This window comes from Flavobacterium sp. LC2016-13, assembly GCF_009707955.1.
In the GTDB taxonomy this organism is placed as follows: Bacteria; Bacteroidota; Bacteroidia; order Flavobacteriales; family Flavobacteriaceae; genus Flavobacterium.
On the sequence record NZ_WMDQ01000001.1, the window covers coordinates 576,716 to 634,386 of the forward strand.

Below are 57,671 nucleotides of genomic sequence, written 5' to 3' on the forward strand. Positions count from 1 at the left end.
AAAATATCGAGAAAGCACCCTAAATACATTGCCATCAACAACAGGAACCGCTTCATTATAAGAAAAAGAAGCAATAGCAGCAGCTGTATATTCACCAACACCTTTTAATTTTAGCAGCTCTTTATAATTAGGAGGAAAAATTCCGTTGAGCTCATTTGCGACATATTGAGCCGTTTTATGCAAATTTCTGGCACGAGAATAATACCCTAAACCCTGCCAAAGTTTCAAAACCTGCTCTTCTGAAGCATTTGCCAAATCAAATACAGTAGGAAATTCCTTTGTAAAAGCAAAAAAATAAGGCATTCCTTGCGCAACTCTTGTTTGCTGCAGCATAATTTCTGAGAGCCAAATATGGTAAGGATCGACCGTATTTCGCCACGGCAAATCACGCTTGTTTTGTAAATACCAATTTACCAATATGTTATGAAAATCCATAGAAAAATTCTTAGAAAACAAAAGTAAATGTTTATGTAATTAAAATTTAACGAATTAGCTTGATTAATTATTTTTTTAATTCCTATATTTGCAAACTCAAAAAAATAGTACATCATTTATAAAAAATAAAATAGGAAAGAAAATGACGAAAGCAGATATCGTAGCGAAAATTTCAGAGAAATTAGGTCTTGAAAAAGGAGATGTTCAAGCAACAGTTGAAACTTTTATGGAAGAAGTTAAAACTTCATTGGAAACTGGAGACAATGTATACCTAAGAGGTTTTGGTAGTTTCATCGTAAAGACCAGAGCTGAGAAAACAGGAAGAAACATTTCTAAAAACACCACTATCAAAATTCCTGCACACAACATTCCTGCTTTTAAACCTGCAAAAGTATTTGTAGAAGGAGTTAAAACGAATAACGAAGCAAAATAATACTATTAATTAATTATAAAATCGACACGATATGCCAAGTGGTAAAAAAAGAAAGAGACATAAGGTAGCTACTCACAAACGTAAGAAAAGAGCGAGAGCTAACCGTCACAAAAAGAAAAAGTAGTTTTAAACTACTTTTTTCTTTTTAAACGTTCATTGAAATTGAAAAAAAGACGAAAGAGAGAAAAGAAAAAAGAATATAGACAAAATCTATTTTCTATGCTCAATTCTCTACTAATCTTCTTTTCCCCGGGTTCAATACCTGTTAAAAAATATTGTTTAATCCATCTGTAGATAAGATTTTAGATTTTGGATTTTAGATTTTAGATTTTTTTAATCTATGCTCTTCTCTCTAATATTCTATTTTCTGAAAAAACAGATAAAAATTTACAGTGTGAATAAAGAATTAATCATTAGATCTAGTTCTGAAGCCGTAGATTTTGCCTTATTAAAAGATGGAAAACTAATTGAATTACACAAAGAAGAAGAGAAAAGCAACTTTCAGGTTGGTGATATTTTTATTGCCAAAATACGAAAACCAGTTGCCGGACTTAATGCTGCTTTTGTAAATGTAGGCTTCGAAAAAGACGCTTTTTTACATTATCATGATTTAGGACCTAACTTAGCTTCTCAACTGAAATTCATAAAACTTGTAAGCGCAGGTAAAATAAAAGATTTCTCCCTAAAAACCTTTCAGTTTGAAAAAGAGATTGACAAAGATGGCATCATTACTGATATTTTAAGTGCCAATCAATCTGTTTTAGTTCAAGTTGTAAAAGAACCTATATCTACCAAAGGTCCAAGGATAAGCGCTGAGCTTTCACTGGCAGGAAGATTTATTGTTCTCGTTCCGTTTTCTGACCGCGTTTCTATTTCTCAAAAAATAGAAGACAAAAAGGAAAAGGATCGTCTAAAAAAACTTGTTCTATCGATCAAACCTAAAGGATTTGGTGTTATTGTTCGCACAGTAGCCGAAGGCAAAAACGTAGCCGAATTAGAAAAAGATTTGCAGAACCTGCTTGGCAGATGGACTGCAATGTGTAAAAAATTACCAACTGCTCATCATCCATCAAAAGTATTAGGAGAACTTAACAGAGCTTCATCAATACTTCGAGATGTTTTTAATGATACCTTTAGTGGTATTCAAATAGATGACGAAGAGTTGTTCCACCAAACGAAGGAATATCTGCAAGAAATTGCACCTTCAAAACAATCGATTGTTAAGTTTTATCAATCAAATGACACTCCAATTTTCGAGAAATACAATATAGAGAGACAAATCAAAACTTCATTTGGAAGAACGGTTTCTATGAGCAAAGGCGCATATCTTATTATTGAACACACTGAAGCTCTTCACGTTATAGACGTAAATAGTGGAAACCGTTCTAATAAGGCCACTAATCAGGAAGACACAGCCATGGAAGTAAATATGATTGCTGCCGCTGAAATTGCCAGACAACTTCGTTTGCGTGATATGGGCGGAATAATCGTAGTTGATTTTATCGATATGTCTAATCCTGAAAACAGGAAGGTTTTGTTCGACTTCTTGCGAGAAGAAATGAGCGACGATAAAGCAAAGCATAAAATCTTACCACCTAGTAAATTTGGCTTGGTTCAAATTACAAGACAACGCGTAAGACCAGAAGTTAACATTAAAACCAGAGAAGAAGATCCGAACAATGAACATGGCGAAATTGAAGCGCCAATTTTAATCATTGATAAAATCACTTCTGATTTAGAAAGAATTTTAAAAACCCACAATAAAGTTGTGCTTAATACACACCCATTTGTGGCTGCATACCTCAGTAAAGGTTTTCCATCATTACGTTCAAAATGGTTTTTTGAACATAAGAAATGGGTGAAAATCATACCTCGTGACGCTTACACGTACTTAGAATATCATTTCTACGATAAAAAAGGAAATGTTATTTCAGAATAAATAAAAACCGCCTCTCGAAAGATTGGCGGTTTTTTTATGGAGAATTGCGAGGAACAAAGCAATCTCATTTCTAGTTTTTAGAATTGATCAGGAGCTATTTCCAGCTATCCGCTTGTATCTTTTAATTTTTAAAGAAAAATAAAAAGGATACCGCTCCTATCTGGGCTAGGGCATTCGTTTTTATAAAAAGTTTATTCCCTGATAATCTCTACTTTTCGTCTTATTTCATTTCCAAATTCATCAACAACAGTAATATAATGAGACCCGGCACTCATTACAATTGGTTTTTCATGAAAAACTTTTGTTTCGCCTTTATAAACATTATCAACATACCAAAACAGTTTATTTTCTCTTTGTGAATAGGCAACTTTAAAAATCACCGGCTGTATTTCACTATTGAAATTTTTGGTCAGATAGATTTTGCTATTTGCTTTCGGATAAATAAAATCCATAGAAGCGGTTTGTGTGCCTGCGCAATTTTCTCTAAATGGTGGCAAAGGCAAGTATTCTATGTGTTTACTTTTATAATACCAAGCCATAACCGGGGGCAGAACAAACCAGTTTTTAGTAACGATATTTTCGACACTTTCACAACTGCTATTTACCTGAAATTTCTCTGTTTGATCTAAATGTACCATTTTATGATACGGACAAATTGCAGTTGTTTTTCCTTTTTTAGTTACCCATTGTTTTATTTTAGGGCACCCTTCCTTAGCCAGGTATCCGCTTAATTTACAAACTTCTACCTCATCTAAATCTTTATACGGAGTTTGAAACCACCTTTGTCTTGGTAATAAATTAAAAACATCAAACAAAATTGGTGCTGCGCTGGTTACACCAGTTAATGTTGGTCTTCCTTCTCCGGTTGCATTTCCAACCCAAATTCCAACCACATATCTCGAATTTGTTCCAATTGCCCAAGCGTCGCGATTACCAAAACTGGTTCCGGTTTTCCAGGCAATTTTTAGCGAACTGTCATAAAATTTCCATGCTTCGTCGCCTTCCGGCCTATTTACTTCTTCCATGGCGTTATATGTTAACCAAATAGAACCTGCGCCCAAAATATTCTTCTGATCACTTTCGTCTCCAAAATCGGGATTGAAATCATTTTCATAATTGAGCTCTGCAAATTCTTTTGTTCTGTATTTTCCGTTGCTTTTATTAAAATAATTTACTGTAGAAGAAAGATTGGAATAGGTTCGGCATAAATCCCACAAATTACTTTCGGCCCCACCCAAAATGAGTGACAATCCGTAATGATCCGGTGATTTGGAAACGTCTCTTAATTGAAACTTTTGTAATTCTTCATAAAATTTATTCACACCAAAATCCTGCAACATCAAAACTGCCGGAATATTTAATGAGCGTGATAAAGCTCTGTGTGCCGGAACAGCTCCATCAAAAGTTAGATTAAAATTTTGAGGCGTATAACCTGCTATTTGAGTTGGAACGTCTGCCACCAAAGTATTTGGCAAAAGTTCGCCATCATCGAGCATTGCGGCATATAATAAAGGTTTTAAGATACTTCCGGTACTTCTTGGTGCATCGATAATATCTACATCTTTTTGATGATCTTTATCTGTTGGCGAATTTCCAACATAACTCATTACATTTCTGTTAGCAACATCAATTACCAAAATTGCCAGATTGTTAACTTCGTTTTGCTTGTATTGATTGTAATAATATTTCGCAATTTGATTGACTCTGTTTTGTAAAGCAAAATCAATTGTCGTTTTTACTCTCGTTCCTTCTTGATTTCCTGCTACGCGTTGCAATAAATGAGGCGCTAATTGAGGCAAATTATAAGGTTTTTGAGGCAATGGTTCATCTACCGAAAGTTCATACGTTTGCTGATCAATAATTCCTTGTTGATTTAATTTCAGTAAAAGCCTGTTTCGTTTATCTAATAATTTAATCTGATTTTTTCCGGGATAAATTAAACTGGGCGCATTTGGTAAAACAGCCAAAGTTGCACTTTCTGCCCAAGACAATTGACTTGATTTTAATCCGAAATAACGCCACGAAGCCATTTCAAGTCCAACAACATTTCCACCAAAAGGTGCATGTGCTGCATATAACTCTAAAATTTCATCTTTAGAATATCCTAATTCTAGCCGCGTTGCGAGAATGATTTCTATAATTTTTTCAAAATAAGTTCTTTTTTTTCCTTTTCTGGATAATCGAATTACTTGCTGCGTTAACGTACTGCCACCACGAACTACTTTTCCGGCTTTTCTGTTTTGTTTAATCGCATTGACCATTGCAACCGGATTAAAACCCGGATGTTTATAAAAATATTCGTCCTCAAAATAAACAATGCATTTTTTGAATTTATCCGGAACACTATCCTGCGCAGGAAAACGCCATTGTCCGTCACGGGCAATTTTAGCGCCTAACAATTCTCCTTCTCTACTTTCGATAACGGTAGAATATGGTTCGTGAAATAATGTTCGGGGTAACGAGAAATAATAAATCAGCAAAAGCGAAAATGCAATTGCTGATTTTATTTTATTCTGTTTAATCGTGTTTATAATGCGTTGAAAGAACGCTTTTAATTTATTTTTCAAAGTTTACTAATAATTACCGCAAAGTTTTTTTTCACGCAGATTTTGCAGATCTGGCAGATAAAAAAATCTGTAAAATCTGCCAGATCTGCGTGAGACTTTATTTCACAACCTCAACCCAAAAACCTTTTGTTCTGGCCAAAAACGTATTATCATACATCGCTTCACATTGCAATCCAGGCAAGTAATAAGTTCCTAAATAAGATGCGTTCAGCAAAATCCTAAATACTTTGGTTTCACTGGCTTTTAGTCCAAAATAGAAATTAGTTCTGTCATCGCGAATATCGATATAATCGGCAATGTTATTTGTTGCGTCTCCATAATCAGTAAAACGCGTATTTACGATTTCGAATCCAGACGGAAGAATTTGCGACAACGCCACATTTTCTACATGTTCATTTCTTTGATTTCTAACGGTAACCTCAGCAACGAATTCTGTTCCTTGTGTAATTCTCGAAACATCAATTGTTCCGCCTTTACGATTTTTGAAGACTATAGAAGCCAAAACATCGTTTTGAACTACATTTTCCTGACCAATTGGTAGAATTCCTGTATTTAATACACGAACATAAATTGTATTCTTTTTATTGTTTTTTAATGTAATACTGTTCGAGCCTGTTTTAACTACCAAACTCCTGTCTGCAACGGTTTTTGATGTTTTTACATTTTGAGATTTCCCATCTTTACTAAATTGAATATCAATGCCTTTTGCTCCATTGTTTGCGGCAAATTTAGACATAGCATACAAACAATATGCTGTTGTTTGTGTACTCATCCATTGATCGCTTGCCATATTTTTAGCTAATTTTATAGCCATTCCAAAAGCTTTTTCTTTTTGTCCTAACAATAACATTGTTTCGAGAGCCATCGCTCTGTTTCTGGAACTTGAACCGTAATAATAGTAATTATAATCGCTTGTTTCGTCTTCGATTTTACTTTGTAAAAACAAGTTTTGGCTTGCCGATTTTTGTCCGGCCAAAACATAAGCAGCGGCCAATCGTAATTTACTTTCGTTAGAAATCCCTTTAGTTTCGCGCAATCTGTTCATCGAAGACAAGTCTGCAGAACCGGCTAAAGCCAATGTATATAAACGATAAGCTTGTGCTAAATCATTTCCGTAACGAGGTTCAAAACGCCATTGTTTAGCTTCTTTTTGTTGATAAGAAAGCCATTTCGATTTAAAATTAATTGGCAGGACATATCCTTTTTTCTCTGCTTCGATCATAAAATGTCCGGCATAAGAACTTCCCCAATCATCAGCAATTGAATTTCCTTGCCAGTAAGAAAGTCCGCCATTTGGCAATTGAAAACTTCCTAATCTTGTAATTCCTGCCATAACATTCTTTTGAATAACCTCCAGACGTGTACCATCAATATCGGCAACATCATTCAAAAATAATTGCGGAAATACGGATGAAGTTGTTTGCTCTACACAACCATGCGGATATTGAATAAGAAACTGCAATCTTCCATTTAAGTTAATGGTTGGCATTGACGAAACTTCAAGTTTTGCTTTATTGCTTCCTGAAACTCCAAATGTTTTCCAGCTAATTGTTTTAGAACTATTTGGTTCTAAAATAACATCTGTAAAAGTATTTGTTACCGGATTAGGATTTGTCATATCGATCTCGACATCATAACTCGATTTTTCGTTTCCGGATGTGGCAATAATTTCAACTTTGGCAATTCCGGTTGCATTACCAACTGCCAGATTAAAATTAGCTATTTTTTCATCCGGCTGCGTAAAGTTTACTTTTTGCACAGCATTCCCTATAACTTTTAATCCATTGCTGGTTTTAATTTGCACGGTTACATTTTTGATGTTTTTTTCCATTGCAAAAACGGTAACCGGTATTGTTACTTTTTCTGACGGAGAAATTTTTCTTGGCAATGAAGCCAATACCATCAATGGACTACGAACTGGAGTTGCTTTTTCTACACTTCCGTAAGCGCTTGTTGCTGCATCTCCGGCCACAACCATAGTTCGTACGGAACCAATGTATTTTGGCAATTTTATCTGATGCGTTTTGGTTTGTCCTTTTTCTAATTTAAATGGCCCGAGAAAAACAACAACCGGTTTAAATCGATTGGCTTTTTTGGCTTTTCCTCCACCTAAATCCTGATCTCCACCAATACTAAAAATCTGATTTACTTTTCCGCCATACGCTCCAATTACATCATCATAAACGTCCCATGTTTTTACACCCAAAGCTTCACGCACATAGAAACTATCCCACGCATTTGGTGTTTTAAAACGGGTTAAATCCAGCAAACCTTCATCGACAATCGCAATGGTATACGTCATTTCTTTTCCTGATTGTTCACTTACTTTTAAAGGAAATGTCTGTTCCGGTTTTAAAACATCCGGCATTGCAATTTTTGGAGCAAGAATGGTGTTTTTATCCACTACCTCAATCGGAACAATTCCGTACATTCTTATTGGTGAATCGTTTTTGGTTGATGCGTGTGGTTGTAAAAGTGTAATATTAAAATAGACATTTGGTGCCATCGCGGCAGTAATCGGAACCTCAACTTTAGTTTCTCCCGTTTTCGTTTCAACCCAAAGTGTTTGTACTACTTTTGATCCATTCTCTATAGAAACCAAAGCACGTCCGCCTTCACTCGACGGAAACGATATTTGTGCTTTTTCTCCAACGGCATAATTCTTTTTATCTGTAGAAAAAACAAGCATGTTGGCTGTAGAAGCATCTGTATTTCTGGTTTTTCCGGACCAAATTGGCCAATCTATATTTACGGTTAATGCCGTAGCATGTCCGCCAACTTCATCAGAAACGCGAATCATATAACGTCCCCATTCTTCATCGGTTAAAGCAAACTGAAAACTTCCTTTTCCGTTAGAATCCGTATTAACTTTAAATGTCTTGTATGACGTTGTTGCATCTGATGAATTGTAGTTTGATAAATTATCACTCGACGCGTCCCACCACCAGCGCCACTCTACTTTATAGACTTTTACTTCAAGGTTTTTGACAGATTTTGGTCTTCCGTTTTCATCAACCGTAACAATATCAAATCTATTGTTGGTTCTTGTTTCTAACATTCCGTATTTGGTTGGCTCTGGCGATTTTACTCCTACGTAAGTTTTATATGGAGAATAGGTTGTCGAAATTACATCCATACTAAAATCCCCGCCTTCTTCATAAACTTTGGTAACAAAAGCAGCTTTTAGCATTCCCGGCGCCTGACCTTGCAATTTTGGATCGATATTTACTGAAGCTCTTCCGTTTGCATCTAATTTTCCTGAAAATATGTTTATTTCTTCGGTACTAAACTGACGTACTAAATCATCAAAAACATATTTGTCATAGTTTTTGAATGTTGTGCTTTGCTGTGAAAATTTTGCCTGCATTTCTACATTCAAATTCTTAGCAATTGCGCCATGAAGCCATGCTACTTCAAGATTAGCCGTATTGGCATGTGAAGAAGATAATATTGGGTTTTTAAAACTGTTTTTAATTTTTAAACGATTCGGTTTTATCGTTTCGATTTTTATACTCTTATAATATTTTGCTCCGCCCACGCTTACCATTGCTTCCCAGCTTCCGGTTGGCGCATCAGGATCTGTTGGCACAATAAAAGCATAATGGTTTAACTCATTTGTTTTTTGAACGGTTTGATAGGTTACTTTACCATTCGGGTCTGTTAATCTGAATTTTATCGGATGTGATTTTGGCAACTTATTCGCTTCATCATTTAAAATAAAAGATAAATACAAATCATCTCCCGGACGCCAAACGCCACGTTCTCCATAAATAAATCCTTTTAGACCTTTTTGAAGTGTTTCTCCGGACACATCGAAGTTACTTACCGAAAGTGAATTTCCGTCATCCAGCTTAACATAAGTCGATTGATCGCCTAAAGTTACAATAGCAAAATAGGCAAATTTGTCTAATTGAAAAGTAGCAATTCCTTCGCTGCTGGTAGTTCCTGTTGTTAGCTTTTGTTGTTGAAAACTGTATAAATCTACTCGCGCGTTCGAAACCGGTTCTGTCGTAATGATATTATTTACGGCAAAGAAATACGATTTATTCTCGCCTCTTTTAGCAATTACACCCAAATCTGAAGCCAGAATATTGGTTCCGATTTTAGCATTGTAATAATAAGAACCTGAACACGGATCCTGACTTTCTCTCCATTCATAATCATCGTAATAATAGTCATCATAAGAGTTTCCGCTGTAGTTTACATCATTTTCATCAACTTCTTCCTCTTCTGTTTCATTTTCATTACTATCCGAAGATTCACATTTATATAGTGAATAGGCTTTTTTATAAGAGAACTCGACTCTGTAAATTGCGCCTGGTTCCGGCGAAATAATTTTAGATAAGTCTAAAGCAAAAGTGTTCCATTTGCTTGGATTTATTAATGTGCTTTCTTTAAGATTAAGCGTCGTTTTTGCAACGGGCTGAGAAACGCGTTTTAGATTTTGGGTTCCGTTTAACTGATTATTCTGAAGAAACTGTAAGATGTTATTTTTATAAATTTTATACACTTTTACATCGACAGAACTTAAGTTTACAGCTTCAAAATTCAGTTTTAAATTACTTGAACTTGGTAAAATTGTTCCGTTTTTTATAAAACGAACACTTGGTTTTATCTGATCAAAAGATATTTTTTCAGAATAATTATTCTTCATTTCGTGACCATATTGGCTTTCAATTCCCTGAAAAACTTCCAATAATAACTCCCCTGAAACTACTGCTTGTTCCGGTTCTGGTTCTACTACAACATCTTCTACAATTGGCTCGGCAACGGCAGCAGTATCTACAGCTACACTTGCCGAATCTACTACGGTACTTGTAGAATCAACAGCGGCAACAACTTCTACTTCATGTACAACTTCCTGAACTGGTTTTTGATTGCTAAAATATACTTTCAGGATATTTCCCTGAGTCGAAAATTTTAGATTATTGGTGTTTTCTATTGATACCAAACCTTTAAAATCCTGACCTTTTTCTAAAGGTTCAGAAAAATTAATTAATACGGATTGATTGTTTTCGTCCGGAACTTCAATTTTTACAATTTTAAAATCGTTTATGGCTGTAATCGGGAAATCCATTTTTCCTTTTTGGTCGATATCGAAATCATTTCCATCGTAAGCAATCTCAAGATTACTTGCGGCATCGAAACGCTGTATACTATCAATTATAAATTTAAATTCTTTTCCTGAATTTGATGTTTTCTCAAATTTGACCTTGACTTTATTTCCGTTTTGAGATGCAGAAACCAATTTTATGGCAGTTTCCAAATCGATATTATCTGCTGTTTTTAATACACAATTAAGGTATTGATATTCTTTACTGTGCGATTGAATATCAAGTGTATTTACAGTAAAATCCTGTTTGATGGTTTTAACGGTAAAGTTAAATTCTGAAAGATCTTCTTTATCGTCTTCTGTTTTTTTAGGAAGCGTGATTAGTTTATCTAAATGCAATGTAACCTGATATTCAGTTCCTGCTTTCAGTTTTTTTTCCGGAATAAATGCAATTGTATTGCTTGAAAGTGCTACTACTTTTCCGTCGACACTTGGAGAAATATCAAACAAATCGTTATCTAAAACTTCATTGACTTTCCATTCTTTTTTATCAAAAGCTAAAACTACACGAATGTCCGACTGCGCCGAGACAATTCCGCCCGTAAAACTAGTTATATACTCTTTGAATAATGAAAAATCAGAATTAAAATCTGATTTTCTGCCACAGGCCTGAAAAATAAAAAACACAAAAAATACGTAAACTAATCCTCTTACTTTCACTTTAATACGGAGTTAATGGTTACAAATACGAACTATAAATAAAGAACATGACATTTCACGGTCTAAAACCATAACCTATGAAATGTCAATTATATTATAGTAAATGTATATTATTTTTTGAAATGTTTTGGCAGGAAAATTCAGTAATCGGAAATATTTTTACTGAAATAAAAAACAGGCATTATTTACGTCTTTCAACAAAAAAACGTTTCATTAAATCAGCAGCTTCATTGGCCATAACTCCAGAAACGACGGTTGTTTTTGGATGTAATTTTGTTCCCATAACCATAAATCCGCGATGTTCGTCGCGAGCGCCAAAAACGATTTTAGAAATCTGACTCCAATACAAAGCGCCTGCACACATTTGACAAGGTTCGAGTGTGACATACAAGGTACAATCTTTAAGATATTTTCCGCCTAAAAAGTTTGCAGCAGCGGTAATGGATTGCATTTCGGCATGAGCAGTGACATCGTTTAGTAGTTCGGTTAAATTATGACTTCTTGCAATTACTTTATCGGCAACGACAATTATTGCTCCAACAGGAATTTCGCCTTTTTCAAAAGCCATTTCTGCTTCCTGCAAAGCCTTTTTCATAAAATATTCGTCGGTGAAAGGATTTATCATAATTGCAAAAATACGTTTTTGAAATAATTTTTTACGACATAAAATGATAAAGAATCAATTAAGCTTTTTGTTTCTTTTGAGTTAATCGTCTCAAATAAGTTGATTTTTTTAAGACAATTAATCCAAATAATTGCCTCACCTTAATACAAACTTATTTTGTTGAAGAATTTCGTATGATTTTTTTATTACATTTAAATCCTGATATTCAAAAATGGAAAGAAAACATAAAATAACAATTCCTGAACCGTGCCATGAAAATTGGGATGAAATGATACCAAACGAAAAAGGCCGTTTTTGTTTGAGCTGTTCTAAAACTGTTATTGATTTTAGAGCGATGCTTCCTGAGGAAGTTCAGCATTTTTTTATTGAAAATCAAAATAAAAGTATCTGCGGAAGGTTTAAAAAATCTCAATTAGATTCAATAACGATTCAAATTCCGAGTCGTGTTCTATATACACAAACCCATTATCATAAAATGTTTCTATTGGCATTGTTTATTGCTATGGGAACAACTTTGTTTAGTTGTCAGAATGAAGATGGAAATAAACAACAATTTGAAAAAATAGAAGTTGTTGAAGAATATTCACCGAAACCTCTCGTCAAATCTAATCGCGAGGATAGTATATTTGAAAAAAAACCACGTCCATCTATATCTCTTGAAGACGTCCTTACAATAAATGTCGAACCTTCCGGACCCACAGGATATATTGGTAATGATTATAACGAAACCCAAGGCGGTATTCCTCCTCCTACTTGTTATCTTTATCAGTTGCCAGAATATCCAGGTGGGATTGCAAAATTTACTGAATTTATTACTGATGAATTTCAGATTCCTAAAAAAGCCAAACGAATTACAGGAGAAATCGAAGTTTCTTTTGTTATAGATAAGACTGGAACTTTAAATCAAATTAAGGTTTTTGATAATATTGGGTACGAAACAGGAGAAGAAATTATTCGGGTTTTGCAAAAGTCTAAAAAGTGGAAACCAGGCTTAGATAAAGGAAAAGCAATCTCTGAAGTTTTTAGATTTAATATTATTGTACAAAAAGACAGTCTCAACCCTGAAAGAAGAAAAAGAAATCTTTCGAAAATAGTTTCAATTAATCCTGTTAACAAGAGTGATGATGCTATAAGTCAGGTAAATTAATTTCAAATATGGAAAGAAAACTTAAAATAACAATTCCTGAACCGTGCCATGAAAACTGGGATGAAATGACTTCCAAAGATAATGGTCGTTTCTGTTTAAACTGTTCTAAAACGGTTGTTGATTTTACTTCAATGCTTCCGGAGGAAATTCAGCAGTATTTTATTTCAAATAAAAATGTCTGTGGAAGACTTAAACGTGAACAGTTAAGTGAAATAAATATTCAGATTCCGTCTCAAATATTATACAGCCAAATCCATTATCGAAAAATGTTTTTATTGGCACTTTTTATAGCTATGGGTACTACATTATTTAGCTGTCAGGACATGGACGGCAATAAACAAAAAATAGATAAAGTTGAAGTTGTAGAAGATGTCAAACCAGAACAACAAGCTACTACTGGAATTATAATGATGCCTATAGACAAACTAAACGTCGAAGAACATTCTCAATCTGGACAAGAGGAACCTCAATCTGGACATTATGGAATTATTTATAATTCAAATGATTTAGACGTTGCATCTGTTCCAAAAAATGGAATGAAAAAATTCAATTCTAATTTTTCAAAAAATCTTATTACTGCAAAACAAGGAGAAATATCCGTTTTATTTGTAATTGAAGGCGACGGAAGTCTTAGCAATTTTAATATACTTGAAAATACAACTTCAGCAAGTGAAAAAGATATTGTCAGAATTTTAGAAAAAACGCCAAAGTGGATTCCTGGTAAACGAAAAAATCGAGTTGTTCGCTCTACTTACACTTTGCAAATTCTATTTAAGTAGTAAAAAATGAAACATAAAATAACAATTCCTGAACCGTGCCTTGAAAACTGGGATGAAATGACTCCCAAAGATAATGGTCGTTTCTGTTTAAACTGTTCTAAAACGGTTGTTGATTTTACTTCTATGCTTCCTACTGAAGTTCAGCATTTTTTTATACAAAATCAAAACGAAAGAATTTGTGGAAGATTTAAAAATTCGCAATTAGAAACAATTACAATTCAAATTCCGAGTCGTGTTTTATATTCCCAAACCCATTATCGTAAAATGTTTTTGCTTGCTTTGTTTGTTGCCATGGGAACTACTTTATTTAGCTGTGCCGATAAAGATGGGAACAAAAATAAAATTGATAAAATCGAGATTGTTGACAATACAACGCAGAATCAAGATGAAAATGAGGTTCATTCCTCATGTTATGGACATCAGATCGAATCTAAAAAAGAAAAAACAAGAAAACTTAGTGAAGGGATTATGATGGGAATGCCAGCTCTTCCTAATTCTATTGAAGCAGGGAGTTTTCAATATAATATTATATATAATTCAACTGATTTGGACGTTTTACCTGTTCCGGAAAATGGAATGAAAAAATTTCTTGAATTCTTTAAAAAAAATTATGTTGTACCAAAAACAACTGAAGAATTTAAAGAAAGATGTTTTGTTATATTTGTTATAGAAGAAGATGGTAGTTTGAGTAATTTTAACATTGTTAAAAATACGCCGAAAGAAATAGGAGAAGAAGCGATTAGAGTTTTGAAAACAGCTCAAAATTGGATTCCTGGAAAGTTAAAAGGTCGTATTGTTCGATCATCTTACATTTTACCAATTACAATTAAATAATGAATAGAAAACATACAATTACAATTCCTGAACCGTGCCATGAAGACTGGAACAAAATGACTCCGGATGAAAATGGTCGTTTCTGTTTAAGCTGTTCTAAAGCGGTTGTTGATTTCACAGCAATGCTGCCTAATGAAATTCAGCATTTTTTTATTCAAAATCAAAACAAAAATGTTTGTGGAAGATTTAGAAAATCGCAATTAGATACGATTACAATTCAAATTCCAAATCGGGTTTTATATACACAAACGAATTATTCTAAAATGTTTTTATTGGCATTATTTGTTGCTATGGGAACAACTTTGTTTAGCTGTCAGGATAAAGAAGGAAAAAAACAGAAAATTGATAAAGTTGAAGTAGTAAAAGATACAACAACCGAATTGGTAACTTTAGTTGGAGAAGTTCCACTTGATCCAAATGATTCTGTTCATGCTCATGTACCGCCACCGCCGCCACCTAACGTTGATCAGGTTAAATTTGTGAAACCTGTAAGCGTGAAGAATGAAAAAGCAACAACGATCAATTCTAAAAAGACAATAGAAGAACCTGTATATAATGGAGGAACTGCTATTGAAACAAATGCAGAATTCCCTGGAGGCATTGAACAATTTTATAATTACTTTGGAAAAGAATTTAAAAGTCCTGAAAATATAGATTCTAAAAATCTTAAAATCAATCTTTCTTTTGCAGTCGAAAGAAATGGCTCTGTATCTTATCTTCAATGTGTTCCAGCTGTTGATAATGTTGTAGAACAAGAAATTATCAGAGTTTTAAGTTCATGCCCTAAATGGCTGCCGGGAGAAATTAATGGCAAAAAAGTAAGGAGACTATATTCTTTACCAATTGCATTGTAATAAAGATTTTTATAAAAACATCTCAGCAATAAAATTAAATTTAAAACCGTAAATTTGCCTTTTACCTTACGATGAAAAGCAATTTACTTTCGAACATATTTAATCCTGCCGATTTACGTCTTTTAAAAGAAGAACAGCTTCCTGAGGTTGCTCAGGAATTACGTCAGTTTATTATTGATGTTGTTTCTGTAAAAGAAGGACATTTGGGCGCCAGTTTAGGTGTAATTGAATTGACGATTGCTTTGCATTATGTTTTTAATACGCCTGAAGATTTATTGGTTTGGGATGTTGGACACCAGGCTTACGGACACAAAATTTTGACCGAAAGAAGAGAAAATTTCCATACGAACAGACAAATCGGAGGACTTTCGGGTTTTCCTAAAAGAAGCGAAAGTGTTTATGATACTTTTGGCGTTGGACATTCTTCTACTGCTATTTCTGCAGCACTGGGAATGGCAATTGCTTCTAAATTAAAGGGAGAAATCAACAAACAGCATATTGCAGTTGTGGGCGATGCTTCTATCGCATCAGGAATGGCTTTTGAAGGCTTAAATCATGCCGGAGTTACGGATGCCAATATTCTCGTAATTTTGAATGACAACGCTATTGGAATTGATCCGAGTGTTGGGGCTTTAAAGAAATATTTGACTGCGGTAAAAAACGGAAAAAATCCGAAACAGAATAATATCATTAAATCATTAAATTTTGATTATTCAGGACCAATAGACGGTCATGACCTTCCAACATTAATCAAAGAATTAAATCGATTAAAAAAGATAAAAGGACCTAAATTCCTTCATATTGTAACTACAAAAGGAAAAGGTTTACAGCAAGCTGAGGAAAATCAGGTAAAATACCATGCACCCGGAAAATTTGATGCTTCGACTGGAGAAATCCATTTAAAATCTGAAGAAAATCTTCCTCCAAAATATCAGGATGTTTTTGGTTTAACCATTTTGGATTTGGCACGAAAAAACGAAAAAATTATCGGAATTACGCCTGCAATGCCATCAGGAAGTTCTTTAAAATTTATGATGGATGAAATTCCGGAACGTGCTTTTGATGTTGGAATTGCAGAGCAACATGCCGTAACGCTTGCGGCCGGAATGACAACTCAGGGAATGGTCGTGTATTGCAATATTTATTCGACTTTTTTACAACGTGCTTACGATCAGGTTATTCATGATGTTGCGTTACAAAATTTACCTGTTATTTTTTGTTTAGACAGAGCCGGATTGGTGGGAGAAGATGGCGCTACACATCACGGTGTTTTTGATATTGCTTATTTAAGATTAATTCCGAATATGATTATTTATGCCCCAATTAATGAAATTGCGCTGCAAAACATTTTATATACGGCTCAATTAGGTTTAGATCATCCAATCGCTATTCGATATCCGAGAGGAAGAGGCGTTTTCCCGAGTTGGGAAGTAGCAAATTTCGGACAATATGAAAATATTAAAATTGGTGAGGGAATTTGCTTAAAAAGCGGTACTAAAACTGCTGTTTTATCAACGGGAGCAATTGGTAATAATGTAATTTCTGCCATTAACGAATGTGGCAATCCGGAAACAATTGCCCATTATGACTTTCCTTTTATTAAACCACTAGACAACAACTTATTACACTATATTTTTAAAACTTTTAAGACCATCATTACCATCGAAGACGGTGTTGTATATGGAGGTTTTGGAAGTGCTATTTTAGAATTTGCAGCTGCTAATAACTTCACAAATAAAGTACTAATTTTGGGCATACCTGACGTGTTTATTGAGCATGGAACTGTTTCAGAATTACAACAATTGTGCAAAATTGACGTTAAAAGTTTAGTAAATCTTTTTTCAGACCATTGAAAATAATTATTTTGCACCGCCAAAAAAAAAATCAAAAGTTAACCTAATGAAATTATTTCGATTCCCTTTCTTATTTTTCCTCTTTATTTTTTCAATTTCGACATCTGCTCAAAGTATTATTCGGACTACTTTAGATCCGGGTCAATTACCTCCACCTCCTTCAAACTGGACTAAGAAAAACCAACTTGGTTTTGATATTTCAGAAATTGCTTTTGTGAATTGGAGTGCCGGGGGAACAAGTTCTATTTCCGGACTTTTTAAAGGAGAATTTGGAAGAACTTATATTAAAGGAAATCATAAATGGGCAAATGAACTTATTATAAAATATGGTTTAAATAAGCAAGATGGTACTGAATTAAGAAAAACAGACGATGCCGTTGCGCTTAACTCTACTTACGGTTTTAGAAAAGATACTACTTCAAATTGGTATTATTCTGGTAAGTTTAATTTTAATACGCAGTTTACAAACGGTTATAATTATCCAAACCGTGATATTGCGATCTCTAAACCATTTGCACCGGCTTATATCTTTTTAGGAGCTGGAGCTGAGAACTCGAACAAGCAGAAAAACAGAACGTTTTATTTCTCTCCTATTACGTTGAAAACTACTTTGGTTTTAGATCAATATTTAGCAAATCAAGGAGCTTTTGGTGTTAAAAAAGCGGTATATATTACAGATCCTAATGATGCAACAAATCAAATTTTAGTTCAGGAAGGACAAAAGGTAAAAGCCGAATTTGGTATTTTATTTACAGGATATATGAAAAGCGAAATCTATAAAAATATTTTCTACGAAAACAGATTGAGCTTATATACGGATTATTTAAACCGTTTTGGAAATGTCGATGTCGATTACGATACGCGTCTTGATCTTGTTGTAAATGCTTATGTAAAAGCAAATATTGGCATTCATTTAGTATATGACGACGATATTAAAACCAAAAAAGACGTTGTTGATCCAACTACAGGAACAACATCTCAGGTTAATGACGGACCAAGAGCTCAGTTAAGACAAGTTTTAGGTGTTGGTTTAGTATATGCTTTTCAATAGAACATTTACTTCTATTATATAAAAAAAGAGCCCATAAAATATTTTATGGGCTCTTTTTTTATATGCAGTACGAGTTAATTACTTTTTCTTCCGTTAATCGTTTCGAATAATTCTAACGCATTTCCATCTGTTAAAAGTGAAACAAAATGACAAATATGAAGCAAACGTTCGTATAAATTAGTTTTTTCTAAATGATGTTTTTCCGGCAGCATTTTCAAAATTAAATTATCATAATTCGATGCTTTTCCTTCGTATTTATTATTAAAAGCAGTTATAAATTTATCCAGCAAAGTTTGAATAATCTGATAACCCACAATTTCTTTTTCGATTACTTCACGGCTTTGGTATATTTTTTCAACACTTAATTGAATAATATCATTCATTTGAGCTTTGTATTTACTTTTATCTGTTAAAGCAAAAGGGAAATTTCCGGCCAGAATTGCTTCTTCGTTTTCAACAAAAACATCAACAGCGTCATTAATTAAAGCTCCAATTGCCAAAGCGCGCAAATAACTAATTCGGTCTTCTTTAGTTTCTAATAATTTATATTTGGCAACGCCAATATTGTCTTTTACCAGTTTAATCAAATATTCAAGAGCATAATCTTCAGAAACTAATCCAAGGTTTATTCCGTCTTCAAAGTCAATAATCGTGTAACAAATATCATCTGCAGCTTCAACCAAATAAGCAAGCGGATGTCTTTCAAAACCAATATCATCACCTTCTTTATTAGGAATCATTCCCATTTCCTGGGCTACTTCTTCAAAAAATGATTTATCTGTCTGAAAGAAACCATATTTTTTATCGGCGATATTGTTTGTTGGCTTTTTAGGAAGGCTTTCTTTTGGATATTTCATAAAAGCGCCCAAAGTCGCGTACGAAATTCGGAGTCCGCCTTCAATTCCTGGACGGCTTGCTGAAAGTACTGAGAATCCGTTTGCATTTCCTTCAAAATCAATTAAATCCTGCCATTGTTTTGCCTTTAATTGATCTTTGTATTTTAATCCGTTTCCGATAGAAAAATATTCCCCTATAGCTTTTTCACCAGAATGCCCAAAAGGCGGATTTCCAATATCATGCGCCAAAGAAGCTGCCGCCACAATAGCACCAAAATCGTTCAGATGATAACCATGGACTTCTTTTAAATGTGGGTATTTTTCAATAATTTTTTTCCCGACCAAACGTCCTAATGAACGTCCAACAACAGAAACTTCTAAACTATGTGTAAGACGTGTATGAACGAAATCTGTTTTAGAAAGTGGGATAACCTGTGTTTTATCCTGCAAAGATCTAAATGCTGCCGAAAATATAATTCGGTCATAATCAACCTCAAAACCTAACCTGGTATCGTCTTGTTCTAAACGTAATCTTTTGCTAGTATCGCCTTGGCGTTTGAGTGATAAAAGTTGTTCCCAGTTCATTTTTCTATTTTAGATTTCTGATTTTAGATTTTAGATTGAAGCTCAAAAATACGTTTTATTTTAGGATAATATTAAATAAAAATAGGCCTCAGGTGACATTAAATATTTTTTTCCGCCACGAATTCACGAATTAATTTTACCACAGTAATCTGCAAAAATTCGTGAATTCGTGGCGGAAAAAAAAATCACTACAAGTTATAATCTGTTTATTAAAACTCTAACGCCGTACTGTGCTTAATTTCCCCCATTACAAAAATACTATTCGTATTTCCTATGTTTTCAATAGTTGACAATTTATTCATTACAAAATCCTGATAACTAGTCATATCCTGAACAAGAATTTTAAGCATAAAATCATAATCGCCGGCAATATTATAACATTCTATAATTTCAGGAAGCGCTACAATATCTTTTACAAAATTACTTCCCACATTTTTTGCGTGTTCTTTTAGTCGAACATTACAAAAAACTGTCATACCACGATTCATTTTCTTTTTGTCCAGCAAGGCAACATATTTAGTAATATAACCATCACGTTCAAGTCTTTTTATTCGTTCATAAACAGGCGTTACAGTTAAGAATAATTTACTTGCAAGGTCTTTTGTGTTAATATTTGAGTTCTCCTGAAGGTGTTTCAAGATCAATAAATCGGTTTTATCTAGATTTTCCATAGTATTTTTTACGGCTAAAGGTTCATTTAAATAATATTCACAGTAATTAAAACTTTAAAAATTAAATTTTAAAATACATTTTACTGAAATAATTACCAAATATAAGTTATAAAATCTAATACAATAAATTTGTTCAGTAAAAAATACTGAAACAAAAATGAAAACAACTAATTTAGGTTATCCAAGAATTGGAAGTAACAGAGAATTAAAAAAAGCCAGCGAATTGTATTGGGCGGGACAACTTTCGGTTGAAGAACTTATTCAAACCGGAAAAGATATCCGTCGTACCAACTGGCAATTACAAGCTGAAGCCGGAGTAGATTTAATTCCGTCTAATGATTTTTCTTTTTACGATCAGGTTCTTGATTTAACTTTGGCTTTGGGAGCAATTCCGGCACGTTATCACGAATTTGCCAAAACAAACTCTTCTATCGATTTGTATTTTGCAATGGCAAGAGGTGCACAAAAAGACGGACAGGATGTTGTTGCTATGGAAATGACAAAATGGTTCGATACCAACTATCATTATATCGTTCCTGAATTTACTAAAAACCAAAAATTCGAATTGTTTTCAGAAAAAATAATTACTGAATTTAAAGAAGCAAAAGATTTAGGAATCGTTACAAAACCAGTTTTAATCGGGCCAATTTCATACTTGCTTTTGGGAAAAGAAAAAGAAGAAGGTTTTCACCGAATTGATCTTATCGATGCTTTACTTCCTGTTTATTTTGAAATTTTCGAAAAACTACAAGCAGAAAATGTTAAATATATTCAATTAGATGAGCCTTTCCTGGCATTGAATTTAACTGATAAGGAAAGAAATACGTTTACAGAAGTATACAATGAAATCAACATTCGTTTCCCAAAAATTAAAATTGTTTTAGCGAATTATTTTGATTGTTTCGGAGAAAACCTGGCTACAGCTTTGGCTTTGCCTGTTGATACATTTCATTTAGATTTAGTTCGTTGTCCGCTTCAATTAGATGATATTTTAGAATCCGGGAAATTAGCTTCAAACGTAAACCTTTCATTGGGAGTTGTTGACGGAAGAAATATCTGGAAAAATGACTTTAAAAATTCTTTAAGCCTGATCAAAAAAGCAACTGATGCTTTAGGAGAAAACAGAATTTTGGTTGGCCCATCTTGTTCCTTAATTCACAGTCCTTGCGATTTAGATCTGGAAACTAATGATGCTACTTTAACTCCGGAAATTAAACAATGGCTTGCTTTTGCTAAACAAAAAATCAACGAAATTGTTCTTTTAAAGCAATTCGCTTCAAATGAAGTTGACACTAAAAACTCAGCTGCATTTGAGCAAAATACTATTGCGAATGACAATCGTAAAACTTCAAAATTAATTCATAATAACGAAGTTAAAGCGCGTGTTGTCGGAATTACAGCTTCTGATGACAAACGTAAAAGTACTTTTGCAGTTAGAAGAAAAAGCCAAATCGAAGCTTTAAATCTGCCATTATTCCCAACCACTACAATTGGTTCTTTTCCTCAAACTGCCGAAGTGAGAAGCTGGAGAGCGAAATTCAAAAAAGGAGAATTGACTACGGAACAATACAATGATTTAATCGAAAAAGAAACGGAAGCTACAATTCGTTTTCAGGAAGAAACAGGAATCGATGTTTTGGTTCACGGAGAATTTGAACGTAATGATATGGTGGAATATTTCGGTGAACAATTAGCCGGATTTACTTTTACCAAAAACGGCTGGGTTCAAAGTTACGGAAGCCGTTGTGTGAAACCTCCGGTTATTTATGGTGACGTTTCAAGACCAAACCCTATGACAGTAAAATGGTCAAAATATGCACAATCTTTGACTCCAAAATGGGTAAAAGGAATGCTTACGGGTCCTGTAACGATTTTGCAATGGTCATTTGTTCGTAACGATCAGCCGCGTTCTGAAACTTGTACGCAAATTGCTTTGGCCATTCGTGATGAAGTTGTAGATCTTGAAAAAGCCGGAATCAAAATTATTCAAATTGATGAGCCAGCCATTCGCGAAGGTTTATCATTGAGAAAAGAAGAATGGGCAAATTATTTGGATTGGGCTGTAAAAGCTTTCCGTATTTCTGCAAGTGGCGTTCATGACGATACGCAAATTCACACGCACATGTGTTACAGCGAATTTAACGACATTATTCAAAACATTGCTGATATGGATGCTGACGTTATTACAATTGAATGTTCACGCTCGCAAATGGAGCTTTTAGATGCTTTTGCCAACTTTAAATATCCAAACGAAATTGGTCCCGGAGTTTATGATATTCACTCTCCGCGTGTTCCTTCAAGTCAGGAAATGGTAAGATTATTAGAAAAGGCTTCAGCAGTTATTCCGGTAGATCAGCTTTGGGTAAATCCTGATTGTGGTTTAAAAACACGTCATTGGGATGAAACTAAAAAAGCCTTAATCGAAATGGTTGCCGCAGCTCAGGAAATGAGAGCTGCAGTTGAAAATCCCGTTACTTAATAGTTTTATTTAAATACATTTTTGTTTTTTATTGCCAGCGAGTGAAGTCGAAAATCTTGTAGTTATGATTTAATTTCGACTTCACTTTAGTTGGTATTTTTGGCATTTTATTCATAGTTATATTTCACAAAAAAAAGGCACCCAAATTGGAGTACCTTTTTCAAATTAAAATATATTCTAAAACTTAAAAATTCTTTGAGATCCCTACAGAAAATGCTTTTCCAAAATTGAAATTAAAGCTTTTGCTATCACTTCCGTAATCTCCTTCGTAGTTAAATGTATTATAACCTATGCCTCCAATGTTGAAGTTTAGACCAAATCCTTTATGAACATTAATAAAAATTGCTGGCGTAACACCAATATAAAACCCGTCACCTTTATTAACAGTAGAAAGTGTTTCATTTCTAGTAGTATTTTTTTGGTTGTGAAAACCTAGTCCCAGATCTGCATAAGCAGAAAAAGTTTGATTTAAAGGCTTAGAATAACGTAAAAAGCCTCCTATAGAAAAAACATTAGATTTTGATTCATTATTATTATTATTGAATTCTTGTTTTGAAGTACCAACTCCTCCTTCAATACCCGCAGTCCAGTTTTCGTGAAATTGATATCCTACTTTAGGCCAAAAAAGAAAAGAGTTAGATTTAATTTCTAAATCTGAACTTGATGCGTTTTGAGAATTGAACTCTAGACTTCCCATAACTAAAACTGAACCTTTTTGGGCATTTGCAAAGCCAAAAACTGACAACGCAAGAATAAGTAACATTTTTTTCATAATTGTGTATATTAAAATTTAATACTTATTTACCAACAACGATGCCATCATTATTAATAATTTCAATCAGAAAAACAACATTCTAATTATCAATATCTTACAAATTAAAAACTTACAACAAAACTAAACGCAACGAGAATGACCTTAAATAGTATTCTATAATTGAAGAATTTAAAATCAAAACTATGTCTTTCATAAATACAAAAAAGCACCCCAATTGGAGTGCTTTCTGAAATTGAATATATGATTTAAGATTAGAAGTTTTTAGAAACTCCAATGTTAAATGTTTTACCAAAATTAAAATTGAAGTTTTTATATTCTGGTCCGTTGTTGTCATAGTTGATTGTACCGTAGTTCAAACCACCAATGTTAAAGTTTAAACCAAAACCTTTTTTCATATCGATGAAAAGAGCTGGTGTTATTCCAACATACATACCATCACCTTTTGCAGTTGTAGTAAGTGGTCCTGCATACGTTTTATCTTTTTCACTTTGAAAACCAGCTCCTAATTCTGCAAAGAATGAGAAAGTTGGGTTCAATGGCATTGTGTAACGTAAAAATGCACCTAATTTAGTAGTGTTGAATCTATCTTCGTTTGTTCCTTGTTTTGTTTTAGAAGAACCAAAAGAAGCTTCACCTCCTACAGTCCAATTATCGTGAAATTGGTATCCTACTTTAGGAGAAAAATCAAATTCATTATTCTTAACTTCATTATTACCAAGAGTTCTTGTTTCTGAAGAATAACCAATACTTCCACCAACTAAGATTGTTCCTTTTTGTGCATTTGCAAAGCTAACCATAGCTAATGCAAGAATAACTAACATTTTTTTCATTGTAAATAATTTAAATTTAATATCCCTTTAACAATAACGATGCCGTAGCGCCTGACTATTAAGATTTTTTTATGATTTCTTTAGAAGACAAAAATTTAGCAATCAAGACTATTTCTGTTTACTTTTGTAGCAAATAAATAGTCATGTCGATAGAAGTAAACAACATATCAAAAAGTTACGGATCTCAAAAAGCTTTGAACTCAATTTCATTCTCTATTCAGAAAGGAGAAATCGTAGGATTTCTTGGACCTAACGGAGCCGGAAAATCTACGTTAATGAAAATTTTGACCACTTATTTATTGGCCGATGATGGCTCAGCCCTTGTAAATGGTCACGATGTCATGACAAATGCAAAGGCAGTTCAGCGTTCTATTGGTTATTTACCAGAACATAATCCGTTATATTTGGATTTGTATGTTCGTGAGTATTTGGCTTTTAATGCCGATGTTTATCAAGTTGACAAATCAAGAATTGAAGAAGTTATTCAACTGACAGGACTGACACCGGAAAGCCATAAAAAAATAAGCCAATTATCTAAAGGGTATCGTCAGCGTGTAGGTCTTGCCAACGCTCTATTACATAATCCGGATGTTTTAATTTTAGATGAGCCAACTACAGGTCTGGATCCGAATCAGTTAATGGAAATTAGAAATGTTATTAAAAATGTTGGGAAAGACAAAACCGTATTTTTATCAACTCACATTATGCAGGAAGTGGAAGCAATTTGTGATCGTGTCATTATTATTGACAAAGGACAAATTGTGGCTGACAAAAAATTAGACAATTTAGTTGCTGCCGGTTCTGAACAAATTATCGAAGTAGAATTTGATTATCAGATTGAAGAACAACTTTTGGCTAAACTTGAAAATATCGCTTCATACAAAAACACTCATGATATGACTTGGGAATTAACTTTTGTTACCGAAAAAGATATGCGTCCGTCTATTTTTGATTTTGCTACTGAAAACGGATTAAAAACATTGCAATTAAATCAGAAAAATAAAAACCTGGAAGCTGTTTTTAGAGAAATTACTAAATAAGGTTTCGGTCTCAATTTTTACAAATATTAAAAAAATCGCTCTGTAATGGAGCGATTTTTTTATGCCTATAAGTTAAGTTTAAACTTTCTTTTGAATTATTACTTCCTAAAAGAGTTCAACTTTTCTTACTTCTCTAAATTTTCAAAAATTATCATGCTTTTAAAGCAACTAATTCTCAATACTTTACATTTTATCGAATTAAATTGTATTTATTTTTATTTAGACTTAATATGAATAGTGTTGTATTTGAAAAATGAAATTATACTCTTCTGTTATTGTACAATAGCTATTAGTAAAATATACGATCTCGATAATCGTATTGTTACTATAATCTATATGTACTGAATATAAGCCTTTTGTATATTTATAATCCTTGTTTTTTTGTTTTTTTTTGTGTTAGTAAAGAGTCTGTTTGTAGTCAACAGACTCTTTTGTTTTATACCTTTCGTTGTTTATAAATCTAGATCTGCTGCAACAACTTTCATTTCCTCAATTACGATTTTAATATCATTTTCAGTTGTACGCCAATTTACAAAAGAAGCTCTGATTCCTTTACGGTTTTGATAAACCGTTGGCGTCATAAAAACTGTTCCGGAATCATTTAAAGTAGTCAAAAATTGAGCTACTTTTTCCTGATTATGATCTCCTTTTAAAGTGAAACAAACATTATTTAAACGAATTGGAGCCAGAAGTTCAAAACTACCATTTTCTATAAGTTCGTTTGCAAAATGCAAAGCCAATGAAACACTATTCTCTACAATATCTTTAAATCCTTCTTTTCCATAAGCCAATAAAGAAAACCAAACAGGCAAAGCTCGTAATCGTCTTGAATTTTCTGGAAGCACATTTAAGTAATTGAAATTTTCTAACGGATTCCCTAAATAAGGCGCATTTGAATTCTGAAACGTTTCTACTTGCAAAGTTGTGTGCTCTTTTTTAATTAAATAAAAAGCACTTTCATAAGGCACATTCAGCCATTTATGGCAATCGATTGTGATGCTGTCTGCTCCTTCCCAGCCTTTTACAAAATGTTTATATTTGTCTGAAACAGCTGCAAATCCTCCAAAAGCAGCATCAATATGCCACCAGAAACTATATTTCTCTTTTAGTTTTGAAATTGCTTCAAAATCATCAAAATCTGCTGTATTTACAGTTCCTGCGCTTGAAATCAATATAAAAGGTTTTCCATTTAAATTTTTAATATTCTCTTCTAAATCATCAATATCAATTGCCTCTCTATTTCCCTCAATTGTTTTAACCGATGTATAATTTTGACTTCCAATTCCTAACATCGCTAATGTTTTAACTGATGAAGAATGTGGCGTTGCCGTTAGTATATTAATCTTTTCTGAAATTCCGTTTTTAGCAAAATCTTTCCCAAACTGATTTCCAAACCATTGTCTGGCAACTCCCAAACAAGTAAAATTTGACATAGTTGCGCCAGTTACAAATCCACCTAAAAATGATGTTGGCAAATCTAATAATTGCAGTAATAAATGAATTGTTTCAAATTCTATTAATGCCGAAACTCCACCTTGCGCTTTTATTGCCTGCGTATTTTGATCGTAAACAGAAGCCAGCCAATCGCCCACAATGGATGCCGGAGTTGAACCTCCGGTAACAAATCCCCAATATCTTGGTCCTGGCGAAGAAACTAATAATGGCGCTAATCGCTCATTAAATTCTTTTAAGGCTTCTAATGAACCTAAACCCAGTTCGTTTAAATCACGCGTTGGGTCAATTGTATTTTTATTTGAAGTTGGAATATTTTCTAAATTATTCAAAAAACCAATTCCTTGCTGTTTTGTTTTTTCTAAGATATTTTCGAAGTCGTTTAAATCTTCCTGAAGTATTGAATTCATAATATATTTAATTTGTTTTCACACGGATTTTATTTTTGTTTTACCATTTCGTTTTTTCAGAAAACCGGGCAACCATCATAGAAGATATTACGTCACCATTTGCATTTAATAAAGTAGCAATTGGATCGACTAAAGTTCCTAAAATCATGGCTACGGGCAAAGCTTGTTCCATCGGTAAACCGTAAACGGTAATGGCCAGAATCTCTCCTATATATCCTCCATTCGGAATTCCGCCTTCTACAATTGATACGATTACAGTAATTCCTAACGCTAAAAGTATGGTTAATGGATCTGTGAAATCTTTTCCGAACATGGCAAATAAAACTGTGATCTTTAATATGGATGACATACTCGAACCATCTTTATGTAATGGTCCGCCTAACGGAATAACCAAATTTCTAACGTGTTTGGGAATTCCCATTTTTTCAGCCGCATCAAGATTTGCCGGAATAGTTGCAATACTACTGCAGGTTCCTACTGCCGTTAATGAAGGCGTAATATTATTGCTCCAAAACACTACAAAAGCACGTTTCCCTCCTGATATAAGTGCGTATAAACTATAAAAGACAAAGAAATAAAAAACACAAGCGCCATAATAAACGCCCAATGGTTTAGCGTAAGCTCCAAATAATTGCGGGCCGAAAACGCCAACCTGATAGGCAAAATAAGCTCCTAATCCTACGGGCGCTAATTTCATTATTATGCCTAAAAGCTGTTTCATAACTTCGTTACCAGAATCTAAAAAACTTCTGAAACCACTTCCTTTTTCTCCAGATTGTAATGTTGCAAATCCTACTAAAAAAGAGAATATAATAAGTGCCAGCATACTTTTTCGGGATAATAATTCGAAGAAATCATTTGCTGTAACCAATTTTGCGATTTGATCTCCAATACTTCCTGATTCGATTGTTTCTAATGGAATTTTAGAAACAATAATACTTTGATGAATTGGAAAAATATAAACTGCTGTAATCATTACGATTGCTGATATTAATACTGTTCCTAAAAAAACAGCCAGCATAATGATAAAAAGTTTTCCAAGTTTTTCTGTTTGTTCTAAATTGGCAACAGACGAACCAATGGTGAAAAAAATCAATGGAATAATTGCTGTAAAAAGTAAGTTCAGAAATATATCTCCTAGTGGTTTTATAACCTCAACATCTTTTCCGAATACTAATCCGAGAATACTTCCAAGAATGATTCCACCAAGAAGTAAAAGAATACTGCCGTAACTTTTGAGAAAATTGATTTTTTTAACTTCCATAATTAAATAGATTAGATAGGATTTAGAATTAAAACTTGAAATAAAAATCAATTAAATTACTCAAAAAAAGAGTACTAAAATTTTTGCCGCTGTTTTTTTGTTATTTTCCGAGAACTAAAGTAGTAAAAGCCCTGTCAACCAATTCTCCGGTTTTACTTTTTACTTTCTCTGTTGAAGTTTCTTTACGAACTATTTTAAAAGCTGTTTTTCGAACTAATTCTTCTGCTTTTTCAGTACTGTAAAGTTCAAATTCATATTGCGTAAACGGAAGTTGTTTCATGAAACTTTCTTCGGCAAATGTTAAACTAAAAGTTCCATTTGATTTCAAAACGCGGTATATTTCAAAGAGAAATTTTTGAGGTTCCTTCCAAAAATAAAGGGTATTTACAGTAAATATTTTATCGAAAAAAGCATCTTGAAACGGAATTATATTTCCATCATAAAGTGAAAAGAAGGCTTGTTTTTGGGAGACAAAATTTCTGTTGATTTGTCGCGCTTCCTGAAACATTAACTCAGACATTTCGAGTCCGTAATATTTTAGATTTTTGGCTTGTTCGAATAGAAATTCTAAATGTCCTGCGTTTCCGTGACCTAATTCCAGAATAATATTTTCGTCAGCAATATTTAGATTTAAGATAGAATGACGTGTCATATTGATGTTTGTTTCATGCATCATATTTGCCATTTCTATTCCTTTTTCTCCCGTTGGATGTTTTAGCTGAGAAGCTATAGCTTGTAATTCTTCTTTTTTCATAATGAGTAAAATTAAATTTCAAATTAATCCCGAAACTTCGGGACCAAATTTCAAGCTTGCTATATCTTTGTAAAAGTTTTAAACTTTGACAAAGATTAAACTCTTTATTTCCCACATTCCTGTCATTTCGACGAAGGAGAAATCTAAAAAAGATGACTCGCTATCTGGCGAATATTCTCCGATTTTCCCATTGAATAATAATGCAAAACTGGAACTCCGGCAGCTTTTAATTCTAACGATTGTTGAATTGCCCACTCGATTCCGACTTGTTTTATCTCTACATTGTTCTTGCATTTATCAACTGCATTAATCAAATCTTCAGGCAAATCGATACGGAAAATTTGAGGTAAAACCTGCAAATGTCTCTGAACCGCAATGGGTTTAATTCCCGGAATAATAGGAATCGTGATTCCCATTTCTCTTGCTTTTTCTACAAAATTAAAATATTTTGCATTGTCAAAAAACATTTGTGTTACAACATAATCAGCTCCGGCATCAACTTTTTCTTTCAGTCTTTTTAAGTCAGATTGTAACGATGGAGATTCTAAATGTTTTTCCGGATAACCCGCAACTCCAATACAAAAATTGGCTCTGTTATCCGCATCCATAACTTCGTGAAGATATTTGCCTTGGTTTAGTAAACTAATTTGTTTTACCAAATCAATTGCATAATCATTACCTCCGGCTTTTGGCATAAAATATTGTTCGTCTTTCATCGCATCACCACGCAAAGCCATCACATTGTCAATTCCTAAGTAGTTACAATCTACCAAAAGATATTCGGTTTCTTCTTTTGTAAATCCTCCGCAAAGTACATGAGGAACGGTATCTACATTGTATTTATGTTTTATAGAAGCGCAAATTCCAAGCGTTCCCGGACGCATACGAGTTAGCTTTTTGTCTAAAAGTCCGTTGCCTTTATCAATATAAATATACTCCTCGCGAGAAGTTGTTACATCAATAAACGGTGGCTTAAACTCCATCAACGGATCAATATTATCGTATAATTCCTGAATGCTTTTCCCCTTTTGAGGCGGAATAATTTCAAATGAGAATAATGTGTTTCCTTTGGCGTTTTCTATATGTTCTGTTACTTTCATTTTAAGTCTTAAAGTTTGAATGTCGAAAGTCGAAAGTCATGCCCTTTGAGACTTTATGACTTTTGACTTTATGACTATGTTTTAATCTGCTATATTAGGGTTTAACCATTTCATTGCGTAATCTGTTGGTACATTGCGTCGTTTGGCATAATCTACCACCTGATCTTCTTTTATTTTTCCAAGTCCGAAGTATTTGCTTTTCGGATTTCCGAAATAATATCCAGAAACCGATGAAGCCGGCCACATTGCCATACTTTCCGTTAAGGTTACTCCAATTTCTTCGGCTACATTTAAGAGTTTCCAAATTGTTGGTTTCTCTAAGTGATCCGGACAAGCAGGATATCCTGGCGCAGGACGAATTCCTTTATAATTTTCTTCAATTAAATCTTCTGTCGAAAGCGATTCTTCCGCATCATAACCCCAGAAATCCTGACGTACTTTCTCGTGAAGATATTCGGCGAAAGCTTCAGCAAAACGATCGGCTAATGCTTTTACCATAATCGAATTATAATCGTCCAAATCTTTTTCGAATTCAGCTGCCCATTCATCAACACCAAAACCGGTTGTTACACAAAAGGCTCCTATATAATCTGTAATTCCGCTGTCTTTTGGCAAAATAAAATCAGACAAAGCTATGTTTGGTGCTCCTTTTGTTTTTTGTGATTGTTGACGAAGCGTTAAGAATTTCTCTAAAACTTTTCCGTTTTCATCACGCAATTCAATATCATCATCATCAACCTGATTCGCAGGGAAAATACCGTAAATTCCTTTTGCAGATAATTTTTTCTCTGCCAAAATTACTTTCAACATTTCCTGTGCATCTGCAAAAACTGAAGTTGCTTCTTTACCCACAACTTCATCGGTTAAAATTGCCGGATATTTTCCGAACAATTCCCAAGTTCTAAAAAACGGCGTCCAGTCGATGTACGGAACCAAAACATCAAGATCAACTTCTACGATTTGTTTGCCAATTACTTTTGGTTTGGTTGGTGTATATTCGTCCCAATCTAATTGTAATTTATTTTTACGCGCTTGCTCAATCGTCAGGAAGTTTTTATCTCTCGAACGGTTTAAAAACGTTTCTCTAAACGCATCGTATTCTGCACGAATATCGCTTGCATATATTTTTCGGTTATGATCTAATAGGTTTCCTGCAACGGTAACGGCTCTCGAAGCATCATTTACGTGAATTACAGTTTCTCTATATTGCGGAGCGATTTTCACGGCTGTATGCGCGCGCGAAGTTGTTGCTCCACCAATCATAATCGGGATTTTAATTCCTTGTTTGTCTAATTCTTTTGCCAGATACACCATTTCGTCAAGTGAAGGCGTAATCAATCCGCTTAAACCAATAATGTCTACATTATGTTCAATCGCAGCAGCAATAATTTTTTCCGGAGGCACCATAACACCAAGATCCACAATCTCATAATTGTTACACGCCAAAACCACCGAAACGATATTTTTACCAATATCATGAACGTCGCCTTTTACAGTCGCCATCAAAATTTTTCCGTTTCCTTGTTTGTCTCCGGCTTGTTTGCTGGCTTCGATATAAGGCAATAAATAAGCCACGGCTTTTTTCATTACACGTGCTGATTTTACTACCTGAGGCAGGAACATTTTTCCGCTTCCAAATAAATCTCCAACCACATTCATTCCAGTCATCAAATTGATTTCGATAACTTCAATGGGTTTTACAGCAGCTAAACGTGCTTCTTCGACATCTTCTTCAATAAAAGCGTCAACTCCTTTTACCAATGAATGCGTAATACGTTCCTGAACCGTTCCTAAACGCCATTCCTGAATCGCTTTTTCATCACTTTTTACTTCGCCTTTTACGTTTTCGGCAAAATCCAGAAGTCGTTCTGTCGCGTCGTCGCGTCTATCTAAAATTACGTCTTCAACGTGTTCTAATAAATCTTTTGGAATATCATCATAAATCGAAAGCATTTCCGGATTTACGATTCCCATTGTCATTCCGTTCTTGATTGCGTGGTATAAAAATACCGAGTGCATTGCTTCACGAACGTGGTCATTTCCTCTAAAAGAGAACGAAACGTTACTTACTCCACCACTAATATGCGCGTGAGGCAAGTTATCACGAACCCATTTTGTACCTCTAAAAAAGTCCAAAGCATTCAAACGATGCTCTTCCATTCCGGTTGCAACTGGGAAAATATTTAAATCGAAAATAATATCCTGTGGAGGAAAACCAACTTTATTGACCAAAATATCATACGAACGTTGACAAATCTCCACTCTTCGGTCAAAATTATCGGCCTGACCAACTTCGTCAAAAGCCATAATAATAGCCGCAGCTCCATATCGTTTGATTAATTTAGCATGATGAATAAAGGCTTCTTCGCCTTCTTTCAACGAAATCGAGTTTACAACACTTTTTCCTTGTACTACTTTAAGACCAGCTTCGATGATTTCCCATTTCGAACTGTCGATCATAATCGGCACTCTCGAAATATCCGGTTCTGATGCAATTAAATTCAAAAATTTAGTCATCGCCTGAACACCATCAAGCATTCCTTCATCCATATTAATATCGATGATTTGTGCTCCGCCTTCTACTTGTTGTCTTGCAATATCAAGTGCCTCGTCATATTTCTCTTCCTTGATTAAGCGAAGGAATTTTCTTGAACCCGTTACATTTGTACGTTCCCCAATGTTTACAAAAACACTGGTTGGTGTAATAATCAACGGTTCTAATCCTGCTAATACAAGGTCTCTTCTGTTTTCTGCCATTTTCTTTTTAAGTTACTAAGATTCTAAGATGCTTAGATTCTAAGTTTTATTCTATATGTTTTAAGATTTTACTAACCTTTATTCTTCTTTAATCTTATTTTGGGCGTGTTTCGCCGCGGCGAACCGGGCTATCCGTTACAAGTCCTCGCACTTCCTTCGTCAGACTGTGGGCTAACCGCTTCTATCCCTCACGCAAATTTGGTTTCAAAACAACTATATTCTTCACGATTTCAACCTGCAAGGTTTTAAAAACCTTGTAGGTTTCTATTTCCATTTTGTCTTTTCTATATATTTACAAGTTACACCTGCATCATATACGTAATATTTTGTTTTAGTAAAACCCGCTTTCACTAATGAAATTGAATCAGGTTCTAATTCTTCTTCTAAAACTATATAGTTTTCCTCCGGGTTATTTATATTGTATTTAACTTTAAAAAACTTGTTTAAAATCTCACTGTCATATTCTTTAACATAGATTGTTGCTCTTATTTTTTTATCCAGATAAAAATAATATTGTAATGTATATCCGTGTTCATCATGATCTTTTACTCTGGTCAACAATCCTATTTTTTCTCCTTTAAAAGATTTTAAATAATTACCCTGTTCTTTATCATTGTAATACATTGAATATATAAGTAAACCAACTAGCATAAAAAAGACGATTACTTTAATCTCGTTCGATTTATGAATTATTCTTACGTCTTCTTTTATCATTTTTCTTTTTCAATAGCTACAAAATATATTGTTCCCGACTTTACATTTTATTCTCAGTTCAACCTGCAAGGTTTTCAAAACCTTGTAGGTTTGTCTTTTTATTAGCTTCCAAATTATATTATACCTACAAGGTTTTGAAAACCTTGCAGGACAACGAAATAATTACGCAAAAACAGGCGCAACTCTCGGTTTATAATCCTTCGCAACTTCTGCAATTAATCTGATATGATCCGGAGTTGTTCCACAACAACCACCAATAATATTGATTAAATTATCATCTAAATATTCTTTGATGAAAGCCTGGGTTTGTTCTGGCGTTTCATCATATTGACCGAATGCGTTTGGCAATCCTGCATTTGGATGTGCTGAAACGTTGAACTGTGTATGTTGTGCTAATGTTTTCAAATACGGTTTCAATAAATCGGCTCCAAGAGCACAATTGAATCCTACACTCAATAACGGAATATGCGAAACTGAAATCAAAAATGCTTCAACGGTTTGTCCTGAAAGTGTTCTTCCTGATGCATCGGTAATCGTCCCTGAAACCATGATTGGAATATCAAGATTACGTTCGTCTTTTACTTCTTCGATTGCAAAAAGTGCTGCTTTTGCATTTAAGGTATCAAATATTGTTTCTACCAAAAGTAAATCGCAACCTCCATCCATTAAGGCTTCTACTTGTTCTTTGTAGGCAATTCGTAAATCATCAAAAGTTACGGCTCTGTAACCCGGATCGTTTACATCTGGCGACATACTTGCTGTACGGTTTGTTGGGCCAATTGAACCCGCAACAAAACGAGGTTTGTCCGGATTTTTAGCGGTAAACTCATCGGCTACTTCTCTTGCGATTTTTGCCGATTCGTAGTTTAACTCGTAAACCAATTCTTCCAGGAAGTAATCGGCCATACCGATTGTCGTTCCTGAAAAAGTATTGGTTTCTACGATGTCTGCGCCGGCATCAAAATAGGCAGCGTGAACATCGCGAATTGCTTGTGGTTGTGTTATGGATAGTAAATCGTTGTTTCCTTTTAATGGATGCGGAAAATCTTTGAAACGCTCTCCTCTGAAATCTTCTTCGGAGAAATTATAGCGCTGCAACATGGTTCCCATTGCTCCGTCAAGGATTAGGATATTTTTTTTTATTGCTTCTTGTATCGTAATTGCCATATTTTTTTGTTTTAGCTGCTAAGACTCTAAGGTTCTAAGATGCTAAGTTTTTTTATTTAATTGTATTTCCGATTTTAAACCCGACGGGTTTTGAAAACCTGTCGGGTTTAGCACGATATTTTGATTCACTTTAATTCCAAAAATTCACTATTGATGGCTTATTAGCCCCGATGGAAGCAAATATCCTTTTATTCTGGGGTTCAGAATAAAAGATATTTGTATACAGCGGGAACTATTGACTGCAAAAATGCGCCAATGATTCGCTCATAATACTGAATCAGTAAAATTATATTGTAAGTTGTCAGGAAGAGTTTTGAGAAATACTTTATGTATTTGTGTTATCTATCTTTAATACTATGAATTAGTAAAAAGTAGAATGTAGCACCTTCTTTATGATAAAGGGTTGCTAAGGTTTCATTGGGTCTATCCCTCCGCCTTTCGTGATAACTTTCAATAATTTTAAGAACAGTGCAAAGGTATGAAATCGACTTGCGATTTGCAAATGTTTTTTTTTAAGTGTCTGAGACGCTAAGGTTCTGAGGGACTAAGTTTAAAGTTTGACTATTGTTTTTCCAATATAGCCCGCGGTTTCAAACGCGGGAAACGTATCGCGATAATGCGTTATGTTCAAACGTTGTGTTCCAGTGGTTGAAACCACTGGCTATATTTTTATGCTTTTTTCTAAAAAAGAAAGCTCAAACTTGATAACAAGTTTGAGCTTTTTATATAAAATATCTTAGTTCCTTAGAACCTCAGCGCCTTAGTAATTTAGATAATCGCCTTAACAACCGCTTTTGGAGCTTCTTTACGAGTTCCGTCAAAACCGTCTACACCAGAAACTGTTGTATATTTCAACACGTATTTTTTACCCGGATTGATGATTGCGTATGCTGCCTGACACATTAAAGTTGCTTCGTGGAAACCACAAAGGATTAACTTCAATTTTCCTGGATATGTATTAACGTCTCCAATTGCGAAGATTCCCGGAATATTAGTTTGGTAATCTAATGCATTGTTTACTTTAATGGCATTTTTCTCGATTTCTAATCCCCAGTCTGCGATTGGTCCTAGTTTTGGAGTCAATCCGAAAAGTGGAATAAAATAATCTGTTTCGATTTTACGGTGTGCTCCGTTTTCTTCGATATCTATTGATTCTACGTGTTCGGCACCATTAATACCGATTACTTCTGCAGGAGTAACCAATTTAATTTTTCCGGCTGTTTTTAATTCCTGTACTTTTTCTACAGAATCCAAAGCACCTCTAAATTCATTTCTTCTATGAATTAAAGTCACTTCTGAAGCTACATTTGCAAGGAAAATACTCCAGTCTAATGCTGAATCTCCTCCTCCGGCAATTACAACTCTTTTGTCTCTGAATTTTTCCGGATTTTTGATGAAGTATTTTACTCCTTTATCTTCATAAAACTCGATATCTTCAATAAGTGGTTTACGTGGCTCAAAACTTCCTAAACCTCCAGCGATTGCTATAATAGGCGCGTGAAATTTAGTTCCTTTATTTGAGGTTACAATGAAACTTCCGTCTTCTTGTTTTTCGATGGTTTCAGCACGTTCTCCTAAAGTATAACCTGGCTCGAATTGCTTGATTTGCTCTTGCAAATTATCAATTAAATCCCCTGCTAAAACTTCTGGAAAACCAGGAATATCATAAATAGGTTTTTTTGGGTACAACTCAGAAAGTTGTCCTCCTGCTTGTGGTAAAGCATCTAAAATATGACATTTTAATTTTAATAATCCTGCCTCGAAAACGGCAAATAAACCTGTTGGCCCTGCTCCAATTATAAGTATATCTGTTTTAATCATTATGGTATTTGTTTATAATCATTCTTAATAACACAAAGGAACGAATAATTTATTCTATTTTCAATGATTTTTATCATTCATTTCCTTGAGAAACTTTTTACTCTTTATTTTTTAATGAAGCGGTAATCTCGTTCATCTTTTTTACTTTGTCTTCAAAATTGCCTTTCAATGTTTTCCTGTATTCATTGAGGTTTTCTACCATTTGATTAATGTCTTCCGGAATTACTTCTTCAAAAAATTCCCTTAACCTTTTGGCTGTTGTTGGCGATTTTCCGTTGGTCGAAATAGCAATTTTTACATTTCCTTTTGTTACGATTCCACCCAAATAATAATCACATAAATCTGGCGTATCGGCAATATTGCAAATCAAATAACGCTTTCGGGATAATTCATATACCTTTTTATTGACTTTTAAATCATCGGTACAAGCGATTACCATGTGACGCTTTTTGAGCATTTTCTTTTTAAACTTCGATTCTGTTAATGTAATCGAAGGATGATTTTCTGCTAAAACTTTAATTTCTAAATGAAAATCTGGCGCGACAACCTCAACATTTGCATTTGGGCTTGACTTTAATAAAAAAGTAAGCTTTTCTAATCCAACATTTCCCCCGCCCACAATCAAAACATTCAGATTATGAAGTTTTAAGAATATTGGATATAATTCGTTCTGTTCCATTTTAATTTAATTTCATCTAAACAAAATTAGATGATTTTTGATGAATATTGAATTAAATATTCATGCATCACTGAGGTTGAAACCTCAGGCTATGTCTTATCTTGAGATTTCTTTTGACAGGAATTCTTCGTAAAAGCCTTTTAATTTATTGCTTTCTCTCACAACTTCTCCTAGAACAATAATGGCTGGCGAGCTTAGTTTTTGTTCTTTTACAATTTCTAAAATCGAATCTACTGTTCCAACTCCAACTTTTTCTTCTAAAGTTGTTCCCTTTTGAATGATCGCAACGGGTAAATTTCCTTTATCTTCTTTTTGAAACAAATCGATAATCTGAGGCAATTTGTGCATTCCCATTAAAATAACAACCGTTGCAGAAGATTGTGCTGCCAAAGCTACATCTGAAGATAATTTTCTATCAGAAGTTGTTCCGGTTATCGCCCAAAAGCTTTCTGAAACGCCTCTTTTTGTAATCGAAATTCCCTGGCTTGCAGGAACTGCAACTACTGAAGAAATTCCGGGAACTACAATGGTTTCAATTCCGAAACTTTCTACAAAATCTATTTCTTCACTTCCGCGTCCGAAAATAAACGGATCTCCGCCTTTTAAGCGCACTACATTTCCGTACGTTAATGCATTATCAACAATCAACTGATTGATTTGATCTTGTGTGTAAGCGTGATTTCCTATTTTTTTTCCAACAAAAATTTTGATGGCATTTTTAGGTGCGTGTGCTAATATTTCTTCATTGGCCAAGGCATCGTACAAAACCACATTTGCTTCAGCTAGTGCTTTTACGGCTTTGAGCGTAAGCAAATCTGGATCGCCCGGACCTGCGCCAACTAAAGTTACTTTGGGTTTACTATTAAGCATTTGCTAATTCTTGAGCTCTGTATTTCTCTATGGTATCAAAAAATGAAATTCCTTGTTGAATGTATGCTTTTGCAAATGCTTCTGAAGGTTCATTTTGATTGATTTGATATACTAATTCTCTGAATGTTGTTGCCAATTCTATTTTAGAAGTAGTTACAAAAACAGTATCAAATAAGTCTACAATTCCTGCGTGATTATTTGTTTTTTCATTTTCAGCAAGCAATAATGCTTTAGCGCCATTTACAAATCCAGCGTAAGCATGATAAATTGCATCTGACCATTTTCCTTCGTCGAAAGATTCTTGTGCGAATGTTAGTTTATCTTTAGCTTCTAATAATAAGGTAGCAACCAAATCAATTACAACTCCGGCACATTCTCCTACTCCAACTGCTTTTACATAGTTGTCTGCATTACCCCAATCGATGAAATCAGCTTCGGTTAAATTGGTTACGTCTGCGAAAGGTTTTAAAATTTCGTAGAAATATTTCTCTCCTTTCAGATCGTAATAATTCAGGAATTTTTCTCCGTTTGCATTCGCATCAAAATCATTCAAAATGGTACGTAATGCATCCGGTCCTCTACGGCTTGGAATTTTAATTACTTTGTCAGCAAAACGTCCTGAACCGTTTCCTAATTTTCCTCCACCTAATAAAACCTGTAAAGCCGGAGCAACAAGTTTTCCTGAATTGATTGACATTCCCTGAAATCCAATTGCAGACATATTGTGTTGTCCGCAAGCATTCATACAACCCGAAATTTTAATTTCAATTTCGTGATTGTTTAAATACTGAGGATATTCTGCATTTAGTACTTTTTCTAATTCTTCTGCAATACCGGTACTACTTGCAATCCCCAAATTACAAGTATCAGTACCCGGACATGCCGTAATATCTGCCGTAGAATTATATCCTAAATGAACAAAGTCCAACTTGGCTAATTCTTGGTAAAAGAAAGGTAAATTAGCTTCTTTTACGTGACGTATTACAATATTTTGACGCAATGAAAAACGTAATTCGTTTGCTGCGTAATTTTTAATTAAATCGGCTAATAATCTCGCTTTATCTGTATAAAAATCTCCTAATAAAACTTTGATTCCAATAGCGTAATAACCTTCTTGTTTTTGTGCAATTACATTCGATTTTTTCCAGGCTTCATACCCTTTTGTATCTTCGATTGTAACTTGCGGAACTTCTAATAATGGCTCTGGAATTGGACCATCAAAAGCAGTTGTATCTATTTCGTATGTTTCAAAAGCGATTGCTTTTTTCTCTTGTTCAACCAAATCCAGGAAAACATCTTTCCCCATTTCTTTGATCAAGAACTTCATACGTGCTTTCATTCTTTTGGCACGTTCTCCGTATCTGTCGAAAATACGGATGATTCCTTCTGCTGTTGGAATAATTTGGTTTACCGGAACAAACTCTGAAAGTAATTCGGCATGTGCAGGCTGAGATCCTAAACCTCCTCCAAACATGATTTTAAAGCCTTTTTCTCCATTTACAATTTTCGGAATAAATCCTAAATCGTGTAAATAACTCAAAGCAGTATCTTCTTCAGACGATGAGAACGAAATTTTGAATTTACGTCCCATTTCCTGACAAATTGGATTTCTTAATAAGTATTGAAAAAGTCCGTGTGCGTAAGGCGAAACATCAAATGGTTCGTTTACGTCTACACCGGCTAATTCGCTTCCTGTAATATTCCTTACGGTGTTTCCGCACGCTTCACGAAGTGTAATATCGTCTTTAGCCAGATTTGCCCAAAGTTCTGGAGTTCTGTCTAAACTTACGTAGTGAATCTGGATATCCTGACGTGTTGTAATGTGCAAACGCCCTGTTGAATATTCATCAGAAACTTTAGTAATACGCACTAATTGTTCGCTCGTTACTTTACCGTAAGGTAATTTAATACGAATCATTTGAACGCCTTCCTGACGTTGTCCGTAAATTCCACGTGCTAAACGAAGACTACGAAAACGCTCATCATCAATTTTTCCTCCACGGAATAAATGAATCTTTTTTTCAAGATCGATAATTTCTTTTTGAACTATCGGATTTTCTATTTCTGTTCTAAAACTTTCCATTTTTCTTTCGCTTTAGGCTTTAAGCTTTAGGCTCTAAGCTTTTTTAACTTTGTGTTTTTCTTGCTTTTGGCTTTTGGCAATAAGCTTTAAGCCCTTGCATGCCTTTTTATACGTTTTTTGCTAAAAGCTTACAGCCTAAAGCTTATTGCTTACAGCAGTGAAACTACCTAATAAATCCTACTCCTGCTGTTGTATTTGTTGCTGTATCAATTAAGATAAAAGCTCCATTTGATTTATTTTCGTTGTAAGCGTCAAAATATAAAGGCTTACTTAATTTGATGCTTACTTCTCCGATTTCGTTGATGGCTAATTGTGAAGCTTCTTTTGTTCCGGAATAATCTGTTGAGATGGTATTTTTGATACTTTCTACTTTTGCTAAAACCGAATTTGTATTGTGCTGTACAATGTATTTTGTTCCTGCAACCAGTTTCTTGCTATCCATCCAGCAAACTGTTGTTGTGATTTCTTTTTCAATTTTTGGAAGTTCTGATGATTTTACAATCATATCGCCTCTTGTAACATTGATATCATTTTCTAATTCGATTGTGATTGAAGAACCTGCAACAGCTTCGTCAAATGTTTTATCGAAAAAGTGAATTTTAGATACTTTTGATTCTGTTAAAGAAGGAAGAACCGTTACAGCATCTCCAACTTTTATTGAGTTTCCGTATAATTTTCCTGCGTAACCTCTAAAATCGTGGTATTCTTCTGTTTTTGGACGAATCACGGTTTGAACCGGGAAACGTGCTTTTCCTGCTTCAAAAACATCAGAAGCATGTAATCCTTCTAAATGTTCTAATACAGTTTGTCCATCGTACCAAGACATATTCTCTGATTTATCAACCACGTTTCCGCCATTGATTGCACTTAACGGAATGTAACTTACGTTTTGCTCTTTGAATGTGCTTTTTGCATTTAATGCCTGAAAATCGGCTTTGATTTTATTGAAAACTTCTTCAGAATAATCAACTAAATCCATTTTATTAATGGCAACAATTACTTCTTTTACTCGCAATAAATTATTGATAAAAAAGTGACGGTATGTTTGCTCGATAACGCCTTTTCTGGCATCAATTAAAATAATAGAAACCTGAGAAGTCGAAGCTCCCGTAACCATGTTTCTTGTATATTCTACGTGACCTGGAGTGTCGGCAATAATGTAACTTTTCTTTGCAGTCGAAAAATAAATATGCGCCACATCAATTGTGATTCCTTGCTCTCTTTCGGCCACTAAACCATCCGTTGCCAAAGAAAAATCAAGATAATCGTATCCTTTTTGTTTACTGCTTTTTTCGATTGCTTCAATTTTATCAGTCGTCAATGATTTTGTATCGTACAATAATCTCCCGATCAAAGTACTTTTTCCGTCATCTACACTTCCTGCTGTTGCTATTTTTAAAACTTCCATTCTGTAATATTTTGTTTCAGGTTTAATTTTTGTTTCAAGTTTCAAGTTGAAAAACTTTGTCTAAAATTTAAATCTGTATGTTTTTGTTTTCTTGATTCTATTTTTAAATTTCGTTCCGAATTGCATTAACAATTAACAATTATTAAAAATACCCTTGTTGTTTTCTCTTTTCCATTGCGGCTTCAGAACGTTTGTCATCGATTCTGGCTCCTCTTTCAGAAATGGTTGATTCTCTGATTTCTCCCACAACTTCCTGAATTGTTGCTGCATAAGATTCAACAGCGGCTGTACAACTCATATCTCCAACGGTTCTGAAACGAACAATTCTTTCTTCGATTTGTTCGTCTTCTTCCTGGTACACATAAGGAGAATGTGACCAGATTAAACCGTCTCTCAAAAAAACTTTTCTTTTATGTGAAAAATAGATTGATGGAATTTCGATATGCTCTTTTTCGATATAACTCCAAACATCTAATTCTGTCCAGTTTGAAATTGGGAAAACACGAACGTTTTGCCCATTTTCTATTTTTCCATTTAAAATATCAAACAACTCAGGCCTTTGATTTTTTTCGTCCCATTGTCCGAAATCATCACGCACTGAAAAAATACGTTCTTTAGCTCTTGCTTTTTCTTCATCACGACGTGCACCACCAATACAGGCATCAAACTTAAACTCTTCGATTGCATCTAAAAGTGTTGTCGTTTGCAGGCTGTTTCTACTAGAATATTTCCCAGTTTCTTCAACCACTTTTCCTTCATCAATAGCATCCTGAACATTGCGAACAATTAATTCTAAACCTAATTCTTCTACCAATTTATCTCTGAAAGCAATTGTTTCAGGGAAATTGTGTCCCGTATCAACGTGCAATAGAGGAAACGGAATTTTTGCCGGAAAAAATGCTTTTTGTGCCAAACGCACTAATGTTATAGAATCTTTTCCTCCAGAAAAAAGTAAAACAGGTTTGTCAAATTGTGAAATTACTTCTCTGAAAATATATATTGCTTCACTCTCTAAAGCATTTGTTTTTAATACTGAACTCATTGTTTTTTTGTTTGATATTTTGTTTGTGAAAAATTTTGTCAGGTTTAAAGTTTCAAGTTTTTCGCCTGATCTAAAATCTCCACTCTTTATTCTATAATCTATATTCTATTCTCTAACAGAAAGTCTTGCTTCTTGCTTCTACTATTCTTTTTTAGCGCTATGCAAACCACACTCTTTATGGCTTGACTCCCACCACCATCTTCCGGCTCTGATGTCTTCGTCTGGCAAAATTGCTCTTGTACAAGGTGCACAACCAATACTTACGAATCCTTGTTTGTGCAATGCATTTTGAGGAACATTATTTTCTTTTAGATAATCTTCAACTTCCTGCAAAGTCCATTTTAATAATGGATTGAATTTTATGATTTCGAAATTTCCGTCGTATTCAAACAAATTCAAATCATGTCTGTTTTCTGATTGTTCTGCTCTTAAACCAGTAATCCAAACTTTATTTCCTGCCAAAGCTTTTCGTAACGGAACTACTTTTCGAATAAAACAGCATTCTTTTCTATTTTCTACTGATTCATAAAAGCTGTTTGGACCTTTTTGTTTTAGTAAATTTTCGACTGCTGCTGCTTCGGGAAAATAAACTTCAATTTGTTTTTTGTACTTTTTTAATGTTCTGTGAAAAACATCATACGTTTCCTGAAATAATCTTCCTGTGTCTAAAGTAAAAATGGTAATGTCAATATTATTTTTAGCAATAAAATCTGTAATTACCTGATCTTCCTGACCAAATGAAGTTGAAAAAACAACTTCTTTCGGGTATTGTTTAGCTAAGAAACTCAAAGTTTCTTCGAGAGAAAAATCTTTTGTTATGTCTAATAATACTTCTATATCTTTTGCATTCATATTATTCTCCTTCCTGAAAATGTATTATAATAATTTCGATAATGTTTTTAAACTCAATAATATAATTAAGATTCCTACTGCAACCATCATTGGTTTTCTTTTGATTTTATTTACCAGATAAGCTGCTAATGGCGCTGAAATTACGCCCCCTAAAATCAATCCGATAATTACCTGCCAACCGTGAATTCCGCCAAAAAGCATAAAAGTTATACCACTTGCAAATGAAATCGCAAACTCAGCTGCATTTACTGAACCAATAGTATATCTCGGATTTCTTCCTCTTCCCAATAATGTTGAAGTTACAATTGGTCCCCAGCCACCGCCACCAACAGAATCCATAAAACCTCCAAAAACAGCTAAAGCTCCTAATCTTTTAGTCTTCTTTTTTACAATTGTTTTTTTAAGCGCTTTTTTGATGATGATAATAGCCAACACAATCATATAAACTGCAATAAATGGCTTGATAATATCTCCATTAATAACATCTGCTAATAAATAAGCTCCTGTTATCGAACCTAAAACTCCTGGAATCAACAAATGTTTTACCAGTTTTTTATTGATATTCCCGAAACGGTGATGCGAAAGCGCTGATGCTCCGGTTGTAAACATTTCAGACACGTGAACTGCTGTACTGCTAACAACTGGCGGAACTCCATAAGCCAATAAAAATGACGTTGAAGTTGCTCCATAACCCATTCCTAAAGTTCCATCTACTAATTGTGCAAAAACACCAATTAAGAAAAAAACTAAAAACTCCTGATTAAAACCACCTACGAATCCGTTCCAGGAAAATTCAGCATAATGATTATATATTAATGTTGTTAATAAACCTACCAATAGAATAACAGGTATACCTACCCATAATTTTTCTTTTATTGATGTATCAGACTTAACTCCAACATTATTTAATTTCAGCTCTTTCTCCATATTGCTATGTTTTTTCTTATTTTTAAAATCCATTATCCTATCGGCTTAGTAGATTACTTTGCAAAAGTAACACTTTTTTTTAAATTCAAACTTTTTTTTTCTAATTTTTATCGATTAAAAAGCAATGTCTGCGAGAGAATTACTTTCAAGTATTTTAAGCGTATTATCCCGAACCTCAGTCATTAAGCGTCTAGCGGCGCAAGTTGACTCGTCATCACAATCATCACATTTTTCATAAAAATTGTGACTTGCGCACGGAAGCAGCGCAATTGGACCTTCGAGAATACGATAAACTTTGGCCATACTGATATCTTTTGGATCTTTTATCAGGTAATAACCACCGCCTTTTCCTTTTTTAGCACCTAGAAAACCAGAGTTTCTAAGCAGTAATAAAATGCTTTCTAAAAATTTTATCGAAATATGTTCGCTTCTCGCAATTTCTGCAATTTGTACAGGTTCATTGTTTTCGCGTCTGGCTAAATAAGTTAAAGCTTTAATTCCGTATTTTGTTTTCTTTGAAAGCACTTCTTTATATTTTAGATTGAAGATTGTTGATTTTAGATTTTTTTTCCAAAATCAACAACCTTCATATTATTCTACAACAAAAATATGCTTTTTGAACGAGAATAATAACAGAATGAATAAGTATATTCTACTAATTTAGTATAGTTTAACTTAATTTGTTTCCTGAGCTCCAATTAAGCTAAATTCATGAAATGTTTTTACTTCTTCCTCTAAAGCTTTTTTATTAACTACATAGGTGTCAGATATTGTATCGTGCCAACCTCTTCCGTCGCTTCCTAAAAAGGAAAATGCATCAAAAGGAATTAATCTGCATAAACTTCTTTTAAAAACGGTTCCAAAACTTGGTCTTTGTCCATTTTCATCTACTAAAATTGTTCCTGTAATAAATTTACCAATTGATCTTCCGAAAAAACCTTCCAATAAAGTATAGTATAATAAGAATAGTGTGAATGCGATTAAATTCCATCCTAATTCACCCATGTCAGTTATCCAATCAGTTTTGCCAATCAATCCAATGAAAATTCCGAGAGCAATACAAAATAAAAAGAAAATAATAACAAAAGCGACAAGGTCTAAGATATAATTTAAAAAACGACTTCCGTTAGAGGCAAATAATTTGTCGTCAAGAATGTAAGTAGAGTTACTCATGTTGTAATTGGTTTAAGTTAATGGTTATTAATATGTTATTTTAATGATTTTAATTTACAAATCAGTTTCCTGAACTCCAATTAAATTGAATTCATAAAACATTTTTATATCTTCTTCTAAAGCTTTTTTCTCAACAACATAAGTATTAGATAGGGAATCATGCCATATTCTTCCAGATTTTCCTAAAAAAGATAAAGCATCAAAGGGAATTAAACGACACAGAGTTCTTATGCAAATCTCACCAAAACCTGGTTTCAAACCATTTTTATTTACGACTGTGCTGCCTGTAATAAATTTCCCAATAGATCGCCCTAGAAGCCATTCTAAAACCAAATAGTAAAACATTGAGAAAGAAAGATAAAATCCAGGTATTCCCAATGAAATTGCAATTTCCGTCCAAATTCGATATATGCTAAATTGCAAAATATTTCCTATAATTATAATAAGTAATGTAAAAACAAACATAGCAACAACAATAAAGATAAAATCCAAAATACAATTTACGAAACGATCACGATCAGAAGTTAATAGTTTCTTTTCAATAACATAAATAGAGTTATTCAAGTTTGATTTTATTTGATTATTATACTTTTCCAATTTCAGTTTTAACAAAAATATACTTTTTACTCAAACCACAATAAAAAAGAATAACGATTTTTAACAGTAATAAAATTACAGTCAAAAATCGTTATTTATAACCTGTTATAGATTTCCAGCAATCTAAAATCTAAAATTAATTTAAGAAAGCGCCTGATCTAAATCAGCGATAATGTCTTTTACAGTTTCCAGACCTACAGAAACACGCACTAAACCTTCTGTAATTCCAACTGCCAGCTTTTCTTCTACAGATAATTTACTGTGCGTTGTTGATGCCGGATGCGTTACAATTGTTTTTACGTCTCCGATATTTGCCGAAAGTGAACATAATTTAATCTTATCCAGAAATTTTCTTCCAGCTTCAATTCCGCCTTTTATTTCGATTGCAATAATGTTACCACCTAAAAGCATTTGTTTTTTGGCAATCTCATATTTTGGATGCGATTTTAAAAACGGATATTTAATGCTCTCTACATTTGGATGATTTTCTAAAAACTCAGCTACTTTTAAAGCATTTTCGCAATGTTTATCAACACGAACAGCCAAAGTTTCTAAACTTTTAGATAAAACCCACGCATTAAAAGGTGACATTGCCGGTCCTGTATTTCTTGAAAACAGGTATATTTTACGAATTAATTCAGCTTCTCCAACTGCAACTCCGCCCAAAACACGACCTTGACCGTCAATTAATTTTGTTGCTGAATGAATCACTATATGAGCACCATATTTAATAGGCTGCTGAATGTATGGCGTAGCAAAACAATTGTCGATTATCAAAATCAAATTATGCTTTTTTGCAATTTGACCCAATAATTCTAAATCAACTACATCTACACCAGGATTTGTTGGTGTTTCAGCATATAAAATTTTTGTGTTTGGTTTAATAAAACTTTCAATTGTTTCCGGTTTATTGATATCAAAATAAGAAGTTTCAATTTTCCATTTTGGAAAATACGTCATGAACAATGCGTGAGTTGACCCAAAAACACTTCCTGCAGAAACGATATGATCTCCAGATTCTAACAATGCAGCAAACGTAGAGTATATCGCAGCCATTCCGGTTGCAAAAGCATAACCAGCTTCTGCACCTTCCATTGCACAAACTTTGTCTACAAATTCTGTTGTATTTGGATTACTGAATCGAGAATAAATATTGCGGACTTTTTCTTCTGTGAAAGAAGCTCTCATGTCCTCTGCATCTTCAAATATAAAACTTGATGATAAATACAAAGGTGTTGAATGTTCCTGAAATTGTGTTTTTTCTAAATGTGTACGTATGGCAAGGGTTTCAAAGCCAAATTCTTCTTTATTCATTGTGTGTTTTTTGTTTTTTTGTTTCAGGTTTCAAGTTTCAGGTTTTCTTAGTTGGAAAAAATCGGAACTTAAAACTTAGACTATAATATTTCGTTGTTTAAAACAACTTTGTAATTTATGGTTGCGGTTGGCTCAACTGTTTTGGCAACTGAGCAATATTTCTCGAAAGAAAGCTGTGCCGCACGTTGTGCTTTTTCAGGATTAATATCGCCTTCTAAATAGAAAACAACATCAATTTCTTTAAAAGGTTTTGCTTCGTCTATTTGAACGCGGGTTCCTTCGACCTCAGCATTAAATGAAGTGATTTCCTGGCGTTGTTTCTTTAAAATCGAAATCATATCAATGGCACTGCAGCCTGCAACGCCCATTAAAACTAATTCCATTGGACTTGCGCCTAAATCGCTTCCGCCAAATTCAGCTCTGCTATCAACGTCAACTACATGTCCGCGTTCATTTTTTACTTTGAAATGAAATGCGTCATTTACTCTGTTTAAGGTTACTTTCATTGTGTTGTTATTTTGTTTTTTTATTTTTTTTGATCAATAAGAAAATCAATGTTTTCGAATTTAAATACAATTAGTTTTTAGTTTTTTTCATACACCATTTTGGTATTCTGAACAGCTATTGTATCTCCTTGATTTAATAAAGAGAGCACATTTTTGTCAAATCCGTTATTCAAAACAAACCTTTGAGATGAACCAAATATTTGAGTGTTACTTGATCTTATTAATTTATAGGTCATACTATTAATTGTCAATTTATTTGGATTTCCAGAAGCTACAATAGCAGCGTAATATTTCACTGCAACATCTGGAAAATTACCCGGCATATCTATTTTTTTATAATATGGTTTATAATTTCCCATTTGATAAAAAAAAGTATCTAAGGTTCCTTGATTTGCGTAATAGTATGTTAAAGTGTCTTTTGGATAAAAATAAACTTCCTTCCCTACATCTTTAACAGTCAATTTTTGTTTACTGTTTCCCCATTCGAATTCAACCGAATCTTTAGTTTTATAGTTGATGATATCTCCTTTTTCGAAACTTGATGATTGTCCTTTTAATTCAAAAATACTTGGTTCAAATCCTCCTCCAGTTATAAATTTATTAATAAGATTTTCATTTTTGACCTCACCGTTCTTTGTAAAAACCCTGACATTTTCTAAAATTTCATATTGCGTTAATTTTAAAGTCGAAGGATAATTAAAAACTTCTTCATCATCATCAATATCATTATCATAACTATTGCATGCTACAAAAAATAACATTGAAAATATTACTAAAAAAAATTTGTTCATAATTGCTTGGGGGCTACTAAATTTATGTTTTTAATTTAAAAATCGTTTTATCCTTTGTCTGACAATCTCAAAATATCTCCGAAAACTCCTCTTGCTGTTACTGCAGAACCTGCACCGGCTCCCTGAATAACGATTGGACGATCTCCGTAAGATTCTGTATAAATTTCGAAGAAAGAATCTGATCCTTTTAATCCGCCTAAAGCGGTATCTGAAGGAACTGAAACTAATTTTACTTCCAGAATTCCTTTATCATTTTGTAAATCTCCAGACAATTCGCCAATGTATCTTAATACGTGATTTGGTTTTTGATCTGCTTTTATTTTCTCGTAAATTGGGTCGAATTCTTTTAATTTGGTTAAGAAATCAGCAACATTTCCATCACGTAAATGCTCCGGAATTAGGTTTTGAATTGAGATTTCTTCAAACTCATTTTGCAAGTCTAATTCTCTCGCTAAAATCAATAATTTTCTTCCAACGTCATTTCCACCTAAATCCTCACGCGGATCCGGTTCTGTGTAACCATTATCAATTGCTTCTTGCAAAATCTGGCTAAACGGAACATCTTTTGCAGAGAAATTATTAAATAAATAACTCAAAGTTCCTGAGAAAACTCCTTTTATTTTCGTGATATTTTCACCCGAAAGATGCAATAATTTTATCGTATCAATTAATGGCAAACCTGCACCAACATTGGTTTCATATAAATAATTCTTTTGATTTTCTGCTAATGATTTTCTTATTTCTTTATAAAAACCATAACTTAAAGTATTCGCTACTTTATTTGATGAAATCAAATCGAAACTATTTTCAATAAACGGAATATAATTTTCTACAAATGTGGCACTTGCTGTATTGTCGATCGCAATTAAATTCTCTAAATGGTGTTCGGTTGCATAAGCAATAATATCATTTATAGTGTAAGCGTCGCCTTTAGTCTGAATGTCGTTTTTCCAGTTTGAAGTTACGCCATTTTTATTTAAAAGTAATTTTTTAGAATTGGCAATTGCAAAAACATTTAGCTTGATGTCTTTACGTTTTTCAATTGCTGCAGAAGATTCTAATATTTGATTTATTAATGTTCCGCCAACTAAACCGTGACCAATAATTGCGATATTGATTTTTTTAGAAACTCCAAAAATTTCACCGTGAATAACGTTCAGGGCTTTATGCAGTTCTGATTTCTTAACAACCAAACTCACGTTTTTACCTGTAACGGTATTGTTGAATAATATTGGAACTATTTTATTTTTGATTAAAGCGGTGTATGGTTTATGAAACGTGCTTAAATCCTGGCCGATTATAGAAATTACCGAAACATTATCTGTTACTGTAATCTGATTTACGTCTTTAGAATAAAAGTCGTTTTCAAACTCTTTTTCTAATTCGACCATTGCTGTCGTTGCTTTATCCGTTGCTACAACAAGTCCGATTCCTCTTTCTGAAGAACCTTGCGAAATAATACTTACGCTGATATTATGATCGCCCATCACTTTAAAAATTCGGGCGTCGACTCCGGCTTTTCCAAGTAATCCACGTCCTTCAAGATTTACAAGGGAAACATTTTCTAATACAGAAAGTGTTTTAATTCCTTCTTTTTCAGCATCAGAAGTAATTAAAGTTCCGCGATTATCATCGTTGAATGTATTTAAAATACGAAGCGGAATATTTTTTTCTAATAATGGAATAATGGTTTTGGCGTGCAAAATTGTTGCTCCAAAATTGGCCAATTCGTTTGCTTCATTAAACGATAAATATTCGATTTTTTTGGCATCGGCAACTAAATCAGGATTTGCTGTATAAATTCCGTCTACGTGTGTAAAGTTTTGAAGTTCTTCGGCATTTAAATAATTAGCAATTAACGAAGCGGTATAATTACTTCCGTTTCTTCCTAAGGTTGTTGTGTCATTATTGTTATTTGAACCAATGAAACCTGTAACGATATTTACGGTTGCTCCGTTATGAAGTTTAAAGTAATTGATTACGTTTTTCTTCGAAAGTTGTTCTAAAGGCTGTGCATCTCCAAATTTAGAATCGGTTTTTAATAATTCTCTTGAATCTACAAAGTTCGCCTGAATTCCTTTTTCAACTAAAATTGAAGTCAATAATTTAGCCGAAAGCAATTCGCCTTTTGATAAAATCTGATCTTTAATTTTATTGCTGTAATCTCCAATCAAACTTACGCCTTCGAATAATTTATCTAAAATATTAAATTCTTCAGAGAAATCGACTTTTGGATAATCTGAAATCTGGTATGTTTTGAAGCTTTCTAATAAAGGTTTGTAATTTCCGTTTTTAGCAGCAATTCTTAAGATATCTTCTAATTCATCTGTTGCATTGCCACGTGCTGAAACAACTACGGCAATTTCTTCGCCTTGATTTACTTTATCAGAAATGATTGAAACTACTTTGTTTAATCCTTCTCCGTTTGATAACGATTTACCTCCAAATTTTAATATTTTCATTTTATTTTTCTATTGTTTCTGCCTTAAAAATATCGGCAAGTAAATGATCTAATTGTTTGTACTCGATTAAAAAAGCGTCATGTCCGTGAACGGAATCTATTTCGCTGTAAAAAACATTGTTTTTAAATTTCTTTAATTCATTATAGGTTTCCAGATTTTCTTTTGGTGTAAAAAATAAATCTGAATTGATTGCAATGATGTGAATCGCTGCATTTGTCTTAGACATTAATGTTTCGAAATCGGCACTATTTCGGGTAATATCTATGGTTTTTAGCAATTGGTTCATCAATTTATAAGATGATAACTGATAGCGTTTTTGCAATTTACTGCCGTGATGCGCTAGCCAGCTTTCGATATTAAAAATCAAAAGATCCTGATTTACGGTACGCTGAAATTTTTCTTTAAATGATTCCGGAGATCGGTAACACAACATGGCATGAATTCTGGCATCTTCAATTGGTTTTGAAGAGTTGTTCAGAATTTGTTCCTGCAGATAACAATTGGCAATCATCCAGTCGGTCGATTTCCAGTCGGTTGCTATCGGAATTAAATGTTCTGTGATGTTTGGTTCTAAAGCCAAAATTTCCCAGGCAATTCCGCCGCCAACAGAACCTCCAATTACAGCAAATACCTGTTGAATATTTAAGGCTTTTAATCCTTCAATAAAAATTCTGGCAATATCTCTGGTGGTGAAATCCTTATAATTATCTATTATGAACGAATCGTTTCCGTTTCCGGGAACGTCGAATGCCAATATGGTATATTTTGTGGTGTCGATTGTTTTTTCATCGCCAATTAAATCATTCCACCAACCGTTTTCGCCTGTAACCTGAGCATTTCCGGTTAGGGCGTGATTTACCAAAACAATAGGCGCGCTGTATAATGGCTGGCCAAAAACAGCAAAACTTAAAGGTAACGAACGGTAAACTGCACCACTTTCGGTGGTGAATTTCTGAATTATTAAGGGACTTGGTATATTTTCCAATTTCAAATCTTTTTATTTTTGATTTGTATACGGAAATATTAGAAAGAAAGTCTAGAGTGTATTACTAGAAAAATTCTTGTTGTTATCTTTCCACGTTTGGGCGTGGTAGAATGCAGCACCTTCTTCGAGTTAACGAAGGGTTGCTAAGGATTCATCGGGTCTAATCCCTCGTCCTTTCTTTATAACATTTTCAATACGTTTTTGAACTTAAAGGTGCAAATTAACTACTAATTTCTTAAACAAACAAATTTTATCGAAACTGATTACTCATTTTCTTAAATATAATTCAAACCAAAACTATTGTACGCAAAAAATTACCGAACTATTTGCCCAGTAAAATTAAGCCGGTTTTACCCTATTTTATGATACTTTTTGATTTAGATAAAAAGTGTTTCATTCTCTTTAGAATACATCAAAAATAATAATGAATTCGGTGTTTTTTTCTCTGCTTTATCGGTTTCAGTGATTCCGAAACTTGGGTGAATCAATTCGTTCGTTGGCGGCGGATTGTTTCTTTTCGTTCTGATGCTTTTCAATTTAGAAAATGTTCTTGTTAAGTAGTTTGTTGCGCTCATGTTATTAAGTTTTAGTTTGTTGTGTTTTTATCTTTATTATTCGTTTATGTTTTGTTAACCTTTGCCTTATGAAATAAAAAAACCCTTTTGGACCGGGATACCAAAAGGGTTTAAGTTTTTTAAACTTATATATACTTTTAGTATCAACAGACGTGCACGCAAATAAATGCGACAGAGAACATCTTGTTCATCTGTAGGGATTTATCCATCTGTGATTTAATTGTTATATTTAATTCTTGCATTTTCATAAAATTAAAAAAAGCCTCCTAAAAAATTATCGGGAGGCTTTGCTATATATAATTATTGTTTTCTTACAATTTAAGCAATAAGCATCCCAACGGTTTTAACCGAAATGGCACAAAACATTTTATAGACCTTTAAGTTCATTGATTTAGTAGCTTTTGGGTTTAACAAATATGCAAATATTATTTTAATTACACAAATAAAAATAAATAAATTAATACGAAAATCCGACAAAAAAACGTTTTTTGACGATATAAAACATCTTACAAAACTTTTGTTTTAAAAAATTGATGTAAAAACTTACAAAAACTAGTTTAAGCCTTCAAACGATCTCCACAAATCAGTTTATCAAAGAACATTGCTAAAAATTTCAATCTGGTTTTTAACGATTTTCTAAACCCAGATTGTCTCTTTATGCTTGATTTTTTCTGCAACTTTGAGAATATCGGTTATAATTCCTCTCGAAATAGCTTGTTTACATGCCGAAGCGCTTTGAATTACGATAGGAACATCGGCATAAGACTGCGTATAAATTTCAAAAATGGTATCAGAACCTTTTAGCTGTCCGATGGCTGATGTTACCGGCTCTGAAACCAATTTCACTTCTAATGTGTTTTTCGCAATATCAAACTCACCTATATAACGCAGCACATGATTATCAGATTGGGTTATTTTTGCAATCTTAAACGATCTGTCAACGGCGTCCTTATTAAGTATTCCGTTTTTCTCTAAATGCTCTTGATTTATAAGAGAATTGATTTTTATGTCCGAAAGGTCAAAATCTTTTCCAATTTCCCTGGTCAGAATCAAGAGCTTTTTTGCTGTGTCATTTCCTGATAAATCTTCTTTAAATGTAGAGCGCATCAATCCTAATAAACTCGCATCTTTTAGAACAGAAGAAAAAGAAGAGGATTCTTCAGCCGAAAACCGATTAAAGACATAACTCAGGTTATCTGAAAAAACGCCTCGTATTTTAGTGATTTTCTCTCCTGAATAATACAAATCTCTTAAAGTCTGCAAAACAGGAAATCCTGTGTCGACTGAAGTCTCATACAGAAATTCTTTATCGTACTTTTTAAGGTTCGCTCGTATTTCTTTATAAAGATCAATTGGTAATGTATTGGCTTTTTTATTGACCGCTACAATATTAAATCCGTTTTGAATCAGCGTATTATAATGACTTATCAATTCGTCGCTCGCTGTAGCATCAACGGCAATTAAATTTTCAAATTCATTTTCTTTAGCAAATTCAACAATATCTTCTACCTTAAAAGGAACTGCTAATTGCACGAAATTAGTTTCCCATGCATATCCAACGCCTTCTTTCTCGAAAAAAGCAACGGTAGAATTGGTGATAATCGGGAAATGAAAATCGATGTTTTTACTTTGAAGAAAAAATTCCTGACTTTCGATAATCTGATTGATTAAAGTGCTTCCGATATTTCCAATTCCAAAAAGGATAATGTTTATTTTAAGCTTTGACATAATTTTTAATCTATTAAGGTTAATTAAACCATATAAGTGATATAAGTTCATTTAATATCACCAACGCATATGATTTAGACGAACTGCTATGCGCGTCTGCTAATTAGACGCACTGCTGTGCGTCTCTACTAAATGAACTTATATAACTTATATGGTGAAAAAACTTTTATCTTGAATTTTTCATCATAAAAAATCACCTCTAGCAAAACTCACATTGCTAAAGGCAATTTTTCAAACAAAAAACAAAAAAACCTAATTTTTATTGATACTGTATTGTGATTGCGCAACGCTCGCAAATACAGTTTTCAAGTCAGCGATCAAATCTTCGATGTCTTCGATTCCAACAGAAAGTCGGACCAAATCTTTAGAAACGCCTGTTTCCAGTTGTTCTTCATCATTTAATTGCTGATGTGTGGTGCTTGCCGGATGAATAATTAGTGATTTTGTATCACCAATATTGGCCAAAAGCGAGAATAGTTTTGTTTCATCAACTACTTTTTTCGCTGCTTCAAAACCACCTTTTAATCCAAAAGTGATAACGCCGCTTTGTCCTTCCGGAAGATATTCTTTGGCTAAATCATAATATTTATTCGATTTTAAACCTGGGTAATTTACCCAAACAACCTCATCTTGTTGCTCTAACCATTCTGCTAAAGCCAAAGCATTTTCGCTGTGTTTTTTAATTCGGATTGGCAATGTTTCTAATCCCTGAATGATTTGAAAAGCATTAAACGGACTTAAAGCGGAACCAAAATCACGTAAACCTTCAATTCTTGCTTTTGCAATAAAAGCTGCATTTCCTAAAGCTTCATGGTATATTAAACCGTGATAACCTGCAGAAGGTTCTGTAAATTCAGGGAATTTTCCGTTAGACCAGTCAAAAGTTCCGGCATCAATAATAACACCTCCTAAAGAAGTTCCGTTTCCTGAAATATATTTGGTTAAAGAATGAATCACAATATTTGCTCCGTATTCAATTGGTTTTAATAAATAAGGAGTCGCAACGGTATTGTCTACAATAAAAGGCACTTTGAAGTTTTTGGCTTCCGCCGAAATCGCTTTCAAATCCAATACATCTAATTTTGGATTTCCTAATGATTCTACAAAAAAGGCTCTTGTGTTTTCTTTCGCTGCTTTTGTAAAATTTTCTGGTTTTGCAGGATCTACAAAAGTGGTTGTAATTCCTAAACGTGGCAAAGTCACTTTTAATAAATTATAAGTTCCTCCGTATAAACTATTTGAAGCTACAATATGATCGCCAGCTTTTAGTAAAGTCAAAAAAGTAGTCGCAATTGCAGATGCTCCGGATGCTGTTACAACGGCTGCAATTCCGCCTTCAAGCGCTGCAAGACGTTGTTCTAAAACATCATTTGTCGGGTTATTCAGTCGTGTGTAAATATATCCTGCTTCGGCCAAACCAAATAAATTGGCTGCATGATCTGAGTTATTAAAAACATACGATGATGTCTGATAAATTGGCACTGCTCTTGTTCCACCGTTTTTAGTTACGTCGTGCCCTGCGTGTAATGCGTTTGTTGCGAATTTTTGTGTGCTCATGATAGTTTAGTTTTTTAGGTATTGTTAATACTATTATATATTGTTATTGAAATTGAAATTTGATATTGTTTACACATAAAGATCTTCTTCTTCGAGATGGTATATTTGAGACAATAAAGATTTTTGACTTTTTATATAGTGTTCGGGATTATACTTCAAAGTATCAATTGTTGCTTCTTCAGCTTTATTATTATTTTTTTGAGAATCTGTTCTCAATAAGTACTGAAATGCGATTGTATTTATATCTAATGTATTCATGGTTTAAAATTTAAAATGTTGAAACTAAAAAAACCCTTTCGGATGGCTACCAAAAGGGTTTTATAGTTTTTAACTCTATAACAAAGATTACTCTTTCACTTTTGGCAATAGCAAATTTGGGATGCACATTTGCATCATACAACACACCATCATTTTATTATTTGCTACTGTTTTCATTTTTGTATTTTTTATATTTTTTAAACTCGACTAATTCGATAGAGTAAATGTAATAAGTATTTTTGAATCTACCAAATCAAAAATTGACATTTAACATTAAAAGCTTTCTAAGCCTTGTAAATACTGGTAATTATTTTTAAAAAAAAATCTTTTAAAATTTTTAGCCACAGATTAAAGGATTAAAAAAATCTGTGGCTAATAATCTCCTCTTTTAATATTTAAAGCTTAAACGTGCAAAACCAAATCGGCCGTTTAATCCAAATTGTGATACTGCTCTTGAATATGCAAACTGATTTGCAACGGTTAAGTCTGAACTTGGTACCGGAGACAATGTTGGCGTTGTATTGGTAAAAGCCGGAACTGCACCAATATTTCTGTCCGGATAAACATCTCCTATATTATTAACTCCAAGTGTTAATCTTAAATGTTCGTTTATTTGATATCCTAAAGATAAATCGGTAACTAATTTTGCACTGTATTCAGGATGTTCATATACCGAAGAAAATCCATCTAAGTTTACATCTGTAGATCCAGGATCTGTTACTTTTCCGAAATAGCTGTTTCTTAAATAAATGTCCAGTTTTTTAATATTGAAAGTCGTTGTTAAATTGGCTTTCAACTTCGGAATTGCTTCTTCTAAATAAACGCGGCTTGATTCCGGAAAAAACGAATATATATAAGGATCTCCGCCCGCATCTACAATAGATTTCGGAACGTTTAAACTTCCTACTCTTTTTGTTTC

The 57,671-nt window shown here is 33.7% G+C and carries 46 protein-coding genes and 2 riboswitches (2 of these 48 running past the window's edge); of the genes, 10 read left to right on the forward strand and 36 right to left on the reverse strand.

Features of this window, described 5'->3' with window-relative positions; all coding sequences use genetic code 11:
• Positions 1 to 435: the beginning of an A/G-specific adenine glycosylase gene (mutY, locus tag GKZ86_RS02555; RefSeq protein ID WP_154781546.1), read on the reverse strand. 612 nt of this gene lie to the left of the window's left edge; only the first 435 of its 1,047 coding nucleotides appear in the window; the start codon lies at positions 433 to 435; its stop codon lies beyond the left edge, outside the window.
• Positions 436 to 553: 118 nt separating this feature from the next.
• On the opposite strand from mutY, the gene GKZ86_RS02560 reads away from it, so the two are divergent.
• Together GKZ86_RS02560 and GKZ86_RS02565 are read left to right on the forward strand one after the other, a co-directional pair.
• Positions 554 to 868, forward strand: coding sequence for an HU family DNA-binding protein (locus GKZ86_RS02560; protein WP_262710974.1), 315 nt, complete (start codon positions 554 to 556; stop codon positions 866 to 868).
• Between the two features lie 394 nt (positions 869 to 1,262).
• Entirely contained in the window at positions 1,263 to 2,807 is a 1,545-nt protein-coding gene (locus GKZ86_RS02565) for an Rne/Rng family ribonuclease (RefSeq protein ID WP_194632426.1), read from the forward strand.
• A 191-nt stretch (positions 2,808 to 2,998) separates the two neighbouring features.
• Here GKZ86_RS02565 and pbpC read toward each other — a convergent pair whose 3' ends face one another.
• The 3 genes from pbpC to GKZ86_RS02580 all read right to left on the reverse strand — a co-directional run bounded on the left by pbpC (position 2,999) and on the right by GKZ86_RS02580 (position 11,772).
• On the reverse strand, positions 2,999 to 5,374 hold the full coding sequence (gene pbpC, locus GKZ86_RS02570) for a penicillin-binding protein 1C (protein WP_154781548.1): 2,376 nt from the start codon (positions 5,372 to 5,374) through the stop codon (positions 2,999 to 3,001).
• A 97-nt stretch (positions 5,375 to 5,471) separates the two neighbouring features.
• The gene (locus tag GKZ86_RS02575; protein ID WP_194632427.1) at positions 5,472 to 11,147 is read right to left on the reverse strand and encodes an MG2 domain-containing protein; all 5,676 of its coding nucleotides are present in this window, start codon (positions 11,145 to 11,147) and stop codon (positions 5,472 to 5,474) included.
• A 181-nt stretch (positions 11,148 to 11,328) separates the two neighbouring features.
• Positions 11,329 to 11,772, reverse strand: coding sequence for a nucleoside deaminase (locus GKZ86_RS02580; RefSeq protein ID WP_154781549.1), 444 nt, complete (start codon positions 11,770 to 11,772; stop codon positions 11,329 to 11,331).
• Between the two features lie 211 nt (positions 11,773 to 11,983).
• On the opposite strand from GKZ86_RS02580, the gene GKZ86_RS02585 reads away from it, so the two are divergent.
• From GKZ86_RS02585 to GKZ86_RS02610, 6 genes are all read left to right on the forward strand, one after another.
• Positions 11,984 to 12,919, forward strand: coding sequence for an energy transducer TonB (locus GKZ86_RS02585; protein ID WP_154781550.1), 936 nt, complete (start codon positions 11,984 to 11,986; stop codon positions 12,917 to 12,919).
• 8 nt (positions 12,920 to 12,927) lie between these two features.
• On the forward strand, positions 12,928 to 13,698 hold the full coding sequence (locus tag GKZ86_RS02590) for a hypothetical protein (protein ID WP_154781551.1): 771 nt from the start codon (positions 12,928 to 12,930) through the stop codon (positions 13,696 to 13,698).
• A gap of 6 nt (positions 13,699 to 13,704) precedes the next feature.
• Positions 13,705 to 14,532 (forward strand): energy transducer TonB, encoded by an 828-nt coding sequence (locus GKZ86_RS02595; protein ID WP_154781552.1) that lies wholly within the window; start codon positions 13,705 to 13,707, stop codon positions 14,530 to 14,532.
• Positions 14,532 to 15,386 (forward strand): hypothetical protein, encoded by an 855-nt coding sequence (locus GKZ86_RS02600; RefSeq protein ID WP_154781553.1) that lies wholly within the window; start codon positions 14,532 to 14,534, stop codon positions 15,384 to 15,386. Before GKZ86_RS02595 ends, GKZ86_RS02600 begins: the two co-directional genes overlap by 1 nt.
• A 71-nt stretch (positions 15,387 to 15,457) precedes the next feature.
• The gene (locus tag GKZ86_RS02605; protein WP_154781554.1) at positions 15,458 to 17,239 is read left to right on the forward strand and encodes a 1-deoxy-D-xylulose-5-phosphate synthase; all 1,782 of its coding nucleotides are present in this window, start codon (positions 15,458 to 15,460) and stop codon (positions 17,237 to 17,239) included.
• A 46-nt stretch (positions 17,240 to 17,285) separates the two neighbouring features.
• Positions 17,286 to 18,290: a DUF3078 domain-containing protein gene (locus tag GKZ86_RS02610; protein ID WP_154781555.1), complete on the forward strand. Its 1,005-nt coding sequence runs from the start codon at positions 17,286 to 17,288 to the stop codon at positions 18,288 to 18,290.
• A gap of 74 nt (positions 18,291 to 18,364) precedes the next feature.
• Here the strand turns inward: GKZ86_RS02610 and GKZ86_RS02615 are convergent, their stop codons facing one another.
• Positions 18,365 to 19,711 carry a deoxyguanosinetriphosphate triphosphohydrolase gene (locus GKZ86_RS02615; protein WP_154781556.1) on the reverse strand — a complete coding sequence of 449 codons (1,347 nt, stop codon included), beginning with the start codon at positions 19,709 to 19,711 and terminating at the stop codon, positions 18,365 to 18,367.
• 209 nt (positions 19,712 to 19,920) lie between these two features.
• Entirely contained in the window at positions 19,921 to 20,382 is a 462-nt protein-coding gene (locus GKZ86_RS02620) for an Lrp/AsnC family transcriptional regulator (protein WP_089057491.1), read from the reverse strand.
• A 157-nt stretch (positions 20,383 to 20,539) separates the two neighbouring features.
• On the opposite strand from GKZ86_RS02620, the gene metE reads away from it, so the two are divergent.
• On the forward strand, positions 20,540 to 22,861 hold the full coding sequence (metE, locus tag GKZ86_RS02625) for a 5-methyltetrahydropteroyltriglutamate--homocysteine S-methyltransferase (RefSeq protein WP_154781557.1): 2,322 nt from the start codon (positions 20,540 to 20,542) through the stop codon (positions 22,859 to 22,861).
• Between the two features lie 184 nt (positions 22,862 to 23,045).
• Here metE and GKZ86_RS02630 read toward each other — a convergent pair whose 3' ends face one another.
• Positions 23,046 to 23,633, reverse strand: a complete 588-nt coding sequence (locus GKZ86_RS02630; protein WP_194632428.1) for an outer membrane beta-barrel protein — start codon at positions 23,631 to 23,633, stop codon at positions 23,046 to 23,048.
• Between the two features lie 254 nt (positions 23,634 to 23,887).
• On the reverse strand, positions 23,888 to 24,466 hold the full coding sequence (locus GKZ86_RS02635; protein WP_154781558.1) for an outer membrane beta-barrel protein: 579 nt from the start codon (positions 24,464 to 24,466) through the stop codon (positions 23,888 to 23,890).
• Between the two features lie 143 nt (positions 24,467 to 24,609).
• On the opposite strand from GKZ86_RS02635, the gene gldA reads away from it, so the two are divergent.
• Entirely contained in the window at positions 24,610 to 25,506 is an 897-nt protein-coding gene (gene gldA, locus GKZ86_RS02640; RefSeq protein WP_154781559.1) for a gliding motility-associated ABC transporter ATP-binding subunit GldA, read from the forward strand.
• Between the two features lie 452 nt (positions 25,507 to 25,958).
• On the opposite strand, the gene GKZ86_RS02645 is transcribed toward gldA, so the two are convergent.
• The 28 genes from GKZ86_RS02645 to GKZ86_RS02780 all read right to left on the reverse strand — a co-directional run.
• Positions 25,959 to 27,368: a pyridoxal-dependent decarboxylase gene (locus GKZ86_RS02645; RefSeq protein ID WP_154781560.1), complete on the reverse strand. Its 1,410-nt coding sequence runs from the start codon at positions 27,366 to 27,368 to the stop codon at positions 25,959 to 25,961.
• Positions 27,369 to 27,408: 40 nt separating this feature from the next.
• Positions 27,409 to 28,632, reverse strand: a complete 1,224-nt coding sequence (locus GKZ86_RS02650) for a dicarboxylate/amino acid:cation symporter (RefSeq protein ID WP_154781561.1) — start codon at positions 28,630 to 28,632, stop codon at positions 27,409 to 27,411.
• Positions 28,633 to 28,732: 100 nt separating this feature from the next.
• Positions 28,733 to 29,386 carry a class I SAM-dependent methyltransferase gene (locus GKZ86_RS02655; protein WP_154781562.1) on the reverse strand — a complete coding sequence of 218 codons (654 nt, stop codon included), beginning with the start codon at positions 29,384 to 29,386 and terminating at the stop codon, positions 28,733 to 28,735.
• Positions 29,387 to 29,529: 143 nt separating this feature from the next.
• Entirely contained in the window at positions 29,530 to 30,486 is a 957-nt protein-coding gene (gene metF / locus GKZ86_RS02660) for a methylenetetrahydrofolate reductase [NAD(P)H] (protein WP_154781563.1), read from the reverse strand.
• 81 nt (positions 30,487 to 30,567) lie between these two features.
• On the reverse strand, positions 30,568 to 33,243 hold the full coding sequence (gene metH / locus GKZ86_RS02665; protein ID WP_154781564.1) for a methionine synthase: 2,676 nt from the start codon (positions 33,241 to 33,243) through the stop codon (positions 30,568 to 30,570).
• Between the two features lie 264 nt (positions 33,244 to 33,507).
• Positions 33,508 to 33,957 carry a hypothetical protein gene (locus GKZ86_RS02670; RefSeq protein ID WP_154781565.1) on the reverse strand — a complete coding sequence of 150 codons (450 nt, stop codon included), beginning with the start codon at positions 33,955 to 33,957 and terminating at the stop codon, positions 33,508 to 33,510.
• Between the two features lie 162 nt (positions 33,958 to 34,119).
• Positions 34,120 to 35,124, reverse strand: coding sequence for a homocysteine S-methyltransferase family protein (locus tag GKZ86_RS02675; protein WP_154781566.1), 1,005 nt, complete (start codon positions 35,122 to 35,124; stop codon positions 34,120 to 34,122).
• Between the two features lie 335 nt (positions 35,125 to 35,459).
• Positions 35,460 to 35,574, reverse strand: a riboswitch (SAM riboswitch).
• Positions 35,575 to 35,892: 318 nt separating this feature from the next.
• The gene (locus tag GKZ86_RS02680) at positions 35,893 to 36,945 is read right to left on the reverse strand and encodes an NAD(P)/FAD-dependent oxidoreductase (protein ID WP_154781567.1); all 1,053 of its coding nucleotides are present in this window, start codon (positions 36,943 to 36,945) and stop codon (positions 35,893 to 35,895) included.
• A 97-nt stretch (positions 36,946 to 37,042) separates the two neighbouring features.
• On the reverse strand, positions 37,043 to 37,624 hold the full coding sequence (locus tag GKZ86_RS02685; protein ID WP_154781568.1) for a bifunctional precorrin-2 dehydrogenase/sirohydrochlorin ferrochelatase: 582 nt from the start codon (positions 37,622 to 37,624) through the stop codon (positions 37,043 to 37,045).
• Positions 37,625 to 37,720: 96 nt separating this feature from the next.
• Entirely contained in the window at positions 37,721 to 38,494 is a 774-nt protein-coding gene (gene cobA / locus GKZ86_RS02690) for a uroporphyrinogen-III C-methyltransferase (protein WP_154781569.1), read from the reverse strand.
• Complete coding sequence (locus GKZ86_RS02695; protein ID WP_154781570.1) at positions 38,487 to 40,577, reverse strand: HEPN domain-containing protein; 2,091 nt, start codon at positions 40,575 to 40,577, stop codon at positions 38,487 to 38,489. The genes cobA and GKZ86_RS02695 overlap by 8 nt, the downstream gene beginning before the upstream one ends.
• Positions 40,578 to 40,740: 163 nt before the next feature.
• Entirely contained in the window at positions 40,741 to 41,985 is a 1,245-nt protein-coding gene (locus tag GKZ86_RS02700) for a sulfate adenylyltransferase subunit 1 (RefSeq protein WP_154781571.1), read from the reverse strand.
• 142 nt (positions 41,986 to 42,127) lie between these two features.
• Positions 42,128 to 43,027 (reverse strand): sulfate adenylyltransferase subunit CysD, encoded by a 900-nt coding sequence (cysD, locus tag GKZ86_RS02705; RefSeq protein WP_042566295.1) that lies wholly within the window; start codon positions 43,025 to 43,027, stop codon positions 42,128 to 42,130.
• A 141-nt stretch (positions 43,028 to 43,168) separates the two neighbouring features.
• Positions 43,169 to 43,879, reverse strand: coding sequence for a phosphoadenylyl-sulfate reductase (locus GKZ86_RS02710; RefSeq protein ID WP_154781572.1), 711 nt, complete (start codon positions 43,877 to 43,879; stop codon positions 43,169 to 43,171).
• A 24-nt stretch (positions 43,880 to 43,903) separates the two neighbouring features.
• Positions 43,904 to 44,806, reverse strand: a complete 903-nt coding sequence (locus GKZ86_RS02715) for a sulfite exporter TauE/SafE family protein (protein ID WP_154781573.1) — start codon at positions 44,804 to 44,806, stop codon at positions 43,904 to 43,906.
• 114 nt (positions 44,807 to 44,920) lie between these two features.
• Positions 44,921 to 45,331, reverse strand: a complete 411-nt coding sequence (locus GKZ86_RS02720) for an Rrf2 family transcriptional regulator (protein ID WP_029271841.1) — start codon at positions 45,329 to 45,331, stop codon at positions 44,921 to 44,923.
• A 150-nt stretch (positions 45,332 to 45,481) separates the two neighbouring features.
• The gene (locus GKZ86_RS02725; protein ID WP_154781574.1) at positions 45,482 to 45,979 is read right to left on the reverse strand and encodes an RDD family protein; all 498 of its coding nucleotides are present in this window, start codon (positions 45,977 to 45,979) and stop codon (positions 45,482 to 45,484) included.
• 54 nt (positions 45,980 to 46,033) lie between these two features.
• Positions 46,034 to 46,576: an RDD family protein gene (locus GKZ86_RS02730; protein ID WP_228526511.1), complete on the reverse strand. Its 543-nt coding sequence runs from the start codon at positions 46,574 to 46,576 to the stop codon at positions 46,034 to 46,036.
• Positions 46,577 to 46,717: 141 nt separating this feature from the next.
• A complete protein-coding gene (locus GKZ86_RS02735; protein ID WP_154781575.1) occupies positions 46,718 to 47,890 on the reverse strand; it encodes a PLP-dependent aspartate aminotransferase family protein in 1,173 nt (390 codons plus the stop codon).
• 80 nt (positions 47,891 to 47,970) lie between these two features.
• Positions 47,971 to 48,396, reverse strand: a complete 426-nt coding sequence (locus tag GKZ86_RS02740) for an OsmC family protein (RefSeq protein WP_154781576.1) — start codon at positions 48,394 to 48,396, stop codon at positions 47,971 to 47,973.
• A 77-nt stretch (positions 48,397 to 48,473) separates the two neighbouring features.
• Positions 48,474 to 49,157, reverse strand: a complete 684-nt coding sequence (locus GKZ86_RS02745; RefSeq protein WP_154781577.1) for a hypothetical protein — start codon at positions 49,155 to 49,157, stop codon at positions 48,474 to 48,476.
• A gap of 77 nt (positions 49,158 to 49,234) precedes the next feature.
• A complete protein-coding gene (thrA, locus tag GKZ86_RS02750; protein ID WP_154781578.1) occupies positions 49,235 to 51,649 on the reverse strand; it encodes a bifunctional aspartate kinase/homoserine dehydrogenase I in 2,415 nt (804 codons plus the stop codon).
• A 1-nt stretch (position 51,650) separates the two neighbouring features.
• On the reverse strand, positions 51,651 to 52,634 hold the full coding sequence (locus GKZ86_RS02755) for an alpha/beta fold hydrolase (RefSeq protein WP_228526512.1): 984 nt from the start codon (positions 52,632 to 52,634) through the stop codon (positions 51,651 to 51,653).
• A 79-nt stretch (positions 52,635 to 52,713) separates the two neighbouring features.
• A riboswitch (SAM riboswitch) is annotated at positions 52,714 to 52,822 on the reverse strand.
• 189 nt (positions 52,823 to 53,011) lie between these two features.
• Positions 53,012 to 53,209, reverse strand: coding sequence for a hypothetical protein (locus GKZ86_RS02760; RefSeq protein ID WP_154781580.1), 198 nt, complete (start codon positions 53,207 to 53,209; stop codon positions 53,012 to 53,014).
• 636 nt (positions 53,210 to 53,845) lie between these two features.
• Complete coding sequence (locus GKZ86_RS02765; protein WP_154781581.1) at positions 53,846 to 54,937, reverse strand: aspartate kinase; 1,092 nt, start codon at positions 54,935 to 54,937, stop codon at positions 53,846 to 53,848.
• Between the two features lie 252 nt (positions 54,938 to 55,189).
• Positions 55,190 to 56,494: an O-acetylhomoserine aminocarboxypropyltransferase/cysteine synthase family protein gene (locus GKZ86_RS02770; RefSeq protein WP_154781582.1), complete on the reverse strand. Its 1,305-nt coding sequence runs from the start codon at positions 56,492 to 56,494 to the stop codon at positions 55,190 to 55,192.
• A 69-nt stretch (positions 56,495 to 56,563) separates the two neighbouring features.
• Complete coding sequence (locus tag GKZ86_RS02775) at positions 56,564 to 56,752, reverse strand: hypothetical protein (RefSeq protein WP_154781583.1); 189 nt, start codon at positions 56,750 to 56,752, stop codon at positions 56,564 to 56,566.
• A 388-nt stretch (positions 56,753 to 57,140) separates the two neighbouring features.
• Positions 57,141 to 57,671, reverse strand: partial view of a TonB-dependent siderophore receptor gene (locus GKZ86_RS02780; RefSeq protein WP_154781584.1) — the 3' end only. 2,316 nt of this gene lie beyond the right edge of the window; 531 of the gene's 2,847 nt are visible here — the last part of the coding sequence; its start codon lies beyond the right edge, outside the window; its stop codon occupies positions 57,141 to 57,143.

Bases quoted from the DNA above. Each gene is read 5' to 3' on its own strand.
- GKZ86_RS02580 (WP_154781549.1), bottom strand. From the start codon at position 11,772: ATGATAAATCCTTTCACCGACGAATATTTTATGAAAAAGGCTTTGCAG.
- GKZ86_RS02585 (WP_154781550.1), top strand. From the start codon at position 11,984: ATGGAAAGAAAACATAAAATAACAATTCCTGAACCGTGCCATGAAAAT.
- GKZ86_RS02590 (WP_154781551.1), top strand. From the start codon at position 12,928: ATGGAAAGAAAACTTAAAATAACAATTCCTGAACCGTGCCATGAAAAC.
- GKZ86_RS02595 (WP_154781552.1), top strand. From the start codon at position 13,705: ATGAAACATAAAATAACAATTCCTGAACCGTGCCTTGAAAACTGGGAT.
- GKZ86_RS02600 (WP_154781553.1), top strand. From the start codon at position 14,532: ATGAATAGAAAACATACAATTACAATTCCTGAACCGTGCCATGAAGAC.
- GKZ86_RS02605 (WP_154781554.1), top strand. From the start codon at position 15,458: ATGAAAAGCAATTTACTTTCGAACATATTTAATCCTGCCGATTTACGT.
- GKZ86_RS02610 (WP_154781555.1), top strand. From the start codon at position 17,286: ATGAAATTATTTCGATTCCCTTTCTTATTTTTCCTCTTTATTTTTTCA.
- GKZ86_RS02615 (WP_154781556.1), bottom strand. From the start codon at position 19,711: ATGAACTGGGAACAACTTTTATCACTCAAACGCCAAGGCGATACTAGC.
- GKZ86_RS02620 (WP_089057491.1), bottom strand. From the start codon at position 20,382: ATGGAAAATCTAGATAAAACCGATTTATTGATCTTGAAACACCTTCAG.
- metE (WP_154781557.1), top strand. From the start codon at position 20,540: ATGAAAACAACTAATTTAGGTTATCCAAGAATTGGAAGTAACAGAGAA.
- GKZ86_RS02630 (WP_194632428.1), bottom strand. From the start codon at position 23,633: ATGAAAAAAATGTTACTTATTCTTGCGTTGTCAGTTTTTGGCTTTGCA.
- GKZ86_RS02635 (WP_154781558.1), bottom strand. From the start codon at position 24,466: ATGAAAAAAATGTTAGTTATTCTTGCATTAGCTATGGTTAGCTTTGCA.
- gldA (WP_154781559.1), top strand. From the start codon at position 24,610: ATGTCGATAGAAGTAAACAACATATCAAAAAGTTACGGATCTCAAAAA.
- GKZ86_RS02645 (WP_154781560.1), bottom strand. From the start codon at position 27,368: ATGAATTCAATACTTCAGGAAGATTTAAACGACTTCGAAAATATCTTA.
- GKZ86_RS02650 (WP_154781561.1), bottom strand. From the start codon at position 28,632: ATGGAAGTTAAAAAAATCAATTTTCTCAAAAGTTACGGCAGTATTCTT.
- GKZ86_RS02655 (WP_154781562.1), bottom strand. From the start codon at position 29,386: ATGAAAAAAGAAGAATTACAAGCTATAGCTTCTCAGCTAAAACATCCA.
- metF (WP_154781563.1), bottom strand. From the start codon at position 30,486: ATGAAAGTAACAGAACATATAGAAAACGCCAAAGGAAACACATTATTC.
- metH (WP_154781564.1), bottom strand. From the start codon at position 33,243: ATGGCAGAAAACAGAAGAGACCTTGTATTAGCAGGATTAGAACCGTTG.
- GKZ86_RS02670 (WP_154781565.1), bottom strand. From the start codon at position 33,957: ATGATAAAAGAAGACGTAAGAATAATTCATAAATCGAACGAGATTAAA.
- GKZ86_RS02675 (WP_154781566.1), bottom strand. From the start codon at position 35,124: ATGGCAATTACGATACAAGAAGCAATAAAAAAAAATATCCTAATCCTT.
- GKZ86_RS02680 (WP_154781567.1), bottom strand. From the start codon at position 36,945: ATGATTAAAACAGATATACTTATAATTGGAGCAGGGCCAACAGGTTTA.
- GKZ86_RS02685 (WP_154781568.1), bottom strand. From the start codon at position 37,624: ATGGAACAGAACGAATTATATCCAATATTCTTAAAACTTCATAATCTG.
- cobA (WP_154781569.1), bottom strand. From the start codon at position 38,494: ATGCTTAATAGTAAACCCAAAGTAACTTTAGTTGGCGCAGGTCCGGGC.
- GKZ86_RS02695 (WP_154781570.1), bottom strand. From the start codon at position 40,577: ATGGAAAGTTTTAGAACAGAAATAGAAAATCCGATAGTTCAAAAAGAA.
- GKZ86_RS02700 (WP_154781571.1), bottom strand. From the start codon at position 41,985: ATGGAAGTTTTAAAAATAGCAACAGCAGGAAGTGTAGATGACGGAAAA.
- cysD (WP_042566295.1), bottom strand. From the start codon at position 43,027: ATGAGTTCAGTATTAAAAACAAATGCTTTAGAGAGTGAAGCAATATAT.
- GKZ86_RS02710 (WP_154781572.1), bottom strand. From the start codon at position 43,879: ATGAATGCAAAAGATATAGAAGTATTATTAGACATAACAAAAGATTTT.
- GKZ86_RS02715 (WP_154781573.1), bottom strand. From the start codon at position 44,806: ATGGAGAAAGAGCTGAAATTAAATAATGTTGGAGTTAAGTCTGATACA.
- GKZ86_RS02725 (WP_154781574.1), bottom strand. From the start codon at position 45,979: ATGAGTAACTCTACTTACATTCTTGACGACAAATTATTTGCCTCTAAC.
- GKZ86_RS02735 (WP_154781575.1), bottom strand. From the start codon at position 47,890: ATGAATAAAGAAGAATTTGGCTTTGAAACCCTTGCCATACGTACACAT.
- GKZ86_RS02740 (WP_154781576.1), bottom strand. From the start codon at position 48,396: ATGAAAGTAACCTTAAACAGAGTAAATGACGCATTTCATTTCAAAGTA.
- GKZ86_RS02745 (WP_154781577.1), bottom strand. From the start codon at position 49,157: ATGTTATTTTTTGTAGCATGCAATAGTTATGATAATGATATTGATGAT.
- thrA (WP_154781578.1), bottom strand. From the start codon at position 51,649: ATGAAAATATTAAAATTTGGAGGTAAATCGTTATCAAACGGAGAAGGA.
- GKZ86_RS02760 (WP_154781580.1), bottom strand. From the start codon at position 53,209: ATGAGCGCAACAAACTACTTAACAAGAACATTTTCTAAATTGAAAAGC.
- GKZ86_RS02765 (WP_154781581.1), bottom strand. From the start codon at position 54,937: ATGTCAAAGCTTAAAATAAACATTATCCTTTTTGGAATTGGAAATATC.
- GKZ86_RS02770 (WP_154781582.1), bottom strand. From the start codon at position 56,494: ATGAGCACACAAAAATTCGCAACAAACGCATTACACGCAGGGCACGAC.
- GKZ86_RS02775 (WP_154781583.1), bottom strand. From the start codon at position 56,752: ATGAATACATTAGATATAAATACAATCGCATTTCAGTACTTATTGAGA.